Genomic DNA, 57671 nt, shown 5'->3' on the forward strand with positions numbered 1-57671 from the left:
TCGGGTGTGTGTGGTAACCACCAAATCTAAGAGGTCTTCACCTATTTCCCGTGTAACTAACGTGGTGTCTCAGTACAACTAGTCCGTCCCCGCCTACCCGATGTGGCCGTCCTCAAGCAGTTCGGTGACAAGGGCCGCGATGGGCGAACGCTCGGACCGGGTCAGCGTCATGTGGCCGAACAGCGGATGGCCCTTGAGGGTTTCCACCACGGCGGCAATCCCGTCATGGCGGCCTACCCGAAGATTGTCCCGCTGGGCGACGTCGTGGGTCAGAACCACTTTGGAGTTCTGTCCTATGCGTGAGAGCACGGTCAGCAGAACATTCTTTTCCAGCGACTGGGCCTCGTCCACAATCACGAAGGAATCATGCAGGGACCGTCCGCGGATGTGGGTCAGCGGCAGGACTTCCAGCATGCCCCGGTCCAGGATTTCCTCAACCACTTCCCGGGAGACCAGCGCCTCCAGGGTGTCGAAGACGGCCTGGCCCCAGGGCCCCATTTTCTCCGACTCGCTGCCGGGGAGGTATCCCAGTTCCTGGCCCCCAACCGCGTAGAGGGGACGGAACACCACCACTTTGCGGTGCTCCCGCCGCTCCAGCACCGCTTCCAGACCGGCGCACAGGGCAAGAGCCGACTTCCCCGTACCGGCACGTCCGCCCAGGGAGACAATTCCAACCTCCGGGTCCATCAGCAGGTCAATCGCGAGCCTCTGCTCGGCCGACCGCCCGTGCAGTCCGAAAACATCGCGGTCACCCCGGACCAGCCGCACCTGCTTATCGGCCCCCACACGGCCCAGGGCGGAGGACCGTCCCGCCAGCAGCACCAGGCCGGTGTTCACCGGCAGCTCCGCAGCCTCAGGAAGGAAGACCGGTTCATGGTCATACAGGGCATTGACCTCGGCGTCGCTGATTTCCAGTTCCATCAGCCCGGTCCACCCGGTATCGCGGACCAGTTCGTTCCGGTATTCGTCGGCGGTGAGCCCGACGGCCGCCGCTTTCACCCGCAGGGGCAGATCCTTGGACACGACTGTGATCAGGTGTCCCTCATCGGCCAGGCTGCGCGCGACGGCGAGAATCCGGCTGTCGTTGTCCGTCCCCCGGATCCCCATCGGCAGCACGTCCAGGCAGACATGGTTGACTTCCACGCGCAGGGTGCCGCCCGCATCGCCGATCGGCACGGGCCGGTCGAGGCCGCCGTGTTCCACCCGCAGGTCATCCAGGAGCCTCAGTGCGGCCCTGGCAAAGTAACCCAGTTCCGGATCGCTGCGTTTGCTTTCCAGTTCGCTGATAACCACCAGGGGCAGAATGACCTCGTGCTCAGCGAAACGCAGGATTGCCTTCGGATCCGAGAGCAGGACGGAGGTATCAAGCACAAACCCGGTCGGCTGTGCCGTTGGATCGGAGTGTGCGTGCGGAGAAGCATTGGTTACGGCCACTTGGAACTCCAGTCCGGGGCCGGTGACCCCGATTAGCTAGAAGCGTGGTTATCCGCAGGCCGGCACGGGAGGCCGCCTGAGGCCTCCCCGACACAGGAAGTGTGAACATCCGGCCTCCGGTTCCGTCAGCAGGGGGCTGATCGATACGACCAAGCTACGCCAGGCGCGGCTCCGCGGAACACAGTGACACGGCGCAGTTATTGCACTGTTCACTTAGCCGACTCTGCCGCGAAATCTATGAACCGAACCGGCGCTGACGGCTCGCGTAATCACGCAGGGCCCGGAGGAAGTCCACCCGGCGGAAGTCGGGCCACAGAGCTTCGCAGAAGTAGAACTCACTGTAGGCGCTCTGCCACATCAGGAAGCCGGACAGCCGCTGTTCACCGGAGGTCCGGATGACCAGTTCGGGATCCGGCTGGCCCCGGGTGTAAAGGTATTCGGAGATCTGTGCGTCACAGAGGTCTTCGGTGATCTCTTCGATCGGTTTGCCCTGCTTCTGGGCGTCGCGCAGCAGCTCCTTGACGGCGTCGACAATTTCCCGCCGCCCACCGTATCCGATCGCCACATTAACGTGCAGCCCTGCCGCCGAGGCTGTGCTCTCGCCCAGTCTGGCGAGCTGCTCCGAAAGCTCCGGAGGCAGAATCTCCAGGGCTCCCACAGGCTGGACCCGCAGGTCCCCCTTCTCGCCGAGGCGGTCCAGGGTGTTCGCAATGATGCCCAGGAGCGGTTCCAGTTCGTCCGGGTCGCGGTTAAGGTTGTCAGTGGAGAGCATATAGAGCGTCACCACCCGGACACCGAGCTCCTCACACCAGCCCAGGAACTCCAGAATTTTGTCTGCGCCGGCCTGGTGCCCGTCGGCAGTAGGTGCACCGGCAAGCCTCGCCCAGCGGCGGTTCCCGTCAACCATCACCCCGATGTGCCGGGGGATTGCGTCCTTCGCCAGGCTGCGCCGCAGCTTCCGCTCGTAATAGGCGTAGACGACGCCGGGAAACCGCACGGGTGATTCACCTGCCTCTTGTGTGTTGGGGATCCGCCGGAACGCGGAATCTGCTTGTTCAAGGCTACCGTGCGGCGCCGCCCCTGCCGTTCAGGACCGGCGCCAGGCTTCCCTACTGCTTAGTAACCTACCGGGCCGTAAGTTAGGATTGTGGGCATGACTTTCTCCTCGCGGCGCGGGCCGGTCCAGCAGGATCCGGACTCCCGTCCAACCCCGGGACCCCTCGAATCGGCAGTCGAATCGGCGGCAGCCGCACTGGAAATCAAACCGCGTCTGCGCGGCTGGCTCCACGCCGGTGCCGCGCCCTTCGCCTTGGCTGCAGGCATTGTGCTGGTGGTCCTGGCCCCCACAACGGGCACCCGCATTGCCTCCGCAGTTTACGCGCTGACCGGGATTCTGCTGTTCGGTGTCTCGGCCGTCTACCACCGGGGGAACTGGAGCCCGCCCGTGAAGCGGATCCTCAAACGCCTGGACCACACCAACATCATGCTGGTCATTGCCGGCTCCTACACACCCTTGGCCTGGTCTCTGCTGCCCCGGGACACAGCGGTGGTGCTGCTGTGGATTATCTGGTCCGGTGCCGTCGCAGGCGTGGCATTCCGCCTGGTCTGGCTGAATGCTCCCCGCTGGCTGTACACGCCGGTTTATATTGCCTTGGGGCTGGCCGCGGTTTTCTACATTCCGGACTTCTGGTCAGTCAACGCCGCTGTCGCCATCCTGGTGATCACCGGCGGGGCCGCCTACATCGCCGGTGCCATCATCTATGCGCTGAAGCGCCCCAACCCGTCGGTAGCCTGGTTTGGTTTCCACGAGATTTTCCATGCCTTCACGCTGGTGGGCTTTGCCTGCCATTATGCGGCCATTCTCATCGCAGTGCTGTCAGTTCAGAGTTAGCCAGTTCAGGGTTAGCCGGCATGCCCCGCGGTTTGGAGCTGCTCCCGGAGCTCTTCGGCGGTGCTTACGGGGCGGCGGCAGACCATGCCGCGGCACACGTACGCCAGCGCCGGCTGTTCAGTGTCCCGTCCGGCCAGCAGCGGGACCGGGCCGGAGGGCCCGTGGGCGATGACCAGTGACGGCCCGCCCGCATCCCGTCCGGCAGTGAGCAGTCCGGCCACGGCCGCGGGATCGGCACCGGTGACCGCCAGCTCCACCGGCCCGTCCTGAAGCGCCTGCTGCACCGACAGTGCCCAGCCCACTGCCTGCGGAGCGGCCGGCCCGGCACGCCGCACATGTGCGGTCAACGCTTCAGCCAGAGCACGGCGGCGCATTGACCCGCTGTACGCCGAAGACGTCAGCAGCACTCCGGCGAACAGGGCAGCACCACTGGGAACTGCATCGTCCAGCGGATTGGCAGCCGTAACGCCGCCCTGGGCCTGCCGGATCTCGGCTGGCTCAGCCGCGGTATCCGAAAGCGTGCCCCCGGTCAGGAACCGGCTGCAGGCTGCCGCCACCAGAGACTCGGCGCCGTCGTACCAGCGCGGGTCCCCGGTGGCTGCATACAGCGCAAAAAGTCCCTCGGCTGCCCCGGCGTAATCTTCCAGCAGGCCTTCGATCCCCTGCGCTGCGCCGTCGTGGGATACCCGGTACAGGACCGTGCCGTCCCATTGGACCCGCAGCAGGTACTCCGCCGCTGCTTCCGCGGCCTCGAGGATCCATGGTTCCGGACGGCCGGCGTCGGTCAGGGCGGTGGCTGCATCCGCCAAACCGGCAATCGTCAGGCCATTCCAGCCGGCCACCACCTTCTCGTCCCGGTCCGGCTGCGGCCGCTGCTCCCGGACCCGGGCCAGGGCCGTCCTGGCCTCGTCCCACACAGCGGCCTGGTCTGCATCCGGGACAGCTGCCAGGCGGAGGGTGCTGCCGGGCAGCCGGTGGGAGGCGCCGTCGTCGGCATCCGTATCCAGCAGGTCCAGGGCAGGACTGCCGGGCCCGAGGGCGGCTTCAAGTTCGGCACGGGTGAACACGTACGTCGCGCCCTCGACGCGGTGGCCGCTCACCTCGGTGTCAGCGTCCAGCGAGGACGCGAAGGCACCGCCGGGAAGCACCATCCGTTTGGTCAGCCACTGTCCGGTCTCCCGCGTGACCCGCAGGGCGAGGCGGCGGTGGTCCGGATCTGGTTCTGTCCGGGAATAGTGTGCATACAGCCGGAGCAGCTGCGCGTTGTCGTAGAGCATCTTCTCGAAGTGCGGGACCTGCCAGCGGCGGTCCACCGCGTATCGGGCAAACCCGCCTTCGACCTGGTCGTAGAGGCCGCCGAGCGCCATGGCGGTCAGGGTGCGGGCAGCCAGCCTGGCCGCGGCGGGAGCGGTGTCAGCGCTGCTGTGTCCGTGCGCGAGCAGGAAACGCAGAACCGGTGACGGCGGGAATTTCGGGGCTCCCCCGAATCCGCCGAAGTCAGTGTCTTCGTTGTGGGACAGGACGCCGACGGCGGCGCTCAGCGCTTCGGCGGCCCAGCCGCCGCCGGTCTCTGGACCGGCAGCACCGGCGAGGCTTCCCAGCAGCTGCCGGTTGGCGAGCTGGCCGGCAGCCAGATGCGCAGCGATCTGGGCCGCGCTTTCCTCAACGTCCTCCCGCCGGCCGGTCCAGGCCGTGAGCACTGCGTCGAGCACCTGCCGGAAAGAGGGAGTCCCCTGCAGCGGCTGCGGCGGGAAGTAGGTGCCGGCATAGTAGGTGCGTCCGTCCGGAAGCGTGAAGACGCTCATCGGCCATCCGCCCTGCCCGGTGAGCGCCTGGGTGGCTGCCATATACGCCGCGTCGACCTCGGGGCGTTCTTCCCGGTCCACCTTGATGCTGACGAAGTTCTCGTTCAGTATCCGGGCGGTCTCCGGGTCCTCGAAGGACTCGTGGGCCATCACGTGGCACCAGTGGCAGGCGGCGTACCCAATCGAAATAAAAACAGGAACATCCCGGCGGCGGGCTTCAGCGAACGCTTCGTCGCCGAAGGGCCACCAGTCAACCGGGTTGCCGGCATGCTGGCGGAGATAGGCCGACGCTTGGTTCCGCAGCCTCTCCGCCATGCGGTTTACCCGTCCGTTCCCGGACGCTTACCGGCCGTTTCGCCGGCGTCGACAGGCGCCGCCGCGGGCTCTGCTTCATTAGCTGCAACGGCAGGGACGGCGGTAGCACCGTCCGCAGCTGCCAGCTGGGCTTCAGCCGCCTGGGACCGGTAACGGACCCGGCGGATCCGCTTGACCATGTCGCGGATCAGGAACACCACGCACAGGGCAAGGAACAGTGTTGCAAGGAAGCCCAGGAGACCGGGCGTAATGTCCCCCTCTTCCAGACCAGGCTTCAGATCCCCCTCAATCGGGGCGGGATTGACCGTCAGGTACACGCTGTACAGCAGGTTCACGAAGTATCTCTCTCTTGGCAGAAGCCGGCACGCAAAGGCCGTATCTACCCTCTATCGTATGCCAGCGAAGAGGTCGGTTTCAGGTACGGAGGACGGCACACGGGATTCCACCAGTGAATAGTCCTCCCAGGGCCAGACCTCCCGCTGCAGATCGGTGCTCACCGCGAAGAAGAATCCCTCCGGGTCCACCTGGGTGCGGTGTGCTTTCAGGGCTGCGTCCCGCACCGGGAAGAAGTCTCCGCATTCCACCTGGGTGGTGGTGGGGTGAAGGGGCGGCGGCGGCTGGTGTCCTTCCGGCTCTGCTTCCAGCCAGGCTGCGAGGCGTTCCGCGTAGGGAGATTCCAGTCCGGCCTGGATCAGCGCATCATGCAGGGCGCGGAACCGTTCCGGGTTGAAGCCGCGGTCGTAGTAGAGCTTCAGGGGCTCCCACGCGGCTCCGGTACCCGGGTAAGCCAGCGGGTCCCCGGCGGCGCGGAAGGCCTCGACTGCGATCCGGTGGGCCATGATGTGATCGGGGTGCGGATAACCGCCGTTTTCGTCGTAGCTGATGATGACGTGCGGACGGAACTCGCGGACGAGCTTCACCAGCGGCGCCGCAGCGGTCTGCAGCGGACGGAGCGCGAAGCAGCCTGCCGGGAGGTCCGGCAGCGGGTCACCCTCAGGCAGCCCGGAGTCCATAAAACCCAGCCAGCGGTGCTCTATGCCCAGGGCTTCCTTCGACGCCGCCATTTCGCTGCGCCGCAGTCCGGCCAGGTCCCGCTTGGCCGCGGGCTCGTCGTCCACAGCGGGGTTCAGCACGTCACCGCGTTCGCCTCCGGTGCAGGTGGCGACCATAACCTTCACTCCGGACGCGGCGTAGGACGCCATAGTGGCTGCACCCTTGCTGGCCTCGTCATCGGGGTGGGCGTGGACAGCCAGCAGGCGGAGTTCGCCGTCGGGCGCAAAACTCGGTGTGGTGGACAACGTGGTACTCCTGACGGTCGGCGGAAAATGGCCGACGAGAATGTTCGCTAAAATGAAGCGGTGAGCACTGAGGAAGGTACTGCCGGTCTGCCAGTTCCAGAGCGCCCCGCGGACGGATTTTCATCCACCCCAAGGTTAGCCAATCGCTACGGCACCCCCAAGCCCGGTCTGGGCCGGCGGGCCAAGGCCGTTATTGGCACCATTGCCGGGATTGCGGCCGTCGCTGCGGTGGCCTGGATGGCCATTCCCTCTGCGGCTGGGTCGATCACGCCGAAGGACGTGGGCTTCAGCATCACCGATGCCTCCACCGCGGTGGTGGACTTCAACGTGACCAAACCCTCGGATGCCACGGTCGACTGCGCGGTCCAGGTGCTCAATGACAGCTATGCGGTGGTCGGCTGGAAGACCGTCCGGATTGGTCCGGCGGAGAAGGACACCGTCGCCCAGCGCACCAGCCTGCGCACCGACTCGCTCGGTGTCACCGGCGGGGTAAACAGCTGCTGGCTGGTCGAGGATGCACAGCTCTAGCCTCCGGGCACAATTAGCCGGAAAGCGAAACCCGCGGCGATGTCTTGGGTTTGTCCGTCCGGCTGACTAGTATGGAGGCTACGTAACGCCCCGCCCAGGTGACTGCCGGAACACCAGCCAGAGCAACCGGTCACCGTCCGGCGGGGTCTTTGCTTGTCAGGCCATCCCGGCCGCACAGCAATTTCAGCCAAGCCGAATCTGTTTTCCGTGGATTCGGATGTCATATAAGGAGAGACCCGTGTCTACCAACAGCGCATCTGTCGCCTGGCTCACGCAGGAGTCTTACGACCGCCTGAAGGCGGAACTGGACCATCTTTCGGGCCCGGGCCGGACCGAAATCGTTGCACGTATTGAACAGGCACGGTCCGAAGGCGATTTGAAGGAGAACGGTGGCTACCACGCTGCCAAGGAGGAGCAGGGCAAGGCTGAGGCCCGTATCCGCCAGCTGACCCAGCTCCTTCGCGACGCCCAGGTCGGCGAGGCCCCGGCTGACGACGGCGTCGTGGAACCGGGCATGCTGGTGGAAGCCAGGATCGCCGGGGACCTGGAGCGGTTCCTGCTCGGCAGCCGCGAAATCGCCGGGGACAGCGATATTGATGTCTACAGCGAGAAGTCGCCTCTGGGCGCTGCCATCTCCGGCTTGAAGACCGGTGACACCACTGAGTACATCGCGCCTAACGGCAAGAGCATCTCGGTCGAGATCGTCTCGGCGAAGCCTTACGCCGGCTAGTTTCACGCCGCCGTATCCGCAGCGGGTCCGCCTATGGGCGGGCCCGTTTCTGCGTCCGGATGCGTGGCACATCCCCGCGCCTGCGCAGCACCAGAGCCGCCGCCACGCCTCCGGCGGCTCCAAACAGATGCGCCTGCCAGGAAATGCCGGCCGCGGTCGGCAGAATCCCCCAGAGCAGCGACCCGTAAACCAGGAACAGGACTCCCCCGATCAGGATCTGCAGCAGGTCCCGGTTGTAGAAGCCCCGCACCATCAGGTAGGCGAACAGGCCAAAAACGACGCCGGAAATCCCGACGGTCAGTCCGCCGCCCAGCAGCCACACGCCGATCCCGGACGCCAGCCAGCAGATCGCGGCAACGGCGGCGAATCTCTTCACGCCTTCCAGGAGCACCAGGAACGCGAAGGCGAACAGCGGCAGGCTGTTGCTTAGCAGGTGTCCGGTTCCGGCGTGCAGCAGCGGCGCGAAAAGGATGCCGTCCAGTCCCTCAAGCTGCCGGGGAAGGATCCCCAGCAGCGGCAGCAGCGTGGTCTGGAAGGGGATGGTGAGGAAGTACACCACCCAGATCCCCGCCGTCAGGCAGGCGGAAACAAACAGCGCGCTCTTAGCTCGCCGGGCCAGCATCGGCTAGCCGTGCAGGACAACGGGATGGAAGCCTTCGGCCCGCAGGTTCTGCAGCACCTGTTCGCCGTGCTCGTGGCCCTTGGTTTCCATGTTGATGGTGATGGCGACATCTCCCATGCTGATCGATCCTCCAACCCGCGTATGGTCCACGCCGGTGACGTTGGCATCGGATTCGGCGATGATCCGCGAAATCGTGGCCAGCGAACCGGGGCGGTCATCCAGCAGGATCCGGACCACCAGGTACCGTCCGGCAGCCGCAAGGCCGCGCTGGATAACCTTCAGCATAAGCATCGGATCCACGTTTCCGCCCGAGAGGATCACGGCGGTGTTCCCGGGATTGACGATTTTTCCTTCCATGATGGCTGCAACGCCCACGGCGCCGGCCGGCTCCACGACCAGCTTGGCGCGTTCCAGCAGGAAGATCAGGGCGCGTGCCAGCGCGTCTTCGCTGACGGTCACGACGTCGTCCACCAGTTCACGGATGATGGAGAACGGCAGCTGGCCCGGCCGGCCCACGGCAATGCCGTCGGCGATCGTTGAGACCTTGCTTAGCGGCACCAGGGCATCGGCGGCCAGCGACGGCGGGTAGGCTGCGGCATTCTCGGCCTGGACTCCGATGATCCGGACCTCACGGCCCAGTTCCTTTGCCCGTGCCTTAATCGCGACGGCAACGCCGGCCAGCAGCCCCCCTCCGCCAACACCCATCAGGACGGTGTCGAGGGTGGGGATCTGCTCCAGCAGTTCCAGTCCCAGCGTTCCCTGCCCTGCGACGATGTCAACGTTGTCGAACGGATGGACAAACACGGCTCCGGTTTCGTCCGCGTAGCGCTGCGCCTCGGCCAGTGCCTCATCCACGTTGTGGCCGTGAAGCACCACTTCGGCGCCGTGCCCCTGGGTAGCGGCGAGCTTCGGCAGGGCGACGCCGAGCGGCATAAAGATCCGGGCCTTGATCCCCAGCCGGGCGGCGGCCACGGCCACACCCTGGGCGTGGTTGCCTGCGGAGGCCGCGACGACGCCCCTGGCCTTCTGTTCCTCGCTCAGCTTGGCCATGCGTACGTAGGCGCCGCGGACCTTGAAGGAACCGGCGCGCTGCAGGTTTTCACACTTGAGGAAAACGTCGGATCCGGTGATCCGTCCCAGCGCCCGTGACTGTTCAATCGGGGTGTGGGCAATTACCCCGTCCAGCAGCTTGGCTGCCGCCTGGACGTCGTCGAGGGTTACGGGCAGCTGGGGAAAATCGTTCAACGTTGGTTCTCTTCTTCGTTTGCTGTGGTTTGTTCGTCTGTTCCGCTGCCGGCGCGGGCTTCATCCAGGCTGCTGTCTTCGTTTTCTCCGGAGCTCTCCGGCGGCAACGCGCCCGGCGGTCCGAATGTAGCGTCACGGGACAGCAGGGGGTCCTGTTCCCACCGGCGGGCGGCTACGTAGCGGACCATCGAATTGAGGATCGCCAGCAGGGGCACGGAAAAGAGTGCCCCTGCGATCCCGGCGACCAGCGTTCCGCCGGTGACGGCGAGGATTACGGCCAGCGGGTGCAGGGCCACTGCCCGTCCCATGATCAGCGGCTGCAGGATGTGGGATTCGATCTGCTGGACCAGCAGGACGATGCCGAGCATGATCACCGCGTTGACCCATCCGTTCGCGACCAGCGCAAGCAGGATCGCGATCGATCCGGAGACAAAGGCGCCGATGAGCGGGATGAAGGATCCCAGGAACACCAGCACGGACAGCGGCAGTGCCAGCGGCACTCCGATGATCGCTGCGCCGACACCGATTCCGACGGCGTCGATAAACGCCACCAGCAGCTGCACGCGTACGTAGCTGGTCATGGATTCCCAGCCCCGGATCCCGGCTCCATAGGCAGCTGCCTGCGCCCGCCGCGGCATCAAGCCCGCGAGAAAACGCCAGATCCGGCGCCCGTCCAGCAGGAAGAACACCAGGGCAAAGAGGGTCAGCAGGACTCCGGCTGCGAAGTGTCCTGCACTGCTTCCCACGCTCAGCGCTCCGGAGAGGATGCTGGCGGAGTTCTGCTGCAGTGCCGAGGTGGCTTCGCCGAGGAGGCTGTCTATCTGCGTCGAGGTGACCCGCAGCGGTCCGGCCGCCAGCCATTCCTGGACCTGGTCAAAACCGGTGAGCACCTCGTCCCAAAGGTCCCGGAACCCCAGCGCCAGCTGCCTGCCGACCAGTGTGAGGGCAGCGACGATCAGTCCCAGGAAGGAGACGATCGTGACCGCCACGGCCAGCCCTGAGGGCACCTTGTTGCGGCGCAGCCAGGAGCTGATCGGTGAGAGCAGCCCGGCAAGCAGTGCCGCAACCATCAGCGGAATGATGAGCAGGGAGAAGTGGCTGAGGATCCAGAGCAGTCCGCCGCTGACTATCAGTACAACACCGAGCCGCCAGGCCCAGGAGGCACTGACGCGCAGCGCGTACGGAACATCATCTCCGGCACGGCTGGAGCGCACGGCGGCAGCCTGGACGGCCTTCGGCGCGGCTACCCGTCGGGCATGGGGTCTCATGGGGTCATCTTTCCATATTTGGGTGGGCAGTCCCTGACCTTTACGCGTTCAGGACTTCTACAGGCTGGCTCGGATTCCCCACTCGGCGCTGAAGTGTCCTCCCGGTTCCAGCCAGCGCAGCCCATCGCCTGAATTCAGTGCGTTGGCCGGGGCGGTCATGGGTTCCAGTGCCACCGCGCACCTGCGTCCGGGGAACTTATCCGTCACGAAGACGTGCACATAACCGAAGTCGGTGTCCGACCACAGCTGCACCGTGCGTCCGTCCTCGGCGGTGAGCACGTGCCGGTATTTGCCGCCGCGTTCGGTCAGGCCGGTGTAGGCAGCATCCAGTGCGAGCGAGCCGATCTTCCTGGGCTCCCGCAGATCGCGGACCCCGCTCACGGGGACCTGCCCGGTCGGGATCAGCGCCTCGTTGGCTGTGAGGATCTCGGCAGCCTCGACCTGCAGTGCCAGCTCTTCGGTGGGGACCTCCCCCAGCCGCAGGAAGGGGTGTGCGCCGAGCGCAAAGGGCGCCCGGGAGCCGGAAAGGTTGGTCAGCGACTGGCGGACCCGGAGCCCTCCATCCGCGTCAAGACTGTAGCGGACCTCGTGGACCAGGTGGAAGGGATACCCGTGCTGGGGATAAATCGCGGCGGCCAGCCGGACGCTGTCTGCCGTTTGCTCCACGGCTTGGTAGCCGGTGTTGCGCAACAGGCCATGGATCGCATTGCCGTGGGACGGGTCGGTGATATCAAGCTGCTGCGGCTGCCCGTCGAGTTCCCAGCTCCCTCCTGCGACCCGGTTGGGCCAGGGGGCGAGCAGGATGCCGGCCGCATACGGCGGAACGGCGTCGTCAGGGTAGGTTTCCACCAGCTGGGTTCCGCCGACCGTGTAGCTGCGCAGGGCCCCGGCCAGGGCGGCCACAACGACGGCGGCGCTGCCTTGGGTGAGCCGGAACTGTTCGCCGGTGGCAGGCTGGAGCATGTTGTTCACGGTTGTCATGGTTCCAGACTAGTCCCGGTGCGGGGCCGGTGGCCGGTGCGGCTATTCGTCGAAGTGCGTACTGACCCGTTCACTGACTGCAGCCACAACGCCTGCCGCGACACTGCGGATTTTCACGTTCCGGGTGTTGGACACGCTGCGCAGGATCTCCACCGCTGCCTGCTGGCTGCAGCCGTTCTGGCCCATGATGATGCCGACGGCGAGGTCCACCACGGTCCGTGATTCCAGGGCCGCCTGGAGGTTGCGCGCGCGGTGGAGATGCGCATCGATCCGCAGGGCCAGCCGCAGGGTCCGGGAGGCTTCGTCGGCCACCTTTTCGACTCTCCGCAGAACCTGCGGCGCGAAGAGGTGCGGGCGCGGGGAATAGGTGCAGAGGGCACCCCGGGAGTTCCCCTCCAATGCCAGCGGAACGGCAGCCAGGGAACGCAGTCCCTCTGCGGCAGCCGGCCCCGGGAATCCGCGCCAGTGGGTTTCCGACCAGGCATCAGTGATGGCCACGGACTGGTTTTCGGCCAGGGCCGCCAGCCCGGGTCCGCCGCTGCCGAAGGCGGCCGCTGCCATCCGGTGCGAGCGTTCGTCGCTGTCCGCTGCTGCTCTGGCACGGCGGGCCCGTTCGATAACCACCGAACACCCGTGCACTCCGTCTGCTTCCAGGATGCCAGCGGCCAGCTGCGCCAGTCCGGCCAGGAAGGCTTCCAGTTCCTCGGCACCCAGCAGCAGGTCCTGAAAGGCCGCGGCCCGGTCAGTAAGTTCCTCGGTCACTGCTCCCCCTCGGTCAATGGCCCCGATAGTACGGTTGACCGCCGCTGCGCAGAAGCGTAATTCCCGCTTAAAGAACCGCGGGACCGCAGCTTGGCAGCTGCGGTCCCGCGGTTGATGCTGGAGGCTGAACGCTACTCTGCAGTGGCCCGCAGGATGGCGAGGATGCGGATGATCTCCACATAGAGCCAGACCAGGGTCACGGTCAGGCCGAAGGCAGCGGTCCAGGAGTAGCGCTGCGGGGCGCCGGCCTTGACGCCCTGCTCAATGGAGGTGAAGTCCATGATCAGCGAGAAGGCGGCCAGGCCCACGGCGAGCAGGCCGATGATGACGCCCAGCGGGATGCCGGCGATTTCCACACCGCGCACACCCCAGGGGTCATCGACAACACCGAAGATCATCAGGCCCATGTTCATCAGCGAGAACACCAGGTAGCCGATCATGGCGATCATAAAGAAACGCATGGCCTTCGGAGTGGCACGGACCTTGCCGCTCTTGAACAGCACCAGGGTCACGGCAAAGACGGCCAGGGTGCCAAGCACTGCCTGCAGGCCGATTCCCGGGTACATGGCGTCGAGGACCTGGGTCAGCGCGCCCAGGAACATGCCCTCAAGAAGTGCGTAACCAAGAATGAGCGCCGGGACAGGTTCCCGCTTGAACGAGTTGACCAGGCCGAGGGCGAAACCGCCCAATGCACCCACGATCATCAGCAGGCCAGCCGCCCCGGGGAGGACGAACACCGGAATGGCAGCGCCAAGCAGTACGACGGCCAGGCAGCCCAGCGTCTTCATGATGACGTCGTCATATGTCATCCGGCCGGTCTGGGCCGGTCCGGCCGAGGGTGCGGCGTACAGGTCCTGGAGCTGCTGCGGGCTCATGGGGTCCTGCCCTGCAAACGGTCCACTGGCCGGTACTGTGGCTGCTCCGCCACGGGTCTGGGAACGGAAATTCTTTCCGTTGAAAACCGGGTTACCGCCTTGTGCCATGAAAATGTCCTCCATCTTGGGGGCTTGGTTGTAAATGAGCCTACCAACCAGAACGTACGGGGGCACCGGATGATTCCGCAGAGGCAAAAATCAGTTGATAACGGTTTGGCACCATTGGGCCCGCTTCCGGTCTCCGGCTTCCATAATGAAGCACCCCCGGCGGAGTCGTTACAGGATCGCGATAAAAGGTCACCAATCCGGTCACTCCACTGAAACATCCGCCGGGTAGCATGATCCACACTCGTGACATACATCACATTGGTCACATAAATAGTGCGCCGAAAACCGACGCACTAATACCCCCGGCGGAGGTAATGCACTTTGGGACGAATATCGGCACTCGCCCGGTATATGGGGACACTCGCGGCGGTGGTCGGCATCTTTGCCGGTCTCCTGCTCGCTGCCCCGGCCGCGCATGCAACGACAGCTCCACCCGCAGCATCAGAAAGCCCCGCAGCCGTAACGGAAACCGGAGAATCCGAAAGCCCCGGCGGCAGCGTCACGGACGGTGCTGAATTCCAGAACCGCATCAGCGGTGTCCTGCGGAACGCGGGCTCCCCGGTCTCCGGAGTCACGATCAAGGCGAGCGCCAACGGCTATGAAGCCCAGACGCAGACGGCCGAGAACGGCTCCTGGTCCATCGGGGTCCCGGAACAGGGCGCCTACGAGGTGGAACTCGATGAGTCCACGCTCCCCGAGGGGCTTGGCCTGGCGGATGGGCAGGAGAACCCCCGCACGGTGACGTTCGCCGGCACCTCCAACATCACCACCCTCTTCCTCCTGGGCGAAGGCATCGTCCTCCAGGGAGACAGCTTCGGCACCAAGCTCGTTGAGCGTGCCGTGGCCGGACTCAGTTTCGGACTCCTGCTCGCGCTCAGCGCCGTCGGACTCTCCCTGATCTTCGGCACCACCGGGCTCACTAACTTTGCGCATGGAGAAATGGTCACCTTCGGTGCGGTGCTGGCCTTCGCCTTCTCAGCCGCCGGCCTGCCGCTGTGGCTGGCCCTCATACTCGCCGTTGCCGGCGGTGCCGGCCTGGGCTACGTCCAGGACGCCGGGTTGTGGAAACCGCTGCGGATGCGCGGCACCGGCCTGGTCCCGATGATGATCGTCAGCATCGGGCTCGCACTGGCCCTGCGCTACACGATCCTCTTCTTCTTCGGCGGGGCAACCCAGCAGCTGCCCGACTCGCAGAGTCCCATGCTGGAACTGGGCCCGGTTTCAATCTCCCGCAACAACCTGGTGTCACTGTGCGTGTCCCTGGCCGTCATCCTTGTGGTCGCAGCCCTGCTGCTGCGGACTCGGATCGGCAAGGCTACCCGGGCAGTGGCTGACAACCCGCCGCTGGCAGCTGCCTCCGGCATCGACGTCGACCGGGTCATCCGGATCGTCTGGATGGCCGGCGGAGCACTGGCTGCGCTGGGCGGAATTCTCTGGGCGTACTACCGTCCCGGGGTTTCCTTCAACATGGGGCAGCAGATCCTCCTGCTGATCTTTGCCTCTGTCACCCTCGGGGGCCTCGGCACGGTCTTCGGCGCGCTGATCGGTTCCATCATTGTGGGACTTTTCGTGGAGATCTCCACGCTCTGGCTCGAGGCGGACCTGAAGTATGTCGGTGCGCTGCTCATCATGATTCTCGTCCTCCTGGTCCGGCCGCAGGGCATCCTCGGCCGCCGAGAGCGCATAGGTTAGGGGCTTCGACATGGACTTCGGAAACATACTGCTGGGCGCAGTCAACGAATTCTTCACGCCCACCACGGCGGCCTACGCATTGGCCGCACTGGGTCTCGCCGTGCACTTCGGCTACACCGGGCTGCTGAACTTTGGCCAGGCCGGCTTTATGGCGATTGGCGCCTACGGCTTCGCCATCCCCACGCTGAGCTTTAACGCTCCGCTGCCGGTGGCCCTGCTGATCGCCATGCTGGCGTCCGTGGCGTTCGCCGTCATCCTGGGCCTGCCTACCCTGCGGCTGCGGGCGGACTATCTGGCGATCGTGACGATCGCCGCTGCGGAGATCGTCCGCTACATCGTGACCACCAACGGGCTGACAGAAGTCACCGGATCGGCCAACGGCCTGGCGTCCTTCGAAGGCGGTTTCTATGCGCTGAACCCGTTCCCCCCGGGCGTCTACGCGCTGGGGCCGTTCAGCCTCAACGAACGCGACCTCTGGATCCGGGTGGTGGCCTGGGGTGTCGTCGCCCTGGCCTGCCTGGTGGTCTGGCTCCTGGTGCGCAGCCCCTGGGGCCGAGTGGTCAAGGGCATCCGTGAAGACGAGAATGCTGTCCGTTCGCTGGGCAAAAACGTTTACGCGTACAAGATGCAGGCGCTGATCATCGGCGGCCTGCTCGGCTCGCTGGCGGGCATCATCTTCACGCTCCCCCGCGGCGCTGTCCAGCCTGCAAATTACGGCACAGAGCTGACGTTCTTCCTCTATACGGCCCTGCTGCTGGGCGGGATGTCCACGGTGCTCGGGCCGGTGATCGGCGCCATGATTTTCTGGGCCGTGCTCTCCCTCACCCAGGGGCTGCTGTATGGCGCCATCGAGTCCGGGTTCATCACTTTCCTGACCACTACCCAGGCCGGCCAGCTGCGCTACATCCTTGTAGGTGTGGCGCTGATGCTGCTGATGATCTTCCGGCCGCAGGGCGTGCTGGGCAATAAGAAGGAGCTGTCATTCGCATGAGCCATGAAGCACAAAGCCCCAGGCCAAAACGCCGCTCCGGCGCCCACGCCGCTGCACCCGCTGTGGACGACGTGCAGCCGGCGGCTGAGACCAGTCCGGAGGAAAGCTGGGCCGGTAATCAGTACATGGTCGATGACCGTCCCATCTCCACCGATGCCGCGGTGCCCGGCTGCCGCAAGCGCGACCCGATCCTGGTCGCCTCCAACGTGACCCGGACCTACGGCGGTATTCACGCCGTCAACGTTGAGCATGTGGAGATTCCCCGCCACAAGATCACCGCACTGATCGGCCCCAACGGTGCCGGCAAAACCACCCTCTTCAACCTCCTGACCGGGTTCGACACCCCGCAGTCCGGAGAGTGGAAGTTCGAGGACCGGGACCTTGCCGGAGTGTCTGCCTACAAGGTGGCCCGCCTGGGCATGGTGCGCACCTTCCAGCTGACCAAGGTGATGGGAAAGCTGACCGTTCTGGAGAACATGCGGCTCGGCGCCAACAAGCAGCCGGGAGAGGCACTGCGGCGGGCCCTGTTCCGACCGTTGTGGAGGGGCCGGGAAGACGAAATCACCGAACAGGCAGACCGTCTGCTGGCCAAGTTCAAACTGGACACCAAGCGCACGGAGTACGCGGCGTCGCTGTCCGGGGGTCAGCGCAAGCTGCTGGAGATGGCACGCGCGCTGATGGTCAATCCCAAGCTGGTGATGCTCGATGAGCCGATGGCCGGAGTGAATCCCGCCCTGACCCAGTCACTGCTCGATCACATCAAGAACCTGAAAGCCGAAGGCATGACGGTCCTGTTTGTGGAGCACGACATGCATATGGTCCGCCACATCGCCGACTGGGTGATCGTGATGGCCGAAGGCAAGGTCGTCGCAGAAGGCCCGCCCGGTGACGTTATGAAGGACCAAGCGGTCATCGACGCCTACCTGGGTGCCCACCACGACGTCGACCTGGGTGATTCCGAAGGCTTCGAGAAGCTCGAGGCCGTCCTTGAGAAGGACCCCGGGTCGGATATCCAGCCCGAAGATGACCTGTCCAGTCCCACAATCCACGAACGTAAGGACCTGGCATGAGCGCAGAGAACTTCGAGGGCGATTCTGTCGTCAAGGTTACTGATCTGGTGGCCGGATACATTCCGGGTGTCAACATTCTGAACGGCTGCTCGATCGAAGCCCGCAGGGGCGAACTGATCGGCATCATCGGGCCCAACGGTGCCGGGAAGTCCACCCTGCTGAAGGCGATGTTTGGGCTGGTCAAAGTGCATTCGGGCACGGTCATGGTCCGCGGCCAGGACCTGACCGGTTTGAAAGCCAACAAGCTCGTTACCCGGGGCGTGGGATTTGTTCCGCAGAACAACAACGTTTTCGCCTCGCTGACCATCGAAGAGAACCTGCAGATGGGCCTCTATCAGCAGCCGAAGAACTTCCGGGAACGCTTCGAGTTCGTCGCGGACCTGTTCCCGGAGCTGAAGAAGCGCCGGAGCCAGCGGGCAGGGTCGCTCTCCGGCGGTGAGCGGCAGATGGTGGCGATGGGACGGGCGCTAATGATGGAACCGGCGGTGCTCCTCCTCGATGAGCCCTCTGCCGGCCTGTCCCCGGTGAAGCAGGATGAGACGTTTCTGCGCGTCCACGAAATCAACCGGGCCGGTGTGTCAGTGATCATGGTGGAGCAGAACGCACGCCGCTGCCTGCAGATCTGTGACCGAGCCTATGTCCTGGACCAGGGCAAGGATGCCTACACCGGCACCGGCCGGGAACTGATGAAGGATCCCAAGGTCATTCAGCTCTATCTGGGCACCCTGGCCGACACCGCCTGATCCCCGCCGGGGCCGGGCCGGGCCGGACCGGGCCGGTGCCGGGCCGCGGGGAGGCGCCGGGGCTTGCCCGGTCTTGCCGTTCGACTCCGGGCAACCGGGCTCCGGCGCCTGCCCAGGAGGCTGGTCTGAAGGCTGCCGATCCGGGGTCGGGCGTGGTTTCTCCGTTCTGGGAAAGCCCGCTGGAAGGATCCCGTTTCCCTCCCTTCTGGGGCAAAGCCGCCGGTTTGGGTCTCATTACCCTCCGTTCTGGGATAACCCTGCCAGTTTGGGACTTTCCTGCCGTGGCGCCGCGGCAGGAAAGTCCCAAACCGGCAGGAAATTCCCAAAGTGGAGGGATTCTGCACCGGCACCGCCGCAGCGCCTTCCTCCGACCGAAGGGAACCTTGGCTCTAGGAACACCAGTAGGGTCTGCTTCACCATTTGTAGTGCAGGGCTCAGCGAGTTGCAGGGCAGGGCTCAGCGGGCGGCACACCCGAAGGAGGAATAGGCATGCGCACCTCAACAGCCCGGATCTGGCAGGTCGTCCACTCGGAACGAAGACGGCTCGCCGCGGATCTCAGCAGCCTGCCCGCTGACCAGTGGCGTGTGCCCTCGCTGTGCCCCGGCTGGGATGTCCATGATGTACTGGCTCATTTGCTGGACACGGCGATGACCAGCCGGCTCTCCTTTGCCCGGGGACTGCTGGCGGCGCGTCTGGACTTCGACCGCGCAAACGAGAACGGAATCGCCAAACACAAGCACCAGGATCCGCAGCACACGCTCGAGGCGTTCAAAGCTGCCGCAGACCTTACCCGGACACCGCCGGCCAGCCCGGCGACCCGTCTGGTGGAAGCCATCGTGCACGGCGAGGACATCCGCCAGCCCCTGGGCATCACCGGCACCTACCCGGAACCAGCGGTTGCGCAGGCTCTGGCCTACCAACTGCGTACTCCGGGCTCCTTTGGCGGCGGGCGCGAGCGGGCTGCAGGCCTGCAGCTTCTCGACCGGAGCACCGGGAGGTCCTGGGGCCAGGGCGAGGTAGTCGAAGCCGAGGCCATCAATTTGCTGCTCGCAGTTTCCGGCCGCCCGGTAGCCCGGGAAAGATTCACGGGAAGCGGAGCCTCGCACCTGGCCAGTAGTCCAGCAACACCGGTGGCACGCGATGCAGCTAAGACCCGCCAACGCTCTACCAACAAGAAGGGGACCAGCCGGCCGGAGTAGGTGCCCGACGGTTGCGTACGCGTCATTCGAGGGTCTGGCGGCAGAGTGACCCGAGACTAAGGGCCCAACGGACGCATACACATACACACAAGGAAGGGTTCCCGCCGCGGCGGGAACCCTTCCTTTCTGAGGGTGCAGTTCTTGGCGTAGTGAATTTCCGGTTCGGTTAGGGGTTCGCGCTTACAGCTTGCCCACTTCGGAGCGGCTCGGCACCGGCTTGTTGTCGGCGTCGAACTGGTAGATCCCGATGAACGCCTCCGTCGGATCGCCATTCTCGTCGAAGCTCACAGGACCGGAGTAGCCGTCGTAGTCGATGTCTCCCCCGCCGCGCAGGATCGTGACGCAGCTGGCGTAGTCGAAGCACTTCTCGCCCTCCTGCGAAACTCCCTGAAGCTCTGCGGCCATCGCCTTGCCGTCCGTGCTGCCCGCAGCTTCAGCAGCCAGTGCCAGCAGGGTCACGGCGTCGTAGCTTTCACCGGCGTAGGCCCAGTCCTTCAGTGCCGGGTCAACTTCCAGCAGGGCGTTCTTGAAGTTCTCCGAGGCGAACGGCCCCGGAATGGTGCCCTGGGCACCTTCGAGCGTGCCGGCTTCGAGGTCCTCGCTGTAGTCGGAGGTGTTGCCGTCCACGAAGAAGATCTGCGACGGGTCCACTCCCTTGCCGGTGAGCAGCGGTGCGATGCTCTTGGCCTGGTCGAAGCTGATGACCACAATCGCGTCCGGGTTGGCACCGGTCACGGCGTCAACCTGGCTGCTGAACTGGGAATCGCCTTCGTTGAACATCGCTTCGGAGACCACCTGGCCGCCGGCGGACTCAACGGAACTCTTGATGTTGGACTGCAGGCCGGTTCCGTAGGCGTCATTGAGGACGATCATGCCGACGGTCTGGGCGCCGCACTCCATGATGTAGTTGCCCAGGGTGCGGCCCTGGAGAACGTCGGAGGGGGCGGTGCGCCAGTACAGGCCGTTGTCGTCCCAGTCGGTGAAGTCAGGCGAGGTGTTGGCCGGAGAGAACTGAATGACGCCGGCACCGGTGATCTGGTTGATAACCGTCTTGGAGACGCCCGAGGAAGCGGCACCAATAACGGCGCTGACGTCCTGGCCCAGCAGGTCGGTCACGGACTGGGTGGCGATGTCGGTGGTGGTGTCGCCGGAGTCCCGATGCACTACTTCAACGGGCTGGCCCAGCACACCGCCGGAGGCGTTGATTTCCTGAACGGCCAGGTCGACGCCGGCGATTTCCGGCGGGCCCAGGAACGCGAGGGCGCCGGTGGTCGGCAGCAGGGTACCGAGTTTCAGCGGAGCGTCGGTGGTGCCGGTGGAGGCCGGAACGGCTGCGGGGTCGCCCTTTGCTCCGGGGTCCTCGCCTGTGCCGCCCTGGCTGGGCGGACAGCTCAGTACAGAGCTGGCAGCCGATGACGAAGATTCTTCAGATGGTGAGGACTCCGTTCCGGAGTCGCCGCCGCTGGCACAAGCCGATGCGAACAGGGCAATACCCATGCCCAGTGCTGCTATCTTTGCGGCGCGGCCATACCCGTCCCCCAGGCCAAGCGGCCCGGTATTGCGAAGTGCAGTCATGTACTTTTCTCCCCGATCGAAAGGCGGGTGCCTTTGATGCTGTCACCAGGTGTTCCTGGTGGAAGAAAAGCTAGTTGAATAATGTGACGAAGATAAGGGGTTCCGGTTACAGCCTTGTAACACTAATTACCCCTGTGCTGCGAATGTTACAACGTGCGTAACTATGTGCTTCCCGAGGGGTCACTATGTGCTCCGGCGCCGTCACCCACGTGTCTGGTGGCTCAGCACGACGCAGGGCATTCACCGGGGCGGGCATGCCACCGTTGCCCGGTACCCCAGGTCGGACTCGAACCGACAACACACCGATTTTAAGTCGGTTGCCTCTGCCATTGGGCTACTGGGGCCTGCCCGCGGAACCCGGTGAAGAACACCGGACGCCCAGGGGCAAAGACAAGCCTACTTGAGCGGAAGGTACCCGGGGAAACGGCTTAACCGCCAACGGCGGCCGCCGGAGGAGTACCCCGTTGGCCGCCGTCGGATGGCAGGAACGCTGTGCGCTAAGGCTGCAGACTTTACTTGCTGGCAGGCTTCTTGGCAGGGGTGGCTGCCTCGACGAACGCCTTGCGCGGGTTCTTCAGGTGCAGCAGCTGGGTGAAGTCGCGGCCGAACCAGAAGTTCGCTGCCCAGCCGGAGACAACCCGGAACTTACGCTCGAACATCGGCATGGCCATGCCGTGGTAACCACGGTGGGCCAGCCAGGCCGGGAGGCCCTTCATGCCGAAGCCCATGATGTTGGCGACACCCTTGTACTGGCCCATGCCAGCGACCGCACCGAGGTTCTTGTGGCGGTATTCCTTCACAGCACCCTGGCCGAAGCGGGCTGCCAGCAGGTTCTTCGACAGGCGCTTGGCCTGGCGGACGGCGTGCTGGGCGTTCGGGACGCAGAATCCGCCCACACCGCCGCCGGTCAGGTCCGGAACAGCAGAGACGTCACCGGCTGCCCAAGCGCCTTCGAGGGGCCCGTCGTCGCCGGTGATCCGCAGTTCGGCGTTGGCGCGGACGCGGCCGCGGTCGTCGATCGGGAAATCGGTTGCGCGGACCATCGGGTTGGCCTGCACGCCGGCGGTCCAGATCAGGGTGTCGGCTTCGAATTCGCCGGCCGGGGACTTGTCCGCCATGTTGATCAGCTTCAGCAGGCCGCCTTCGGCGCTGGCCAGGGAAGTGTTCAGCAGCACCTCGATGCCGCGCTCACGCATGGACGAGACAACCCACTCTGCCTGGTCGGGCTTGACCTCGGGCATCACGCGGCCCATGGCTTCGATCAGCACAAAGCGGAGGTCTTCACGCTTGAGCCGGTTGTTTTCACGCACGGCGGCGCGTGCCATGTCTTCGATCTCGGTGATGGTTTCGATGCCGGCGAATCCGCCGCCCACGACGACGAACGTCAGGGCACGCGCGCGGGCAGCCTGATCGGTCATCAGGGATGCGGTCTCGATGCGCTCGAGCACCTTGTTACGCATCTCAACGGCTTCTTCGATGGTCTTCATACCGATGCCGGCTTCGGCAAGGCCCGGGATCGGGAAGGTACGCGTGACGGAACCGGCGGAGAGAACCACATCGCGGTAGCTGAGCTCGAACGGCTCGCTGCCGTCTGCCGGTTCCACGGTGGCGGTGTGCGCCGCGTGGTTGATGGCGGTTACCTTGCCGGCGATCAGCTCGGAGTCCTTCAGGTGCATCCGGTGCGATACGACGGCGTTACGGGCATCGATGGTGCCGGCTGCGACTTCCGGAAGGAAGGGCTGGTAGGTCATGTACGGCAGCGGATCCACTACCGTAACGATTCCACCATTGGCCTTGACCTTCTTCTGGAGGTTCTTGGCTACGTACAAACCGACGTAGCCACCGCCTACCACCAGGACGCGTGGACGATCAGAAAATTGTGTGTGCGTTGCCATGGCACATATCCTACCCGACTTGTGAAAGTCTTCACGAAGTCTCCCAAACTCTGTTTCAGCAGGGTCACGCGGGTCTGCTACACCAGCTCCGCAGGTGCTTTTTCCCGTTCCCCGCCTTCGGGAGGACCCTCGGTCCCAGGCTCAGGAACCGCACGCCCGGATCGCCGGACCCGCAGGACGGCGATGGTTCCTGCCGTTCCCACCAGGAGGATCAGACCGCCAAAGCCAAGCACCAGAGCCGCCGGGACGGGGTCCTCTTCCAGATAGGGCTCCGCGGCTACGGGCACCTGGGGTTCGGGAATGTCCGGCACGGCCGGACCGGCCGGAGGTTCGCTTTCCGGGGCAGCCGGGGCTTCACCGCGCCGGTGGATGCGGATCCATTCTTCGATGGTCCCCAGCGGATTTGCGGCAACGGCCGGAACATTGGCGTTGACCGCAGCATTGGCGTCAACGATTCCGTAGCCGTAAAGCGTGTCGCGTCCCGGTGCTCCACCGTCTTTGGCCGTGGTGATGATGCGGTTAATCACCTGCGCGGCGCTGAGCTCAGGGTGGGCGGAACGGATCAGGGCTGCCACACCGGAGACCAGCGGCGCGGCCGCTGATGTCCCGGACCATTCGGCATAGCGGGCGGGACCGTTGGGCAGACCGCCCACCAGGTTCTCCGCCGGAGCCGCAACGCCGATGCTGATCCCCTCGGAGGAGGAATCCCAGCTGGCCTTGCCCTGGCGGTCCAGACCGGCAACCGTCAGGACCCCGGGAATGGTGGCCGGGGCGCCGACCTGGATCATCCCCACTCCGCGGTTGCCTGCGGCAGCCACAATCACGACGTCGTTCTGCTCGGCGTAAAGGAACGCATCATCCCAGCTCTCGGGCCAGGCAGTGGAGGAGGAGCCCAGGGACATGTTGATGACTTTGGCACCGCTGTCCACTGCCCAGCGCACGGCGTTGGGCAGCTGGTCATCGATGGGCACTCCGCCGGGATTGGAACCGCCGATCCATGCAGAGACCGAGAGCAGCTCTGCCTTCGGAGCGACTCCGATGATGCCGTCCGGGCCGTTTCCGGGACCGTCGTACTTCTCTTTGTCCTTGTCGCCGCTGTCCTTCGCGTCGGCTGAGTCGCCGGAATCGGCTGAGTCCTCTGAGTCGCCGGATCCGCTGTCCGTGTGCCCGCGCCCTGCCAGCAGGGTGGCGACCAGCGTCCCGTGCTCGGGATTGACCCCCAGGCCCCGGGCGCCGCGCGGATCGCCGGCCCCGGAGACATCGGTTCCGCCGCTCACGGCGCCGGCGAGGTCAGGGTGGCTGGGGTCGATGCCGGTGTCGATCACCGCCACCTTCACACCCTCGCCCTGAGTCTTCTTCCAGGCTTCGGTGATGCCGTAGTCGGTCAGCCAGTATTCCTTGTCCCGCCACTCATCGGCGTGCGCAGGACTGGGTGCGGCAAGCTGGAACAGCAGCACGGCCGTCAGCGAGAGGGCACCTGCCGCCGTCGCACGCTTCACCGCGGCGCCCTTTCGGCGCCGGTCCGCGCGGACGTTCACCGGACCGCGCTCAGGGCGATGCCGTCGAGGATGTCGTGCTCCGAGGTGATGGCGGAGTCGATCCGGCCATCCGTCAGTTCTGCCATGCGGTCCACGATGGTCTGCCAGATCAGGGCACCGGCGCCAATGACGTCCACGCGTCCGGGATGCATGTACGGCAGGTCAGCGCGTTCGCTGCGGGTCATGCGGAGCAGGGATCGGGTGGCATCGTCAATCGCGGCGACGCTCAGCTCGGTGCCGTGGATGGCTTCCGGGGAGTATTCCCGCAGCTTCAGCGCGTGCGCGGTCACCGTGGTGATGGTCCCGGCAACGCCTACCAGGCGGTCCGCCGCAGCAAGCGGCACCGTTTCCAGGACCTGCGCGATCATGTCCAGGATGTCTCCGCGGGCTACTGCGGTTTCTGCCTCGGTGGGCGGATCCGTTTTCAGGTGCCGCTCGGTGAACCGCACACAGCCCATGTCGGTGCTCCGGGACGCCAGCACGCCCTCGGAGGTGCCGAGCACGAATTCCGTGGACCCGCCGCCGAGGTCGACGACGAGCGTGCGGGTGCCGTCGCTGCTGCCCAGCACGCTGGTGGCGCCCGCGAAGGAGAGCCCGGCTTCTTCGTCGCCGGAGATGATTTCGGGGAGAACGCCCAGCCGCTGCCGGATACCGGCCGTGAACTCTTCGCTGTTCTCCGCGTCCCGCGTGGCTGAGGTGGCAACGAACCGGACCTTCTCGGCTCCGTGTTCACGGATCAGCGCGGCGTATTCGTCCGCGGCGGCGAACGTCCGCTCCAGCGCGGCAGGTGACAGGCGCCCGGTGGCGTCAACGCCCTCCCCCAGCCGGACCACGCGCATCAGGCGCACGACGTCGGTCAGTTCGGTGACGCCGCCGCGCGTCCGGGCGTCCGCGATCAGGAGGCGGATGGAGTTGGTGCCGCAGTCAATGGCTGCCACGCGGGTCGGTGAATCTTCCATACCTGGTACCTGTCCCCCTTGTTCAGCCTCCAGCGCAGCCCGGCGGGCTGCCCGTTTCCGGTCCAGTTCCTGCGCCGACAGGCCCTGCGTCTTGGTGTGGCGGCTCAGATCCCGTGCCGGTGCCGGCCCGTCCGTCGACCATGCGCCCTCACAATAACAGCGCTCACGGGTCCACCATTCGGCGATTCCGTCGAGGGCTTCGTCCCCCAGCGGGTTCACGCCGGGACCGGCTGCCAGGGAATGCCCCACCAGAACGTGGAGGCATTTGACGCGGGTGGGCATACCGCCCGCGGAGACACCCGCGATTTCCGGAACCGGGCCGGTGCCGGTGCGTTCGCCGATTTCATCCCGCACCTGCAGGTATGCCTCATGTGCCTGCTGATAGCGGCGGGCAAGTTCCGGATCCTGTTCCAGCCGCGCCGTCATTTCGGCCATAACGCCGGCTGCTTCGAGGCGGGAGACGGCGGAGGTGATGACCGGATGGGTCAGGTAGTAGGTGGTGGGGAACGGGATTCCATTGCCCAGCCGGGGCGCGGTAGTGGCAACCAGGGGGTTGCCGCAGACGCAGCGGGCGCCGATTTCGACGACGTCGCGGACCGGCCGTCCGAGCTGCCGGCTCAGGGTCTCCAGGTCTTCCTGGGTCGGTGTGAGCTGATCCTGGATCATGCCGGAGGTCCTTCCTGGGGGTCCGCAGCGGACCCGAAGTGATGATGTTTCAATAGTCCAGCGTACTGTGCCGCCGGCAGCGCAGGCGCGCATTCCCGTTCAGACCGGACCGGCGGCAGGCTGCTCAGTGTCAGGGAGTGGTGTCAGGGAGCGGTGGCGGAACGGAGAACTGAATCCCAGAGGGCATCCACCCATTCCAGGTCCTGCGGAGCTTCGGCGGCTGCCTGCTCCTCAACCTCCTCGACCCCGTCTTCCCCCTTGACCAGGTACCGGGTTTCGCCGGGCATCACCAGGAAAATGCGTTCCCGGGCCTGCGCCTTGATGTACGCCGGGTCTTCCCAACGGTTGAGGGTTTCCTGCAGTTCCTCGCCGGCCTGTTCCGCGTGCACAATTTCCGCCTGCAGGGCCGCGATTTCGGACCGCTGCTGCAGGTAGGTCCGGACTGAGGGTGCCAGCAGGACGGTGATCACGAACATCACGATGCCGAGGGCAAGCAGTCTGCCGGAAAAGGACTTGGCCGGGACGGGTTTCAGCGCGGCTTCGGTTTTGCTCCCCGCGGCGGGACCGCCGGTACCGGGATCGGCGCTCACATCGCGGCGGATCTCCCCCGCCAGTTCCTGGCGGGCCGCAGCCCGGGCCGCGGATGCGTTCCCGGCTTTAGCCGGCTTTGACAGCTTAGGCTGCCGGGGCTTCGCGGAGCTGCCCTCCGCCGGAGCGGGCTCCCTGCTGTTCTCCACACCATGGGTCTTTGGCGCGGTGCGGCGCGGTGCTCCCGCAGGGAGTCCGTCCGCCGCCGGCTTCGGCACCTTGGGTCGTCGGGTGGACATGCTGCTCCTCGTCTGACTGACTCTCGGTTTCTTTCGACGGCGCCGATTCCCTGTGGAAATGCCGCCGGTGGGCACCCCCTATTCGAGGGTACCCACCGGAGGGTGCTGAACTACGCCGTGAAACGCGGGAAGGCGCTGCGGCCTGCGTAGCGTGCGGCGTCGTCGAGCTCTTCTTCGATGCGCAGCAGCTGGTTGTACTTGGCCACGCGCTCTGAGCGGGCCGGAGCACCGGTCTTGATCTGGCCTGCGTTGGTGGCAACGCAGATGTCAGCGATCGTGGTGTCCTCGGTTTCGCCGGAGCGGTGCGAGGTGATCGTGGTGAACCCGGCGCGCTGGGCCATCGTGATCGCGTCCAGGGTCTCCGAGAGGGTGCCGATCTGGTTCACCTTCACCAGCAGCGAGTTGGCGGCGTTTTCCTTGATGCCGGTCTCGAGGCGGGCCGGGTTGGTGACGAAGAGGTCGTCGCCCACCAGCTGCACCTTGTCGCCCAGGCTCGCGGTGAGGGCCTTCCAGCCTTCCCAGTCGTTCTCATCCAGCGGATCCTCAATGGAGACCAGCGGGTAGTCGCGGACCAGTTCCTCGTAGTACGCGGACATTTCCGCGGCCGTGCGGTTCTCGCCTTCGAAGACGTAGGCGCCGTCCTTGAAGAACTCGGAGGAAGCGACGTCGAGTGCCAGGGCAATGTCGGTGCCCGGGGTGTAGCCGGCGCGTGTGATGGCTTCCAGGATCAGGTCCAGGGCTGCACGGTTGGAGGGCAGGTTCGGGGCAAAGCCGCCTTCATCGCCCAGGCCGGTGGAGAGGCCCTTTTCCTTCAGCACGGACTTGAGGTTGTGGTAAACCTCCACGCCCCAGCGCAGGCCCTCCGAGTAGGTTTCGGCGCCCAGCGGAACGATCATGAATTCCTGGATGTCGACGTCGGAGTCGGCGTGGGAGCCGCCGTTGAGGATGTTCATCAGCGGCACAGGCAGGATGTGGGCGTTCGGGCCGCCCAGGTAGCGGTACAGCGGCAGCGCTGCGGACTCGGCGGCGGCACGGGCCACGGCCAGGGAAACACCCAGGATGGCGTTGGCGCCCAGGCCGGACTTGTTCTCGGTGCCGTCCAGGTCAATCATGGCCTGGTCGATGGCGCGCTGGTCAGCGGCGTCGAAGCCCAGCAGGGCGGGCTGGATCTGGTCGATGACGGCTTCAACGGCCTGGAGCACGCCCTTGCCCTGGTAGCGGTCCTTTTCGCCGTCGCGGCGTTCGTTCGCTTCGAAGGCACCGGTGGAGGCACCGGAGGGAACTGCGGCACGGCCGAAGGTGTCGTCGTCGAGCAGGACCTCAACCTCGACGGTCGGGTTGCCCCGCGAGTCAAGGATTTCACGGGCGTGGATGGCATCAATGATGGCCATGGGATTGCTCCTGTTCGTTGGAACTTGGGATGGAAAATGCAGCCAGGCCTGAATCGGAGCCACGCTGCCTGCTCCAAGCCTAGTGGAATCCTGTCCGGTAGTAAGGACCGGGTGCGTCAATCGGTCATGGGAGGCGAGCCGGCCGTAAATCGGCGGACGGCCGCCCGCAGGGCAGCTTCCGGATCGATCCCGCGTTCGGTGGCCTGCCTTACCGTCTCAAACAGCAGGTCTCCGAGTTCCTTCTCACCGTCCCAGACCGGCACGGCAGCGCTGGAGGAAGCCCCGGTTCCCGTCTGCGCGGCAGGGACCGCGACGCCGGCGCGCCGGGCCCGGTGCTGGGTTTTTGCCGCGAGCGCCAGGGCCGGCAGTGAGGCGGGAATGCCGTCGAAGGGACTGCCGCGGCGGGGTTTTTCGATTTTCTTGGCGGCGTCCCAGGCCCGCTCGATCTCGGCGGGATCCCCGGTGGTGGACTCCGCCAGCGTTCCGTCCGGATGGAAAACATGCGGATTCCGGCGGATCATTTTCCCGGTCAGCCCCTCCACCACGTCCAGGATGGAAAAGTTGCCTGCTTCCTCCTGCAGCCTGGCGTGCAGCAGGACCTGGAACAGCACGTCTCCCAGTTCCCCGCTGAGCTCAGCTGCATCTTCGGCACCGGTGTGCCCGGCTTCGACCGCCTCGATAACCTCGTAGGATTCCTCGAGCAGATACTCCAGCAGGGACTCATGGGTCAGCGCTGCTGTCCACGCGCAGCGCTCCCGCAGCAGCGCGATCACCTGGGCCAGGCGGGTAAAGGCCTGGCCCAGGTCACCGCTTCCCGGCTCCGGACTAGCCACGGACGCGGTTGAAGCCTTCGGTGATGTACTCGGCCAGGACTGCCCGCTCTTCGAGCGGAAGGAAGGCAGCGTTGGCCGCGTTCATGGTCAGCTCCAGGACGTCGTCCAGATCGTAGTCGAAGGTCTGCACCAGCAGCTCGAACTCGTCGGTGAGGCTGACGCCGCTCATCAGCCGGTTGTCAGTGTTCACGGTGACCAGGAAACCGGTCTGGTACAGCAGGTCGAACGGGTGGGATTCCAGGTCCGGTCCGAAGGACTCCACGGCTCCGGTCTGCAGGTTGGAGGAAGGGCACAGCTCCAGCGGAATGCCGCGGTCCCGTACCCACGCGGCGACTTCACCCAGGGTGACCATGCCGACGGCGGTGTCTTCCTCCGCGCCCGGGGCGTCCTCGTCCTCAAAATCCACTTCGATGTCCTCGGCGATGCGTACGCCATGGCCCAGGCGCAGGGCACGGCCGTGAACCAGTGCGTCCACAATGCTCTCGACCCCGGCGGCCTCGCCGGCGTGGACCGTGACCGGGAACATCTGCTCGGCTAGGTAGGTGAAGGCGTCCGTGAAACGTGAGGGTGGGAAGCCGTCTTCAGCGCCGGCAATGTCAAAGCCCACTGCTCCCCGGTCCCGGTGACGCACGGCCAGTTCAGCGATTTCCAGGCCGCGGTCGCCGTGGCGCATGGCGGTGATCAGCTGCCCGACCTGGATCAGCTGGCCGTTTTCGGCTGCGCCCGCAACGCCGGCTTCCAGCCCTGCCTGCACCGCTTCGACGGCTTCGTCCAGGCTCAGGCCGGCGCGCAGGTGCTGCTCCGGCGCCCAGCGGATCTCGGCATAGACCACGCCGTCTTCCACCAGGTCCTCGACGAATTCGCGGGCAACGCGGGTCAGTCCCTCGCTGGTCTGCATCACGGCGATGGTGTGGTCGAAGGTCTCCAGGTAACGGACCAGGGAACCGGAGTTTGCCGATTCGCGGAACCACTCCCCCAGCGCCACCGGATCCGTGGAGGGCAGGGTGTGCCCGGCGGCTGCGGCGAGTTCCACGATCGTGGCCGGGCGCAGCCCGCCGTCGAGGTGGTCGTGGAGGGAGACCTTGGGCAGGACGCGGATGTCGAAGCGGGAAAGGGCAGCGGGTTGCGTTATTGGCTCAGTCACACGCCAACTCTACGTGAGCCGCATTACGTATGCGGGAAGAGGGCTAAGCGTTGCGTTTGACTTCGTGCTCTGCCGGATCGGGGGTACGCATGGGAGTCGGCCCGCGCAGTTTGTTGATGATCCGGTCGATGATCAGGCCGAGCACCAGCGCCACCGCGACGGCGACGACGACGGCGAGCAGGTGGTGTTCCTGGAACCACGCCCCCGCAAGAGCTCCGATAGCCACCGAATAGAGTGCCCAGAGCACCGCGGAAAGGCCGGTGAGCGCAACGAACATCCGCCGTGGATACCGTGTCGCTCCGGCGGTCAGGTTCACAACAACCCGCCCAACCGGAATGAAACGGGCGATCAGGATCAGCGACACCGCCCGTTTGTCGAGTTCCTTGCGTGCCCAGACGAAGCCCCGCTGCATCCGGGGCCCGCGCATCCAGCCGAACCTGTCGGTCCGAAGCTTCCGCCCCAGCGCGTACGCAATGTTGTCACCGATAAACGCACCGGCAGCCGCGGCCAGGAGAATGAGCCAGGCGTTGGGGCCGGACGCCGTAAAGATGAGCGCCGCGAGGCCTACCACCAGTGATTCGCTGGGGATCGGCGGGAAGAACCCGTCCAGCAGGCAGCAGGCGAAGAGGACCAGGTACACCCATGGAGCCCCGGAATAGGTCAGGACGAAGCTGTTGATGTTGTCCATTACGGCGTTAAGAACGTCCAATGGGCGGCACTCCTCGGGTCGGTATCTGTAGCTACAACGATGCCACCTCTCAAAGAGTGCCCGGTATCGGGTATACCCCCGGAACCACCCTGAGTTTTTTAGACCCCGGCCCGGGTTTGCCCGCGGCGGAGCGGAAGCACTGACCTGGCATCTGTGCTTCCGCTCCTTCTCCGGGTGTCAGCTGATGCGGTCGATGATCAGCGGAGCGGCAGCGGCGGGCGCAGGCGATACCGTGACGGCCCCGGCCAGGGCCTCCCTGGCCCGCTCAAACTTCTCCGGGGTATCGGTCAGCAGTGTCATCAACGGTGTGCCGGCCTTGACGGTGTCCCCGGGTTTGGCGTGAAGCCGGACTCCGGCTCCGGCCTGCACGGCGTCTTCCTTCCGGGCCCGTCCGGCGCCCAGACGCCAGGCGGCAACACCCACGGCGAGGGCGTCGAGTCCGGCAAGCACGCCGTCTGCCGGCGCCAGGATGGTTTCCGATTCCCTGGCTGCGGGCAGCTGCGCGTCAGGGTCCCCGCCCTGAGCGAGAATCATCCGGCGCCAGACGTCCATGGCCCGGCCGTCTTTCAGAGCGGCCTCCGGATCTGCATCCGGGCGGCCGGCGGCGGTGAGCATTTCCCGGGCCAGGGCCACCGTCAGCTCGACGACGTCCGCCGGTCCGCCGCCGGCCAGGACCTCCACGGATTCCTCGACCTCGATGGCATTGCCGGCCGTCAGGCCCAGCGGGGTGGCCATATTGGTGAGCAAGGCCACAGTGTTCACGCCGGCATCTTTACCGAGTGTGACCATCGTGCGGGCCAGTTCCCGGGCGTCGTCCTCGTTCTTCATAAACGCACCGGATCCCACCTTCACGTCCAGGACCAGCGAACCGGTCCCTTCCGCGATCTTCTTGCTCATGATGGAGGAGGCAATGAGCGGAATCGCCTCGACCGTTCCCGTGACGTCACGAAGGGCGTAGAGCTTCTTATCAGCGGGCGCCAGGCCCGCGCCGGCCGCACAGATGACCGCTCCGACGTCGGCCAGCTGGGCCATCATTTCGGCGTTACTCAGGTCCGCCCGCCAGCCGGGAATGGCTTCGAGCTTGTCCAGGGTGCCGCCGGTGTGGCCAAGTCCGCGGCCGGAGAGCTGTGGAACGGCGACCCCGAAAACGGCAACCAGCGGTGCCAGCGGGAGCGTGATCTTATCCCCCACCCCGCCGGTGGAGTGCTTGTCCGCTGTCGGTTTGCCCAGGGCGGAGAAGTCCATCCGTTCCCCGGAGGCGATCATGGCGGCTGTCCACCGGGAGATCTCCTCCCGGTCCATGCCGTTGAGCAGGATCGCCATGTTCAGCGCCGCCATCTGCTCGTCGGCGATGGCACCGCGGGTGTACGCGTCGATGGTCCAGTCGATCTGCTCAGGTGTGAGCGTGCCGCGGTCCCGCTTGGTGCGGATGATGTCAACGGTGTCGAACTTTTCGGAGCTCATGGGTTTCGCTGCCCTTCCAGGTGCTGGGGGCCAAAGGCGTCCGGCAGCACTTCGTCCATGGTTTTGATTCCGCTGACAGTCAGCAGCCGCATCCCCGGTGCCCGGAATTCATAGAGCAGCTGGCGGCAGCGTCCGCACGGCATCAGGATCCGGCCTTCGCCGTCGACGCAGGTGAAGGCCACCAGCCGCCCGCCGCCGGTCATCCGCAGCTGGCTGATCATGGAGCACTCAGCGCACAGGGTCAGGCCGTAGGAGGCGTTTTCGATGTTGCAGCCGGAGACGATCCGACCGTCATCGGTCAGCGCCGCGGCGCCCACCGGATACCGCGAGTACGGTACGTACGCGAGGGCCATGGCGGCCCGGGCGGCGTCCTGCAGGGCGTCCCAGTCGATCTCCGGAGGCGCACTGCCGGTGGTGTCTGCTGCTGTGTTTGGGGTGTTCTCTTGCATCGGTTCTGCACCTAACCCTTGATATATGGGATGCCGCTGGCTGCCGGGGCCCGGGATTTACCAACCACGCCGGCGACGGCGAAGATGGTCACCACATAGGGCAGCATGGCCAGGAACTGGTTGGGGACGGGAGTGCCGAGCAGGCTCAGCACCGACTGCAGATTCGACGCGAAGCCGAAGAGCAGGGCGGCGAAGAGCGCGCCGATCGGGTTCCAGCGGCCCAGGATAAGGGCTGCGAGGGCAATGTACCCCTGCCCGGAGGTCATGTCCCGGTTGAAGGAGGACACCGAGACCAGGGTAAAGAACGCTCCGCCTACGCCGGCCACGGCGCCGGCCAGCAGCACGTTGTAGAACCGGGTGCGGTTGACGTTCACGCCCAGGGTGTCCGCGGCTTTCGGATGCTCGCCGACGGCCCGGGTGCGCAGGCCCCACTTGGTGTGGAAGAGCCCGAAGTAGATGGCCGCAACGGCCACGTACATCAGGTACCCAATGATGGACTGATCGAAGAGGATCGGACCGATGATCGGGATGTCTTCCAGCAACGGGATCGGGATCTTGTCCAGCCGCGGCGGAGAGTTCCACGTCTCCGGATCTGCGCTGAGCACGGTGGAGAAGAGGAACCCCGTCAGCCCGGAGACCAGCACGTTCAGGACCACGCCGACGATCACCTGGTTCACGATGTACTTGATGCTGAACACCGCCAGGACCAGGGAGACCAGCACGCCGGCTACAGCCGCGGCGAAAAGGCCCACGAAGGCATTGCCGGACAGCGAGCCCGCAACGGCGGCTGCGAAGGCCCCGAAGAGCAGCTGGCCCTCGATGGCGATGTTCACAACACCGGAGCGCTCACAGAGCACGCCGGAGAGGGAGCCGAAAATCAGCGGGAAGGCCAGGGTGAAGGATCCTGCGAGCAGGCCGTAAAGGGCCACGCTGGGGCTGCGGGCGCTGCCCACTGACCAGGTGAGGAACGCGGCAATGAAAAACACGGCGAACACGGCGATCAGCCAGCCCGGCACGTGCTGGTACCGGCTGACCAGGACGGCGGCGTAGGCGGCCGAGGCGAGCAGGACCACTGCGGACACCCAGCCGACCACAGCTGCGGAGACAACGATGTTCGGCAACTGGATAACGGCGTCGTCCTCGGTGAGCCGGAACGTCACCTCACTGTCGGGAGCACCGAGCCCGAAGATGAAGAAGGCCAGAATGGCCAGGCACCCCAGAAGGATGGGAGTCTTCCAGCTGCGGATGGCCTGGACGGCAGCGGGCCCGGAGGAGGCGAGGGTGGTTGCGGTGCTCATGCTGCTCCTCCGGCTGAGGCGTTTGTGGTGGTGCGCTGACCCGAGGTCTTGAAGGCACCCGGCGGTGGAATCCGAAAGATGGACCGGACCAGCGGAGGCGCGGCGATGAACAGCACAATCAGCGACTGCACCACCAGGACAATATCGATGCTGGTTCCGGTGCTGGTCTGCATGGTGACTCCTCCGGCGCGGAAAGCTCCGAAAAGCAGGCCGGCGGCAAAGGTCCCCCACGGTGAGGAGCGCCCGAGCAGGGCCACGGTAATGGCATCGAAGCCGAAGCTGGCCGCCACCCCGGACGTGAGTACCTTCTCCGTGCCGGAGACCTGCGCGACGCCGGCCAGGCCGGCAAGGGCTCCGGCGATCAGCATCACGATGACATAGCCCTTGGTGGTGCTGATTCCCGCGTTCCGGGCGGCAGCCGGGTTGGCGCCCACTGCGCGCAGTTCGAAGCCGACGGTGGACCGGTTAAGCAGCCACCAGATGAACACCGTCGCGGCGATTGCCATGATGAATCCCCAGTGCAGGCGGAAGCCGTCACCGAGCAGCGGCGGGAACATCGCAGTGCTGTCGAGCTGGGGGCTGATGGGGTTGGTGGAGCCGGGCCGCTGGAATCCCGGAGTGGTGAGCAGGAAGAGCACCAGCTGGATAGCAATGTAGTTCAGCATGATGGTCACAATGACCTCGTGTGCCCCGGTCCGGGCCTTCAGGACGCCGGCGATTCCGCCCCAGAGGGCGCCGCCGACGGCTCCGGCGATCACCACAACCAGCAGGTGCAGCCCAACCGGCAGGTGCCAGCTGAACCCGACCCAGGCGGCCAGGGTGGCTCCGATGATGATCTGGCCCTGGGCACCGATGTTGAACATCCCGGCCCGGAAGGCCAGTGCGACGCCCAGCCCGGCACAGATCAGCGGGGTCGCGACTGTCAGGGTCTGGGTCAGCGGGTAGATCATCCGGGAAAAGGTGTCGGCTTCGAAGTTGAAGACCGCCCCCTGGAACAGGGCCACATAGGCTCCCGAAGCTGCTGACCAGGCGGCTCCCAGCAGGTCCGCCGGGCGGGCGAAGAAGTAGCCCGCGGCGTTGGCGACAGCTTCGTCGGTGACGGCAATGAGCAGGCCGCCGAGAACCAGCGCCATCAGGACTGCCAGCACGGAGACCAGGGCGTTGCCGGTAACGATCCGGTGCAGGAGCGATCCGCCGCCGTCCTCCGGGCGGAGCTCGGAGCCGGAGACCGGCACGGCGGGCGGCGGAAGGGCCCCGCCTGCGGTTTCGGCAGCGGTCAGCAGCCGGGTGTCTTCAGCGGCTGCCGTCTGCTTATTTTGGATGTCGCCGCTCCGGACATCCTCGCTCCGGGCGTCTTCGTTCCGGGCATTGTCCGGATTCGGGCCTTTTTCCTCCGGGCTCACTGGGCCCCTCCCTCGGTATCACGCTCGTGCGAAAGTGCTTCATCGGCGCTCATCCCGGCCATCATCAGGCCAAGGACGTCGCGCGGGGTGTTGCCGGGGACAATGCCCATGAGCCGGCCGCTGTACAGGACGGCGATCCGGTCAGCCAGCTCCAGGACCTCGTCCAGTTCGGTGGAGACGATCATGACCGGCGTGCCGCCGTCGCGCTCCGCAACAATCCGCTTGTGCAGGAACTCAATGGAGCCGACGTCGACGCCGCGGGTGGGCTGGGATGCGATGAACAGCGACAGTGGCCGCGAAAGTTCGCGTGCCATCACGACTTTCTGCTGGTTGCCGCCCGAGAGTGTTCCCGCAGCCGACTCCGCCGACTGCGTGCGGATGTCGAACTCCTCGATTTTCTCGGCGGCATTGGCGGCAACTACCGCGGGGCGCATGGACAGCCCGCGTGCGAACGGTGCCTTCTTATAGCGGTTCAGGATAAGGTTTTCCGCCACCGAGAAGGGCCCAACCAATCCGTCGACGCTGCGGTCTTCGGGCACGAAGCCAACACCGGCGTCGATAATCTGGTCCGCGCGGCGTCCCACAAGTTCCTTGCCGTCGAGCTGGATGGAGCCGGTGACGTGGTCCTGCAGGCCCATCACGGCTTCGGTGAGTTCGGTCTGCCCGTTGCCCTGGACACCGGCGACGGCGAGGATCTCCCCCTTGGCGATCTCGAAGCTCACCCGGTCCACCACCGCCTGTCCGGAGTCGTTGAGCACCACGAGGTCGCGGACAGCGAAGGTGGCTGCGCCCGGTTGGGCCGGCGCCTTCTCCAGGGTCAGGCTGACGGACCGGCCCACCATCATGGCGGCCAGCTCGGAGGTGCTGGCGCTGGGGGGCGCGTCGCCGACGACCTTGCCGCGGCGGATCACAGTGATCACGTCCGAGACGGCCTTCACTTCGCGCAGCTTGTGGGAAATGAAGACCACGGACTTACCGTCCCCGGTCAGCTGCCGCATGATGGCCAGCAGTTCATCCGTTTCCCGGGGGGTGAGGACGGCGGTGGGCTCATCCAGGATCAGGACCTCGGCGTCCCGGATCAGGGCCTTGATGATTTCCACCCGCTGCTGGACGCCCACCGGCAGCTCTTCCACGACTGCGTCGGGGTCGACGTCGAACCCGTACTGGTCGGAGATCTGCCGGATCCGGGCCTTAGTGGTGTCCAGGTTCAGGGTGCCGCCAAATTTGGTGGTCTCGTGGCCCAGGGCCACATTCTCGGCAACGGTGAACACCGGTACCAGCATGAAGTGCTGGTGGACCATGCCGATTCCCGCGGCCATGGCGTCACCTGGACCGGAGAAGACCACCGGCTTGTCATTGACCAGGATTTCGCCCTCGGTGGGTTCATAGAGGCCGTACAGCACGTTCATCAGCGTCGACTTGCCCGCGCCGTTTTCCCCGAGCAGGCTGTGCACCTGCCCCGGTTCGATCACCAGGTCAATGTGGTCGTTGGCCACCAGTGTGCCGAAGCGCTTGGTGATGCCCTTGAGTTCGAGTTTCACAACCCCAGCCAATCTGTTTGAGTCTGAGCATTTGGGTCTCCTGGGAGGAACACTACCGGGACCGGAAAAACCGCCGCCCGCCCCCGCTGCGGTGCAGCCGGGGCGGACGGCGGTTCAGTTCAGCGTGTGCCCGGATTATTTCGGGCTGGCGGCGGATTCCACGGTGATTTCACCGGAGATGATCTTGGCCTTGATTTCGTCCACTGCGGTCTTCACATCCGCCGGGACAGCGCTTTCCTGGTCGTGGAACGGAGCCAGTGCGACACCGCCGTTCTCCAGGGTTCCGATGTACGGGGTGGCGTCAAAGTTGCCATCAACGTCGGAGGAGATGACGGTTTCCACGGCGTCGCCCATGAGCTTCATGACGGAGGTCAGGATGAACTCCTTGCCCGTGGTGGTGGTTTCGAAGCCGTCGGAGTCGACCCAGACCACCTTGTTGCTGCCGCCGTTCGCGTTGGCTTCCACCACGGCGTCCAGGGTTCCGGTTCCCACCGGTCCGGCCACGGGCATGATGATGTCCGCACCCTCATTGAGGAAGTTCTGCGTGGTGGTCTTGCCGGCACCGGTGTCGGTGAAGTTGCCGATGAAGGAGCCGGTCTGGTCTGCCTTGTTCCAGCCGAGAAGCTCAACGTTGGCGTTGTTCTGCTCGTTGTAGTACTCGACGCCGTCCGCGAAGCCGTCCATAAAGATGGTGACGGTCGGGAGGTTGATACCGCCGTAGGTGGCTACCTTGCCGGTTTCGGATGTTCCTGCGGCGACGTAGCCGGCCAGGAACGCTGCCTGCGCGGTGTCGTAGATGATCGGTTTGACGTTATCGAGTTCAATGGCGTTGTCATCGACGATCGCGAAGTTGCTCTCCGGGTTGGCGGCAGCCACTTCGGCCGTGGCGTCCGAGAGGAGGAAGCCAACCGTGACGGTGATGTCACAGCCGTTCTGGACGACCATGGAGTCCAGGTTCGGAAGGAAGTCGGTCTCCGACTGGGACTCGGCGGTCTTGATCTCAATGCCAAGGTCCTTCTCCGCGGCCTGCAGGCCTTCGAAGCTCGACTGGTTGAATGAACGGTCATCGAATCCGCCGGAGTCCGAGACCATGCAGGCGAGGAAGTCGCTGCTGGCGCTGCTGCCACTGCTGCTGGCGTTGTCCGAAGATGCGGCGTCTTCCTCGGGAGCGGCGCCACAGCCGGCCAGCAGAAGCGCCGAAGCACCCAGCATGGCGGCGGACATACCGGCATTGCGCTTGATGCTGCGCTGGAAATTCTTCAATGTTCCTCCAGAAAAGAAATGGGGTCCACCCGTGGAGTCTGCAGCGAAGCCGTTCGGTGGAAAGGCCCCTCGCGCAGGCGCGTGGCGCGCGCTCCTTACCTCAGCGGAGCGCAGCAGACCTAACCATAGTGCTACGTGGGATAAATCACCTATCATTCGGACGCGCTGGAGAACATCGTTCGAATGTTGTTATCAAGCCGGGTTCCCCGGCCGACTGGACGGCTAGTGGCGCAGACCCCGCGCCGCCCGGACCGCAGCCGCGGCCATCACCGAAACACCGCAGCTGATGGCCAGTTCATCGGGGTTGTAGTCCCCCCGGTGCAGGTCATAGGTTTCGCCGCCGGGCGTGCGGGTGCCAAGCCGCATCATGGCGCCGGGAACGGCCTGGGTCATCCAGGCGAAGTCCTCCCCGCCCATGGACTGCGGAGTGAGGACAACGGAGTCTTCACCAAGTTCCGCCCGCGCCGAAGCCTCGATCAGCCCGGTCTCGGTCTCGGAGTTGATCACCGGCGGAACCCCGCGGGTGTGCTCGAGCGTAACCTCCACGCCGTAAGGGGCTGCGACCTCCCGGACGACTTCGTCGAGGAGCTTCCCGGCCGCGTACCAGGCTTCGGCGTCGAGACAGCGCATGGTGCCGGCCATAAAGCCGTGCCCCGGGATGGCGTTGGGCGCGGATCCGGCGTGGATCTGTCCCCAGACCACGGAAACGCCGCTGCGCACGTCGATGCGCCGGGAGAGCACCGCGGGAACGCTGACGGCGATCTGCCCGAGGGCGAAGACCAGGTCCTCGGTGAGGTGCGGGCGGGACGTGTGGCCACCCCGGCCGGAGAGTTCGATCCGGATCGTGTCCGACGCCGAGGTGATGGCGCCGATGCGGGTGCCCACCTGTCCGACGTCGACACGCGGGTCGCAGTGCAGTGCCAGGATCCGGGGCACACCTTCGAGGATGCCCTGTTCAATGACGGAGAGCGCGCCCCCGGGCATCACTTCTTCGGCTGGCTGGAAGATGACGCGGATCCGGCCGCCAAGACTGCCCTCGGCCTCCAGCCGCGCAAGCACCTTCGCCGCACCCAGCATCACTGTGGTGTGGATGTCGTGCCCGCAGGCGTGGGTGATGCCGGTGTTGACGGACGCGTACGGCAGTCCGGTCTCCTCGAGCACGGGGAGGGCATCAATGTCCGCCCGCAGGCCGAGCTGGATCGGACCGTCGCCGATGTCGACGTAGGCGCCGGTTCCGGAAAGCCGCTTCGGCTGCAGCCCTGCGGCTTCCAGGGCTTCGATAATCCGGTCGGTGGTGCGGAACTCCTTGTGCGAGAGTTCCGGATGGGAGTGGAGGTCCCTCCGGAAATCAATCAATTCACCCAGAAGCGGAGCAACACTGCCCCTGATTGACGGTACGGGCGAATTGCTCAGCGAGGTTGTCTGCACATGTTCAAGGTTAGCCAACCTCCGCTGGCTTGCGGGAACCGGAGGGCTTTAAGACTTCATGAACGCAGATAACTCTGGTAATGCAGCCGGTTCGGCGGCTTACAGAACGTCCGTATCGCCGCTGGCCTTGAGGTGCTCCACAGCCTTCTTCACTGCCTGCGCATGGTCCTTGGTGGTCACCAGCAGTGCATCGGGCGTGTCGACAATAACAACGTCCTCAATACCAATAAGGGCGATCACACGTTTGGTATCGGAGACAACAATGCCGGACGCATCCTCGGAGTAGACACGGGCACCCTCCCCCATCACGGTCAGGTCCGAGTTCTGTTCGGCCGGATTCAGGCGGCCGATGGCGGCGAAGTCGCCGACGTCGTCCCAGCTGAAGATCCCGGGAATCATCGCCACGTCGCCAGCGGCGGCAGCCGGTTCGGCCACCGCGTAGTCAATGGCGGTCTTGGGCAGTGTGGGCCAGACCCGGAGAACAACTTCACGGCGGCTCGGTGTATCCCAGGCCTCCGCAATCTCCATGATCCCGGCATGAAGTTCGGGCTCGTTGGCCTGCAGGTGCTTAAGCATCAGGGCAACCGGCGCAACGAACATACCGGCGTTCCAGCTGTAGTTGCCGCTGCGCAGGTAGGTGCGGGCCGTGTCCTCGGAGGGCTTCTCAACGAACTCGACGACGGCGTGGGCGCTGGGTGCGCCGGCAATGTCCAGCGCTTCGCCCGCACGAATGTAGCCAAAGCCGGTGGACGGATGAGTCGGGTGGATGCCGATGGTCACGATGTAGCCCTGGACGGCGGTGTGGATAGCTTCCCGGACGGTCTCCTGGAACACCTCCACCGGGGTGATGACCTGGTCCGCGGCGAAGGAGCCCATGATGATGGATGGATCGCGCTGGTAAAGGATGGCTGCGGCAAGGCCGATGGCAGCCGCAGAATCCTTGGGTTCACTCTCGAGCACCAGGTTTTCCGGCTGGATTTCCGGCAGCTGGGCCAGTACGGCCGCCCGGTGGAGCTGGCCCGTGACAACCATCACACGATCTTCACTGAGGTCGCTCAGCCGGTCGTAGGTGGCGCGGATCAGCGTGGACCCTGATCCGGTCAGGTCATGCAGGAACTTCGGGGCGGCTGCCCGGGACAGCGGCCAGAGCCGGGTTCCGACGCCGCCGGCCGGAATAACTCCGTAGAAACGTTTGAAGACGCCGGGGTCCGGAGCAGCTCCCGGGTTCACATTTTTCATTTCAGTACTCATCAGTGCCAAGGTTAGCTGAACGTCCCCCTCTGCCCGCTTAAGCCGCACCTGCGGCTTTAATCGGGCGTTTTGACCCGGGCACCGGTCAGTGTAAGCCAGGTCACACAATAGGGGAACCTAAATTGATCCCGGCCTAACCGGGACCTAGATTATGCTTGAGCCTATAAGTGCTCTCGCACCGGCGTCATCACTGCGTGGAAGACGCGCTAGCGCCGCTGCGTTGCAGGGAGGAAAATTCAGTGTCGAAGTTACCAGCAGGCACGCTCTACCGCGGCCGCGAAGGCCAGTGGTCCTGGGTTGCCCATCGGATTACTGGCGTGGTGATCTTCTTCTTCCTTTTGGTCCATGTCTTGGATACCTCGTTGGTGCGTGTTTCGCCCGAGGCCTACAACGTGGTCATCGGAGCGTACAAGAACCCCATTATGGGTCTCGGTGAGCTTGGCCTGGTCGCCGCCATCGTGTTCCACGCCTTCAATGGCATCCGGGTCGTTCTTATCGACTTCTGGAAGAAGGGCCCCAAGTACCAGCGGCAGATGCTGTGGGGCGTGGTCGGCCTGTGGGCTGTCACCATTATCGGCTTCTCCATTCGCCACATTCCCATCATTTTCGGGGGTCACTAAACCATGAGCACAAATATCGAAGCCCCCCGGTCCGGACGCATTTCACCCAGGTACACCCGCAGCAAGTCGGGGAAGGGCAATTTCGAAATGTTCGCATGGCTGTTCATGCGCATTTCCGGTGTTCTCCTCGTCGTCCTGATCTTCACGCACCTGATCATGAACCTGGTCCTCGGGGACGGCATCAAGGCCATCGACTTCGGCTTCGTCGCCGGCAAGTGGGCCTCTCCCCTGTGGCAGGTCTGGGATCTGGTGATGCTCTGGCTCGCCATGCTGCACGGCACCAACGGCGTCCGCACGATCATCAATGACTACGCGGAGAAGAACTCCACCCGCATGTGGCTCAAGACGGTCCTGTACGCCGCCACGGTTGTCATCATCGTCCTCGGCACCCTCGTGATCTTCACGTTCGATCCGTGCCCCGCCAACGCCACACTGGACCAGCTGCCGTCCTTCTGCCCGGCCCCGTAGGCCCGGAGCGGCACCGCAGCACTCCTCCTGAGTAAGACCTGATTAAGGTTTAGTTTCAACAGAAAGAGCATCTGGTATGCAGGTCCATAAGTACGACGTCGTCATTGTCGGCGCCGGCGGCGCTGGTATGCGTGCCGCCATCGAATCCGGGCAGCGCGCACGGACGGCGGTACTGACCAAGCTGTACCCGACGCGCTCCCACACGGGCGCGGCACAGGGCGGCATGTGCGCAGCACTGGCCAACGTAGAGGAAGACAACTGGGAGTGGCACACCTTTGACACGGTCAAGGGCGGCGACTACCTGGTTGACCAGGACGCAGCCGAGGTCATGGCCAAGGAAGCCATTGACGCGGTGCTGGACCTGGAAAAGATGGGCCTGCCGTTCAACCGCACGCCCGAAGGCCGCATTGACCAGCGCCGTTTCGGCGGTCACACCCGTGACCATGGCAAGGCCCCGGTCCGCCGTGCCTGCTACGCAGCCGACCGTACCGGACACATGATTCTGCAGACGCTGTACCAAAACTGCGTCAAGCACAACGTCGAGTTCTACAACGAGTACTACGTCCTGGATCTCCTGACTGTCACCGACAGCTTCGGGCAGAAGCGCGTGGCCGGCGTCGTGTCCTACGACCTCGCCACCGGCGAACTGCACGTCTTCCAGGCCAAGTCCGTGGTCTTTGCCTCCGGCGGTGCCGGCAAGGTCTTCAAGACGACGTCCAACGCCCACACCCTCACCGGTGACGGCATGGGCATCGCCTTCCGCAAGGGCATCCCGCTGGAGGACATGGAGTTCATCCAGTTCCACCCGACCGGCCTGGCCGGTCTGGGCATCCTGCTCTCCGAGGCTGCCCGCGGCGAAGGCGCCATCCTGCGCAACTCCGAAGGTGAGCGCTTTATGGAGCGCTACGCACCGACCATCAAGGACCTGGCGCCGCGTGACATCGTGGCCCGCTCGATGGCCAACGAGGTCCGTGAAGGCCGCGGCTGCGGCCCGAACAAGGATTATGTCCTCCTGGACCTGACCCACCTGGAACCGGCGCACATCGATGCCAAGCTTCCGGACATCACGGAGTTCGCCCGCACCTACCTGGGTGTGGAACCGTACACCGAGCCGGTTCCCGTCTTCCCGACCGCGCACTACGTCATGGGCGGCATCCCGACCAACATCAAGGCCGAGGTCCTCCAGGACAACGACACCGTGATCCCGGGCCTCTACGCTGCCGGCGAGGTCGCCTGCGTATCCGTCCACGGCTCCAACCGCCTGGGCACCAACTCGCTGCTGGATATCAACGTCTTCGGCAAGCGTGCCGGCATCTACGCGGCTGAATACGCGCTGCAGGCTGATTTCGTCGACCTGCCGGAGAACCCGGAAGCTGACACCATCGCCCTGCTGGACGTGGTGCGCAATTCCGAGGGAACCGAGCGTGTCTCCGAGATCCGCCGCGACCTTCAGAACACCATGGACGCCAACATGCAGGTGTTCCGTACCGCGGAGACCATCAACCAGGTGCTTTCCGACATCGCGGACCTCGAAGAGCGTTACAAGAAGATCAATGTCCAGGACAAGGGCAAGCGCTTCAACCTTGACCTGCTCGAGGCCGTGGAGCTGGGCTTCCTGCTGGAGCTGGCCAAGGTCATGACGGTTGCGGCACTGCACCGCGAAGAATCGCGCGGCGGTCACTTCCGTGAGGACTTCCCGGAGCGCAATGACGAGAAGTTCATGCTGCACTCCATGGCCTACAAGGTCGATGAAGCGGACAACGCCGAGCACACCGCCGGCATCCGGCTCGATACCAAGCCGGTTATTTTCACGCGCTACGAGCCGATGGTGAGGAAGTACTAATGTCAACGGAAATTGCCGAGCCGGCCTCGAAGGTCGATCTGGCCGAGTCCAGCGCCAACGAAATCCCCTCCTTCGACATCACGCTGAAGGTGCGCCGCTACAACCCCGAGGTCTCCGATGAGGCGCACTGGGATGAGTGGGTCCTCACCATGTACGGCACCGACCGTGTGCTCGACGCGCTGCACAAGGTCAAGTGGGAGCACGACGGCTCCGTCTCCTTCCGCCGCTCCTGCGCCCACGGCGTCTGCGGGTCCGATGCCATGCGCATCAACGGCCGCAACCGCCTGGCCTGCAAGACGCTGCTCAAGGACCTGGACACGTCCAAGCCCATCCTGGTGGAACCGATCAAGGGCCTCCCCGTGGAGAAGGACCTGATCGTGGACATGGAACCGTTCTTCCAGTCCTACCGCGAGATCATGCCCTTCCTGGTGTCCAAGGGCCACGAGCCGACGAAGGAGCGCCTGCAGTCCGCTGAAGACCGTGAGCGCTTCGATGACACCACCAAGTGCATCCTGTGCGCTGCGTGCACGTCCTCCTGCCCGGTGTTCTGGACTGACGGCCAGTACTTCGGCCCGGCCGCCATTGTGAACGCCCACCGCTTCATCTTCGACTCGCGCGACGATGCCGGAGACATGCGTCTGGAGATCCTGAACGACAAGGAAGGTGTGTGGCGCTGCCGCACCACCTTCAACTGCTCGGAAGCATGCCCGCGCGGCATCCAGGTGACAAAGGCGATTTCAGAGGTCAAGCAGGCGATTCTGAACCGCTCCATCTAAGCGGCACAGCGAAAGCCAGCAGCAGTAACCTAAGGCAGCGGCCCCGGTATTCTTCCGGGGCCGCTGTCTTTTTGCTTTTCCGCTGTCTTTACTTTTCCGCTGTCCAGCCGCTCTCCGCCGGGTGCTTTCCGCCCCCGGCGACCGCTTTCTGCACCCCTGAGCCGAACGGCTAGGGTTGATGTATGCCCGCGTTCGAATCCGTCTCTTTTCCCGGTGCCAACGGCACCACATTGGCCGGCACTCTGGATATCCCGAACGGCGATGCGCTCGGATGGGCCGTGTTCTGCCACGGGTTCGCCCTGGGGAAAAACAGTGCGGCTGCTTCCCGTATCTCCAAAAGGCTGTCGGAGTTGGGCATCGGCGTCCTGCGTTATGACGCCGCGGGGCTCGGCCGCTCAACCGGCACCTGGGAAGACGGATCCTTCAGCACCAAGGTCGCGGACCTTCTCAACGCAGTTGACTACCTGAGGTCGCGGGACCGCTCCCCCACCCTCCTGCTGGGCCATTCCCTTGGCGGGGCAGCTGCCCTCGCCGCCGCCGCCCGGATTCCGGAGCTCGCTGCCGTGGTGAGCATAGCCGCCCCCTTCCGCCCTTCCCACGTAGCGCATCTGTTCGAGGACGAGTTGGATACCATCGCGGAACAGGGGCAGGCCGACGTTGTACTGGGCGGCCGGACGCTGCGGATCCGGCAGGAACTCGTCGCCGACCTGTACCGGCACGACCTCAGCGGCGGCATCGCCGGGCTGCAGGTTCCGCTGCTGGTGATGCACTCCCCCGATGACCTGACGGTCGGGATTGAGAACGCCACCGAAATTTTCCAGGCAGCCCCGCATCCGCGCAGCTTCGTCGCGCTCGACGGCGCCGATCACCTGCTGACGGACCGGAACCAGACGGACAGGGCGGCCGCCATCATTGCGGCCTGGGCCGGCTCCTATCTGTGCCCGCCGGAGGAATCCCGCAGCGCCGGTTGTCCGCCAGATCCCGGCAGCTGACGGGACCACGGCGGTCCGGCCCACGCGTGATTACGAAGGCATCTGCCCCGTCGCCGGCGCCTGTTCGGGCGTGGCCGCGCGGGTCCGCACTTCGGCGGAGACAACGACTGCAGCCAGTCCGGGGGCGCTGACGGTGATCTCGACGGGCCCGGGAGCGTCAGGGCGGATGATCGCCAGCACGCGTCCGTCGTACGTACCGTGCGTGTCCTGGTCGAACCGCTCGGTGGTGGCGGGCCGCCCGCTGCCGAACGCCGCCAGCGAGCCTGCACCGGAGACCCCTACGGTGACGGGCCGGTCTGCATCGTTCACCAAGTTGCCGTCGCGATCCCGCAGCTCGATCTCGGCGAAGATGAGCGCTCCGTCGCGCAGCTCGAGCACCGGCTTGTCCAGCCGGACGTCGAGCACGATGTCTTCGGAAGCTGTGCGTAACGCTGTGCGGCCCACCTCCGCTCCTGCCACGAAGGCGACCGCGGTCAGTTCCCCCTGCTCGTACGGAAGCTCAAAATCCGCTGCAAACGCACGATGGCTGCCAACCGGGTTGCGCGCCACGGTACGACCATTCAGCTGCAGTTCGATCTCGTCGGCGTCGCTGTAGACCTCCAGGATCATCGGGGAGCCCTGGGCGACGTTCCAGCTCCAACTGGAGACGGCGTCGGTCCAGCTCCATGGGCCGAGGGTGAAGCTGCGCCCGTGATTGCGGGGGCGGCGGACAGCAATGTAGGGGGTGGTCCGCAGACCAAACACCGTCTCGCGGTAGAAGGACATTGGTCGGCGGGAACCGGTCATGTCGAGGTCGGCCGACCACGAGGTGAGCCACGGGTACTCGCCGTCGAATGCCTGCGATTCGTCCTCGTACCGGACTCGGCCAACGCCTACCTCCCCGAGGTAGTCCCAGCCGGACCAGGTGAAGTCCCCGATCACATGTGCATTGCCGGTCACGAGCTTCCAGTTCGCGTCGATACGGGATGGAAACGTCTCGCTGCCGACGACGATGCGGTTTGGGTGTTCACGCGCTTCCAACTCGTACCGGACATCGCCGTAGTTCATGCCCACGACGTCCAGGAGCGCGAAGGACTCGGCGGTGGCATCGGTCACCAGCGGCGAGACCATGACCTGGTCCATGAAGTCGTCGGTGTCGCCCATCAGGGCGTTGACCCCGCCGTCGGCAGCGTCCTCCTCGACCTGGGCGGTCCCCTGCATCATCAGCGCCATCTCGCTGAGGACCGCAACGAACCCGTTGATCCCGTTGGTGACGAAGCGTGTGTCATCCAGCTCCCGGATCTTTTCCGCTAGCCTGCGGCCCCACTGGCTGCCGATCGGGTTCCCGGTCTCCGGAATCTCGTTGCCGATCGAGTACAGGATCACGCTGGGGTGGTTGAAGTCGCCGGCAACCATCGCCTCGACGTCGCGCTCCCACCACTCCGGGAAGGCCAGGGCGTAGTCGAAGGGCGACTTGGCTTCGGTCCACATGTCGAACGTCTCGTCCATAACCAGCATGCCCAGCCTGTCGCATGCGTCGAGCATGGCAGCGCTCATCGGATTGTGGCTGCTGCGGACTGCGTTGAACCCGGCCGCCTTGAGCAGGCGGATACGACGTTCCTCGGCATCCGCGAAAGTCGCGGCTCCCAGTATGCCGTTGTCGTGGTGGATGCAGGCGCCGCGGAGTTTCACGGTCTCGCCGTTGATGCGCAGTCCGTTGTCCGGATCCAGCTGCAGGGTCCGGATCCCAAAATGTGTGACCCGGATTTCGGGCTCTCCGCCGAGCCCGTCGAGTCGGGTGCGGGCGGAGTAGAGTGCGGGGTTGTCCACACTCCACCGCTGCGGGTTCGGAACGTACATTCTCTGCCGGAGGATACCGTCGGACTGCGGCAGAACTGTGATCGGGCTGGTCTCGGATGCCACCACGCGGCTCTCCGGGTCGAGGATCTCCGTCGTCACGGTTGCCGTGCGGGTAGTGAGTCCTGAGTTTCGAATCGTGGCGGCCAGGGAGATGACTGCTCGGTCAAAGTCCACGTCGGGGGTCGTGATCCGGATGCCGCCCTGCTCAAGGATGTGCATTCGATCGCTGACCCAGAGGTGCACCTCGCGGTAGATTCCGGCACCGCTGTACCAGCGGGAGTCCTGGTGGGCTCTCGCATCCACACGGATGGTGTTCTCGGCGCCGTACGTCAGATGACTGTCGAGAGACACCACAAACGCTGCGTACCCATTGGGGCGCTGGGCGGCAAAGGCGCCGTTGACGTAGACCATGGCGTCCCGGTAGACGCCTTCAAACTCCAGGGCCACGTGCTTGCCTGCCCACTCCTCAGGCACGTCGAGAACGGTGCGGTACTCGAAGGCGCCGTCAGGAAAGTACGCTCCGGCAGCGCCGCTTGGCGCGTCGGCCCGACGCTCCAGCCCAATGATCGCGTCATGGGGCAGACGGATGGAGTGCCCGGAGTCTGCCTGGCCCTGCACATCCGCAAAAATGCTCGTCTTGCGGCGATAGGACCAGCCCGTATTAAAAGGTGTGCGCGTCATGGGTGTCTTTCGGAAGGAAGGCGGGAGGGACAGGGGGGATTGCGGCGAAGGCTGCCTTCTGATGTCAGAAGTGGGTTCCGCCGTCGATGCGGATCTCTGTTCCGGTGATGAACCTGCCGTCGTCGCTGGCAAGCATGGCTACGACTCCGGCGACGGTCTCAGGCCCGGCAAATCCCGCTCCGAGCGCCGGGATGAGCTTGCCCATCAGGTCGAAATCCGCGTCCGCTGGCAGCCCCGGGCCCTGACTCTGTTTACTTTGCCCCGATCCATCCGTCATTCCGGAAGAGATGGAGCCGGGCTGGACGGCAGTAAAACGGATGCCATCCTTGGCGTACTCGGAGGCCAGCGCGTGCGTCATTGCTTGAATGCCTCCCTTGCTTGCTGCGTAGGCAGCCATATAAGGGTGCGCGAAGGCGGCTGAAGTGGAGGAAAAGTTCACTACCGCGGGCGCGTTTCCGGCCCGGAGGTGGGGAATGGATTCCCTGATCACCAGGAACGTTCCGACCAGGTTGACCCGGAGCACCGCCTCGAACTGATCGAGTGAGGTCTGCTCGGTGTGCGAAGCCCGCAGGATGCCTGCTGCGTTGACCAGGATGTCTAATCCGCCCAACGCAGCTACGGCCTGGGCGAGGCCTTGCCTTACCGATTCCTCGTCAGCAACGTCTATTCTGAGGGTTATCAGCTGCCCGGCCCGGGGTCCGGCCGCTGATTTGGTGTCTTCCAAGCCTGCTTCCGACACATCTGCGGCAACGACGTGTCCCCCTTCGGAAAGCAGACGCAGCACAGTGGCCTGTCCTATGCCGGATCCTCCGCCTGTTACGAGTATCCGACGTCCTTCAAAACGAAGCATATTTCTCCCTGTGTTGAGGCCAAACTGGGCCTGGTATTTGCGGACTCTGAAGCCGTTTAGTCCGCGAGGATTTGTCCTGTCTGGATGGTCTTTTCGGCACGCAGGTCGTTGCTGGCGAACCCGATCATGATGGTCACGTCGCCGGCTTCGAGCATCCGCTGGTGCTCGGAGATGCTGTAGGCAAGCCGGGTGAGGGGGACGGTGAATTTGATGGTCCGTTGTTCCCCGGGACCCAAGCAGACCCGCTGGAATTCAATGAGTTGCCGTACCGGGCGGACGATCAGCGCGGCTTCATCGCGTGCGTAGACTTGCAGGACCGTGTCGCCTTCGATGTCGCCCGTGTTCTGGACCGTGGCCTGGACCGTGATTTCTTCCTTTGTGGCACTCACATCTTCAAGTACTGCCTCGAACGTGGTGTAGCTCAGTCCATGGCCAAACGCGAACAGGGGTGAGTTCTCAACCAGGTCCGTATAGCCGTGACGGACCCCCGTGGGATGATCGTAGCCACTGCCGTACCGGTGACCGTGGAAAAGCGGTAGCTGGCCCAGCTCGCGGGGGAAGGTGGACGGCAACTTGCCACTGGGGTTGGTTTTTCCGAATACGACGTCGGCTATGGCCGGCCCGGCGTGTTCGCCGAGCAGCGGCGCAATGATGGTTGCACCCGAGGCCTCAACCACGGGTTCGATGAGCAGCGGCCGACCGGTGATGATCACGGTGACAACTTTCTTGCCCACCTTCGACAAGGCAAGGATGAGTTCTTCCTGGTTTCCCGGAAGGGACACGCGGGCACTGGTGCGGCCTTCGCCGGCCGTATGATTTCCGACCCATCCGGTGCGTTCACCGACGACTGCAATGACTGTGTCCACACCTTCCAGGCGGGCGGCAAGCTCATCTTCGTTGATCGGACTGGCGTCCTGCTCCACGCTGCCAATGGGATGGTAGTCCGTGTCCGGTGCTGCCTGGCGTATCGCTTCGATAATTGTCACGGCATCGGGGTGGATTCCGCGTGCCTGCGCTTCGAACGCAGTCTCGATCCCAGGTAACCGGGTTTGGAAGAGGTCGGTAAAGATGGCCTTCTCGGGATCGATTCCAGGGACTTTACCGGCCATGATCTCCATAACGCCGAGAGGCTGCTCTGCGTTGGCGACAGCGGTGTAGGCGCCAAAATTGATTCGGATCTCATTCGCGAGTTCACCAACGACAGCGGTCCGCCCGGAGGGCTTGAGCGGCAGAATTCCGTCGTTAGCCAGCAGGACGATGCCCTTATCTGCGATCCTGCGTCCCAGAGCAGCGGCCTGCTCCGGCCGCAGGTCCCTCGCTGGCCGGAGCTGGGGCCTTGGTGCGATGTCCGGTATCAAACCAAGCCGGGCCTTCATCGCCAGGACACGTTCGACGGCGGTGTCCAGGACCTGTTCAGGGAGGCGGCCGCTGGTGACTTCTTCCTGCAGGGATCCAAAGGTTTCGTTCCCCGGGAGTTCGACGTCCACACCTGCCGTAAGCGCTTGCTTGGCTGCTTGGCCGGGTGTTGTGGCTGTCTTATACGTCTTGAACAGCATGGCGATGGCGTCATAGTCGCTGACAACCAAACCTTCGAAGCCCAATGTGCCGCGCAGGAACTCGGTGAACAGCCACCGGTCTGCGGCTGAGGGGACACCGTCGATTTCGTTGTACGAGTTCATCACCAGGGACAGATTGGCCTCGCGGATGGCTCGGCGGAAGGGTTCTGCGTAGACGTCGGTGATGGCGCGCCTGCCCAGAGACGATGCTGCCTGGTTCAGGCCGCCTTCGGAGGCACCATAGCCGAGGAAGTGTTTAGCTGCCGCCAGCACGCCGGAATCGTTCTCTTCACCGTGCAGGCCTCGAACGTAGGCTGTGCCGATCCGTGCGATGAGCTCCGGGTCCTCTCCGTAGGTTTCGTGGACGCGCCCCCACCGGGGGTCCCGTGCGACGTCGAGGACCGGTGCGAATGCGAGGTGGACACCGGCGGCGCGCATTTGATCTCCCACGGTGGCACCGACTCCCTGAATGAGGTCAGGGTCCCACGTCGCTGCCTGTGCCCAGGCGGTGGGGAACTGGAATCCCTGTGCATGAAGGAACCCGTTGATGCCCTCTCCGTGGATCAGGGCCCCTATTCCGAAGGGACTTGCCGCTCGGGCGTATTCCTGCAGCTGCGCAAGATCCCGCCGGAAGCCGTCGAAGTCAGGGTTGAGTAACCAGGTGAGGGACACATGGCCCACTCCGTGCGGTCGGAGCTGTTCAACTTTGGACAGCTTAAAACCGTCCATTGTCCTTGACGCGTCATTTCCTGGGTCGTGGTCCATGAGGTCAAAAATCGAAAGCCCGTGCAGCTGCGCTATTTTCTGGTTCAGGTCCAGACGCCGAACGAGGGAGGAAATGTCAGTCATGGGTGCCCCTAAATCACTTGATAATCCCGCAGCTGCTGTCCCGTGAGGGAATTAGACGGCGTGAGCCGGCGGCGTTGGTTGGTGTGGTGAGGATCGCTTGGGGAGCGGTTCCCGGAATGATCTAACGGAACACTAGCACGCGCAAGTTGTCGAATGGACAAACGATCTTTGAAGCAATCACCTCATCCTTAACCAGCGGCTAGGGGGACCTGCAGGGATGAAGAGAACCGAAGAGTCCGGATGGTCAGGTTGATTCTCGCCGGATCAGATCGGCGACCAGGGGAGGGTCTTCGGCAGCTCCACCCCTGCCATCGGCCGCATTCAGTGCCGTCATCGCAATTTGGCGCCCCAGGCCTTCGATGTCCAGGCGGATACTGGAGAGGCTGGGGACAAAGAGTTCAGCCAGCGGCGTGTCGTCATGACCAATGACGGCCAGTTGCCCGGGCACGGAAATGCCCTCACGCAGCGCAGCACCGGCGATCGCTGCAGCAATTTCGTCATTGTAGGCAACCACTCCCGTGATGCCATCCCTGGACCACTCCAGCACGGCGGACCGGGACGATGCGTCATGGACATTGATGCGGCGGTCATCCATGCCTGTCAGACCCATCCTGGCTGCTGTGTCGCGGGCGACGGCGAGCCGCGCGTCGATAATCCTCGCAAGCCTGGAATCATCCGGTGCCGCGAAGGCGATCCTGCTGTGCCCCAGACCGGCAAGATGGCTGACCTGGAGTTCAGGGCCGGCAACGACACTCGGGCCCTTCTGCCACTCCGCGGGCTCTGTCTGCGGGTCCGGGACAATAGTGGTTATGCCGCTCGCGCGCATGGACGCCAAGTCTTTTTCCGAAAATGGAAGCATGCCTATCACCACATCCGGATCCAGGGCTTCCCACAGCGGCCGCGTCACACCGGTTTCGTGAAGGGTATAAGTGACAAGGGAATACCCGGCCTCCTCCAGCACCCTGGAAGCCTCCGCAATATGCCGGCCAAGGCTGTGCTCAACAGGCCAATCCGGCAACACCAGCAGGACGATCCTGCTGCTTCCCCGGGCGAGGGCCTGGGCGGCGGTGTGCGGCCGGTAACCTAACCGCGCCGCTTCGGCAATGACCCGCTTCCGCGTTGCCTCCGAAATGGTCTGGCCCCGGGTGTTGTTGAGCACGAACCCCACGGTTGCCCTGGAGATGCCTAATGATCTCGCCACATCCGCAGCAGTGACCCGCCGGTTCTTCGCTTCCCCAGTCATCCCAGAATCCTACCTTGCGCGTGCTAGCAAGTTCAGATAACATCGGCGAACTAGCACGCGCTAGCGAGCCACGTCACTTCTTCTCACACCGACAACGGAGTCACCATTGATGAATTCTTCAACGGGCAAACCTGCGCGTTCTGACGCTCCCCTGCCCCAGCCCCTGCCCCAGGTCGACGTCATCCCGGAAGTTCTTGACCCGGCGTCCACAGCCAGCACTCCGGCGCTGGCCCCGGTCGGCAAGCGGTACATCTGGCTCATGGTCCTGGCCCAATTCGGGGTCTTCGTCGCTTTCATCACCCCGCTGGCTATCTCCCTGGCAATACGCCTGAACGAGCTGGCTCCGGGGCGCGAGGAATACCTCGGGTACATCACCGGGGCGGGAGCATTCGCCGTCATGCTTACTTCCCCTTTCCTGGGTGTCGCCAGCGATCGGACCCGCACCCGTCTGGGCCGCCGCCGTCCCTTTATGATCGGCGGCATGATCCTGGGCATCGTCTCATTGGTCGTGATGGCAACCGCCCCCAGCGTCCTCGTCTTGGGAACAGGCTGGGTCCTCGCCCAGCTGGGCTGGGGTACGGTCCTGAGCAACCTGCTGATTTCCACTGCTGACAGGCTTCCCGAAAGCCAGCGCGGCAAGGTCGCCGGACTTACCGGGTTCGCGACCCAGGTGGCGCCGGTCGTCGGTGTGGTGCTGGCCGGCAGCTTCGCGTCCAACAACCTGCTGCTCTTCCTCGTTCCCGGAGCCGTGGGCGTCCTCCTGACCAGCCTGTTCGTCCTCCTGGTTCATGAAAAGGACAGCCGCGGCAACACGTTTGACGAAAAGCTGAATCTGGGCAGGCTGCTGCGGAAGTACCTCTACAACCCCAAGCAGCACCCGGATTTCTCCTGGAACTGGCTTGGCCGTTTCTTCTTCTACTTCGGTCTCACCCTTAACACCACCTTCACGGCATTCTTTTTCGCCTCCCGTCTTGGCGTCAGCGTCACCGAGGTTGCCGGAATTCTCGCCATCCTTTCCATGGCGGGCATCCTGGCCACGACGGCAGGCGCCATCGGCGGCGGCTTCCTCTCCGACAAGCTGCGGCGGCGGCGCGCCTTTGTTTGCGCCTCGGGTCTCATCTTCGGCGCGGGTGCCATCATCATGGCCCTTTCCAGCGACATGCCCATGCTCGTGGCCGGCTCGCTGCTGGGATCTCTGGGCATCGGAATGTTCTCAGCAGTGGACCAGGCACTGCTCCTGGATGTCCTTCCCGAACGGGAGACAGACGCCGGACGCTTTATGGGCATCATCAGCTTCGCCACCTCAATCCCCCAGTCAATCGCCCCGCTCATTGCACCCATCTTCCTCGCTGTCGGTGTGACCGCAGGCGGCGAGAAGAACTATCTTCTGCTGTATGTGATCGCAGCCGCCTGCACCGTGCTCGGTGGTCTGGTGGTACTCCGCATCCGTTCAGTCCGCTAGTACCCCCTGCCCCCAACGCTTAAGGAGCCAACACATGACCCGCCACTGGACCGGCCAGTTCATCACGCCCACCACCTCACACGGCAACGAAGGTGACCCAGCCGTGTACCTGCGCCGCGAGTTCGAGGTAACCGAACCTCCCGTGCGCGCCACCCTGCACATCACCGGGCTGGGGCTTGTGGAACCCCACCTGAACGGTGGCGTGGTGGGCGATGAAGTCCTTGCTCCAGGCTGGACCTCATACCGGCACCGGCTGGCCGTCAGCACCCACGACGTCACCGGCAAAATCGTGGCGGGGGCAAACGCCGTCGGCGCCGTCGTGGGACAGGGCTGGGCGATGGGCAGGTTGGGGTGGGAGAACAAGCGGCACCATTACACCGACCGTCCCGCCCTGTACCTGGAGCTGGTCCTTGACTACGCAGACCGGACAGAAACGCTGACCAGCGACGGGTCCTTCCGGGCGGGCACCGGCGGGGTCCGCGCCAACAGCATCTACGATGGGGAAGAATTCGATGCACGCCTCGAACCCGATGGCTGGGACCGCCCGGGGTTTGATGACTCAGCCTGGGAAGCCGTGCAGTCATTCGACTGGCCCCTTGGTACCTTGTTCGAAGCCACGGCGGATCCCATCCGCCGTATTGAGGAACTTGCCCCGGTAAAGATCCTTACCACCCCTAGCGGCAAGACCGTGGTGGACTTCGGACAGAACATCTCCGGTTGGGTGCGCTTCACTGTGCAGGGCGAAACCGGAGCAACCATCACCCTCCGGCACGCCGAAGTGATGACGGAAGGGGAAATCGACGTCGAAACCCTGCGCACCGCTGCGGCCACCGACCGCTATACGCTCCGCGGCGGAACAGTCGAAACCTGGGAACCCCGCTTCACCTTCCACGGTTTCCGGTACGTAGAAGTCGACGGATGGCCGGGAACCGCTAAGCCGGACTCATTCCGCGCCGTGGTGGTGCACTCCGACATGCGCCGTACGGGATGGCTGGAAACCTCGAACCCCCTGCTCAACCAGCTGCACGCCAACGCGGTCTGGTCCATGCGGGACAACTTCGTTGGAGTGCCAACCGATTGTCCGCAGCGCGACGAAAGACTCGGTTGGACCGGGGACCTCAATGCCTTCGCCCCCAGCGCTGCGTTCCTCTATGACGTACGCAGCGTGCTGGGCTCCTGGCTGGAGGACCTCGCTGCAGAACAGGCTGCCAAGGGGTTCGTACCCTGGGTTGTCCCCGACGTACTGTCCACTCCGTCCTCCCCAACCGCATTGTGGAGCGACGTTGCCGTCAGCCTGCCCTGGACCTTGTACCGTGAATACGGTGATGAGGCCATCCTCGCAGAGGCCTACGACTCCATGGCCGCCTTCATCCGCCAGGTTGCCGGTTTGCTTGATGAGAACGGTCTCTGGAGCAGCGGTTTCCAATACGGGGACTGGCTGGACCCGGATGCCCCCATGAACAACCCAGCCGGCGGCAAAACCGACAGGCACCTTGTCGCGTCGGCCTACCTGTGCCGTACCACCCGTGAGATGGCGGACACCGCGGCCATCCTGGGCCGGAGCACGGACGCTGAGGAGTTTACGGCCCTGGCCCACCGGGTCCGCACCGCTTTCCTCAACGAGTACATCACGAAAAACGGACGCCTTGTCGACCAGACCGCCACCGCATACGCCCTTGCGATCACGTTCGGCATCCTCGATGCCGAACAGCAAAAGCTCGCAGGACAAGTCCTCGCGTCCGCCGTAGCCAAATCCGGGTACCGCATCTCGACCGGCTTTGCCGGCACACCTCTGGTCACGGATGCCCTGTCCCTGACCGGCCACCTCGATGAGGCCTACCTGCTGCTGCTTGAGACAGGCTGCCCCTCCTTTCTCTACCCTGTGACGATGGGAGCGACGACAATCTGGGAACGCTGGGACTCCATCCGGCCCGACGGAACCATCAACCCTTCAGGGATGACTTCCCTAAACCATTACGCCCTCGGGGCCGTGGTGGACTGGATGCACCGGACCATAGGCGGGCTAACCGCCATCGAACCCGGATACCTTCACATGCGGATCGCACCTAAGCCCGGGGGCGGACTAACCCACGCGAACCTCCGCCACGACACCGGCCACGGGGAAGTACGAATTTCCTGGTCCCTCACGGACCGCACCGTGTCCCTGGAAGCCACCATCCCAGCGGGCACCACCGCGGAAGTGGAGCTGCCGCTGCACCCCGACTCCGCTGTCATCCACGTCAGCGCAGGCACCCACCATTGGTCCTACGACCTGAAAGCGGAGGCAGCCGCTGACACTGTCTTCACCTTAGACTCAACCCTGGGGCAGATCGCCGGCAACGCACGTGCCTGGCGGGCCTTTACGGATGCCTTCTCAAGCCATTTCCCCGGAGTTCCCCTGGACGGGGACGGTCCCGAGGCAGCGGTCATGTCCGTGCGGACCATGCTGGACTACGTTCCCGGCGCCTCCGCCGAACTCATAGACGATCTCACTTCAGCCCTCACCTCAGCTTCCCAAGGAGCCCCCGCATGACATCCGTCGACATTTCCGCCCTGACGCTTGAACAGAAGGCTTCACTGCTATCCGGACAGGACTTTTGGTCCACCAAAAACATCGACGACGCCGGTATTCCCTCGATTGTCCTCGCCGACGGACCCCATGGAATCCGGCGGCAGGACAGCGACGCAGACCACCTGGGTATCCACGACAGCCTGCCCTCCACCTGCTTCCCTCCTGCCGTGGCGGTGGGTTCGAGCTGGGACCCCGCCGTGGCCGCGAAGGTGGGTGCCGCCGTCGGCCGTGAAGCGCTGGCCTTGGGGGTATCGGTTGTTCTGGGGCCAGGTGTGAACATCAAACGGTCTCCCCTGTGCGGGCGGAACTTCGAGTACTATTCCGAGGACCCCCTGCTGTCCGGCGTCTTGGGGGCCGCCCACGTCACTGGTCTGCAGGAGACCGGTCCGGGCGCCTCGGTCAAGCATTTCGCAGCCAATAACCAGGAAACCGAACGGATGCGCATCAGCGCAGACGTGGATGAGCGGACGCTTCGGGAAATCTATTTCCCCGCCTTCGAGCGAGTCGTGACCGAAGCGCGCCCGGCCACGGTCATGTGTTCCTACAACAAGGTCAATGGAGTCTACGCATCCCACAACAAGTGGCTGCTGACCGATGTATTGCGCGGGGACTGGGCCTTCGAAGGTGCCGTGGTCTCGGACTGGGGCGCGGTCAGTGACCGGGTGGCGGGTGTCGAAGCCGGGATGGACCTTGAGATGCCCGGCAGCGGCGGGGCCACCGATCAGCAG

The 57671-nt window shown here is 64.8% G+C and carries 48 protein-coding genes and 1 tRNA gene (1 of these 49 running past the window's edge); 16 read left to right on the top strand and 33 right to left on the bottom strand.

Annotated features, from left to right (window positions below):
- Positions 1-93: 93 nt before the first annotated feature.
- Positions 94-1434 carry a PhoH family protein gene (locus H9639_RS15335; protein ID WP_318242122.1) on the bottom strand — a complete coding sequence of 447 codons (1341 nt, stop codon included), beginning with the start codon at positions 1432-1434 and terminating at the stop codon, positions 94-96.
- A gap of 235 nt (positions 1435-1669) precedes the next feature.
- Positions 1670-2431 (bottom strand): isoprenyl transferase, encoded by a 762-nt coding sequence (locus tag H9639_RS15340; protein ID WP_191808957.1) that lies wholly within the window; start codon positions 2429-2431, stop codon positions 1670-1672.
- A 156-nt stretch (positions 2432-2587) separates the two neighbouring features.
- On the opposite strand from H9639_RS15340, the gene trhA reads away from it, so the two are divergent.
- Entirely contained in the window at positions 2588-3325 is a 738-nt protein-coding gene (gene trhA, locus H9639_RS15345; RefSeq protein WP_191808958.1) for a PAQR family membrane homeostasis protein TrhA, read from the top strand.
- Positions 3326-3336: 11 nt separating this feature from the next.
- Here trhA and H9639_RS15350 read toward each other — a convergent pair whose 3' ends face one another.
- The 3 genes from H9639_RS15350 to mca are packed head-to-tail and all read right to left on the bottom strand — an operon-like array spanning position 3337 to position 6743.
- The gene (locus H9639_RS15350; RefSeq protein ID WP_191808959.1) at positions 3337-5445 is read right to left on the bottom strand and encodes a thioredoxin domain-containing protein; all 2109 of its coding nucleotides are present in this window, start codon (positions 5443-5445) and stop codon (positions 3337-3339) included.
- 5 nt (positions 5446-5450) lie between these two features.
- On the bottom strand, positions 5451-5780 hold the full coding sequence (locus H9639_RS15355) for a hypothetical protein (protein ID WP_191808960.1): 330 nt from the start codon (positions 5778-5780) through the stop codon (positions 5451-5453).
- 51 nt (positions 5781-5831) lie between these two features.
- The gene (gene mca, locus H9639_RS15360; protein WP_191808961.1) at positions 5832-6743 is read right to left on the bottom strand and encodes a mycothiol conjugate amidase Mca; all 912 of its coding nucleotides are present in this window, start codon (positions 6741-6743) and stop codon (positions 5832-5834) included.
- A 60-nt stretch (positions 6744-6803) separates the two neighbouring features.
- Here mca and H9639_RS15365 point away from each other — a divergent pair, with 60 nt between their 5' ends.
- Both H9639_RS15365 and greA read left to right on the top strand, forming a co-directional pair.
- Positions 6804-7271: a DUF4307 domain-containing protein gene (locus H9639_RS15365; RefSeq protein WP_318242123.1), complete on the top strand. Its 468-nt coding sequence runs from the start codon at positions 6804-6806 to the stop codon at positions 7269-7271.
- Between the two features lie 217 nt (positions 7272-7488).
- Complete coding sequence (greA, locus tag H9639_RS15370; protein ID WP_191808962.1) at positions 7489-8001, top strand: transcription elongation factor GreA; 513 nt, start codon at positions 7489-7491, stop codon at positions 7999-8001.
- 31 nt (positions 8002-8032) lie between these two features.
- Here greA and H9639_RS15375 read toward each other — a convergent pair whose 3' ends face one another.
- From H9639_RS15375 to H9639_RS15400, 6 genes are all read right to left on the bottom strand, one after another.
- The gene (locus H9639_RS15375; protein WP_191808963.1) at positions 8033-8623 is read right to left on the bottom strand and encodes a rhomboid family intramembrane serine protease; all 591 of its coding nucleotides are present in this window, start codon (positions 8621-8623) and stop codon (positions 8033-8035) included.
- 3 nt (positions 8624-8626) lie between these two features.
- Positions 8627-9868 carry a threonine ammonia-lyase gene (gene ilvA / locus H9639_RS15380; protein ID WP_191808964.1) on the bottom strand — a complete coding sequence of 414 codons (1242 nt, stop codon included), beginning with the start codon at positions 9866-9868 and terminating at the stop codon, positions 8627-8629.
- The gene (locus H9639_RS15385; protein WP_191808965.1) at positions 9865-11136 is read right to left on the bottom strand and encodes an AI-2E family transporter; all 1272 of its coding nucleotides are present in this window, start codon (positions 11134-11136) and stop codon (positions 9865-9867) included. Before H9639_RS15385 ends, ilvA begins: the two co-directional genes overlap by 4 nt.
- 57 nt (positions 11137-11193) lie before the next feature.
- The gene (locus tag H9639_RS15390) at positions 11194-12117 is read right to left on the bottom strand and encodes an aldose 1-epimerase family protein (protein ID WP_191808966.1); all 924 of its coding nucleotides are present in this window, start codon (positions 12115-12117) and stop codon (positions 11194-11196) included.
- Between the two features lie 42 nt (positions 12118-12159).
- Positions 12160-12879 carry a GAF and ANTAR domain-containing protein gene (locus H9639_RS15395; RefSeq protein ID WP_191808967.1) on the bottom strand — a complete coding sequence of 240 codons (720 nt, stop codon included), beginning with the start codon at positions 12877-12879 and terminating at the stop codon, positions 12160-12162.
- 131 nt (positions 12880-13010) lie between these two features.
- Positions 13011-13862 carry a Bax inhibitor-1/YccA family protein gene (locus tag H9639_RS15400; protein WP_191808968.1) on the bottom strand — a complete coding sequence of 284 codons (852 nt, stop codon included), beginning with the start codon at positions 13860-13862 and terminating at the stop codon, positions 13011-13013.
- A 351-nt stretch (positions 13863-14213) separates the two neighbouring features.
- Here H9639_RS15400 and H9639_RS15405 point away from each other — a divergent pair, with 351 nt between their 5' ends.
- The 5 genes from H9639_RS15405 to H9639_RS15425 all read left to right on the top strand — a co-directional run bounded on the left by H9639_RS15405 (position 14214) and on the right by H9639_RS15425 (position 19558).
- On the top strand, positions 14214-15554 hold the full coding sequence (locus tag H9639_RS15405) for a branched-chain amino acid ABC transporter permease (RefSeq protein WP_191809120.1): 1341 nt from the start codon (positions 14214-14216) through the stop codon (positions 15552-15554).
- Positions 15555-15564: 10 nt separating this feature from the next.
- Entirely contained in the window at positions 15565-16545 is a 981-nt protein-coding gene (locus tag H9639_RS15410; protein WP_191808969.1) for a branched-chain amino acid ABC transporter permease, read from the top strand.
- 125 nt (positions 16546-16670) lie between these two features.
- Positions 16671-17615: an ABC transporter ATP-binding protein gene (locus H9639_RS15415; protein ID WP_191809121.1), complete on the top strand. Its 945-nt coding sequence runs from the start codon at positions 16671-16673 to the stop codon at positions 17613-17615.
- Positions 17612-18358, top strand: coding sequence for an ABC transporter ATP-binding protein (locus H9639_RS15420; protein ID WP_191808970.1), 747 nt, complete (start codon positions 17612-17614; stop codon positions 18356-18358). The genes H9639_RS15415 and H9639_RS15420 overlap by 4 nt, the downstream gene beginning before the upstream one ends.
- A 489-nt stretch (positions 18359-18847) precedes the next feature.
- Positions 18848-19558 carry a maleylpyruvate isomerase family mycothiol-dependent enzyme gene (locus H9639_RS15425; protein WP_191808971.1) on the top strand — a complete coding sequence of 237 codons (711 nt, stop codon included), beginning with the start codon at positions 18848-18850 and terminating at the stop codon, positions 19556-19558.
- Positions 19559-19738: 180 nt separating this feature from the next.
- Here the strand turns inward: H9639_RS15425 and H9639_RS15430 are convergent, their stop codons facing one another.
- The 18 genes from H9639_RS15430 to H9639_RS15515 form a co-directional block, all read right to left on the bottom strand.
- Positions 19739-21133, bottom strand: coding sequence for an ABC transporter substrate-binding protein (locus H9639_RS15430; protein ID WP_191808972.1), 1395 nt, complete (start codon positions 21131-21133; stop codon positions 19739-19741).
- Positions 21134-21404: 271 nt separating this feature from the next.
- Positions 21405-21477 (bottom strand) — tRNA-Leu (locus tag H9639_RS15435).
- 168 nt (positions 21478-21645) lie between these two features.
- Positions 21646-23028: an NAD(P)/FAD-dependent oxidoreductase gene (locus tag H9639_RS15440; RefSeq protein WP_191808973.1), complete on the bottom strand. Its 1383-nt coding sequence runs from the start codon at positions 23026-23028 to the stop codon at positions 21646-21648.
- Positions 23029-23105: 77 nt separating this feature from the next.
- Entirely contained in the window at positions 23106-24527 is a 1422-nt protein-coding gene (locus H9639_RS15445) for a S8 family serine peptidase (RefSeq protein ID WP_191808974.1), read from the bottom strand.
- Positions 24528-24562: 35 nt separating this feature from the next.
- On the bottom strand, positions 24563-26191 hold the full coding sequence (locus tag H9639_RS17230) for a DUF501 domain-containing protein (RefSeq protein ID WP_191808975.1): 1629 nt from the start codon (positions 26189-26191) through the stop codon (positions 24563-24565).
- A 143-nt stretch (positions 26192-26334) separates the two neighbouring features.
- Positions 26335-27018, bottom strand: coding sequence for an FtsB family cell division protein (locus tag H9639_RS16965; protein WP_225219688.1), 684 nt, complete (start codon positions 27016-27018; stop codon positions 26335-26337).
- Positions 27019-27128: 110 nt separating this feature from the next.
- Positions 27129-28409 carry a phosphopyruvate hydratase gene (gene eno, locus H9639_RS15460; protein ID WP_191808976.1) on the bottom strand — a complete coding sequence of 427 codons (1281 nt, stop codon included), beginning with the start codon at positions 28407-28409 and terminating at the stop codon, positions 27129-27131.
- Between the two features lie 116 nt (positions 28410-28525).
- Complete coding sequence (locus H9639_RS15465; protein ID WP_318242124.1) at positions 28526-29242, bottom strand: MazG nucleotide pyrophosphohydrolase domain-containing protein; 717 nt, start codon at positions 29240-29242, stop codon at positions 28526-28528.
- Positions 29235-30386, bottom strand: coding sequence for an adenosine deaminase (locus tag H9639_RS15470; protein WP_191808977.1), 1152 nt, complete (start codon positions 30384-30386; stop codon positions 29235-29237). Before H9639_RS15470 ends, H9639_RS15465 begins: the two co-directional genes overlap by 8 nt.
- Before the next feature lie 43 nt (positions 30387-30429).
- Positions 30430-31074: a DedA family protein gene (locus H9639_RS15475; RefSeq protein ID WP_191809124.1), complete on the bottom strand. Its 645-nt coding sequence runs from the start codon at positions 31072-31074 to the stop codon at positions 30430-30432.
- 198 nt (positions 31075-31272) lie between these two features.
- On the bottom strand, positions 31273-32559 hold the full coding sequence (locus H9639_RS15480) for a thymidine phosphorylase (protein WP_191808978.1): 1287 nt from the start codon (positions 32557-32559) through the stop codon (positions 31273-31275).
- A complete protein-coding gene (locus tag H9639_RS15485) occupies positions 32556-33008 on the bottom strand; it encodes a cytidine deaminase (RefSeq protein WP_191808979.1) in 453 nt (150 codons plus the stop codon). Before H9639_RS15485 ends, H9639_RS15480 begins: the two co-directional genes overlap by 4 nt.
- Positions 33009-33019: 11 nt before the next feature.
- Positions 33020-34306: an ABC transporter permease gene (locus tag H9639_RS15490; protein WP_191808980.1), complete on the bottom strand. Its 1287-nt coding sequence runs from the start codon at positions 34304-34306 to the stop codon at positions 33020-33022.
- The gene (locus H9639_RS15495; protein ID WP_404799771.1) at positions 34303-35589 is read right to left on the bottom strand and encodes an ABC transporter permease; all 1287 of its coding nucleotides are present in this window, start codon (positions 35587-35589) and stop codon (positions 34303-34305) included. The genes H9639_RS15490 and H9639_RS15495 overlap by 4 nt, the downstream gene beginning before the upstream one ends.
- A 116-nt stretch (positions 35590-35705) precedes the next feature.
- Positions 35706-37250 carry an ABC transporter ATP-binding protein gene (locus H9639_RS15500; protein ID WP_191808981.1) on the bottom strand — a complete coding sequence of 515 codons (1545 nt, stop codon included), beginning with the start codon at positions 37248-37250 and terminating at the stop codon, positions 35706-35708.
- 135 nt (positions 37251-37385) lie between these two features.
- A complete protein-coding gene (locus tag H9639_RS15505; protein WP_404799768.1) occupies positions 37386-38513 on the bottom strand; it encodes a BMP family lipoprotein in 1128 nt (375 codons plus the stop codon).
- A 222-nt stretch (positions 38514-38735) separates the two neighbouring features.
- Positions 38736-39941 (bottom strand): amidohydrolase, encoded by a 1206-nt coding sequence (locus tag H9639_RS15510; RefSeq protein WP_191808982.1) that lies wholly within the window; start codon positions 39939-39941, stop codon positions 38736-38738.
- Between the two features lie 99 nt (positions 39942-40040).
- Positions 40041-41192 carry a mannose-1-phosphate guanylyltransferase gene (locus tag H9639_RS15515; protein WP_191808983.1) on the bottom strand — a complete coding sequence of 384 codons (1152 nt, stop codon included), beginning with the start codon at positions 41190-41192 and terminating at the stop codon, positions 40041-40043.
- Positions 41193-41431: 239 nt separating this feature from the next.
- On the opposite strand from H9639_RS15515, the gene sdhC reads away from it, so the two are divergent.
- The 5 genes from sdhC (at position 41432) to H9639_RS15540 (ending at position 45891) form a co-directional block, all read left to right on the top strand.
- Positions 41432-41812: a succinate dehydrogenase, cytochrome b556 subunit gene (sdhC, locus tag H9639_RS15520; RefSeq protein ID WP_191808984.1), complete on the top strand. Its 381-nt coding sequence runs from the start codon at positions 41432-41434 to the stop codon at positions 41810-41812.
- 3 nt (positions 41813-41815) lie between these two features.
- Complete coding sequence (locus H9639_RS15525) at positions 41816-42280, top strand: succinate dehydrogenase hydrophobic membrane anchor subunit (RefSeq protein WP_191808985.1); 465 nt, start codon at positions 41816-41818, stop codon at positions 42278-42280.
- Positions 42281-42356: 76 nt separating this feature from the next.
- Entirely contained in the window at positions 42357-44123 is a 1767-nt protein-coding gene (gene sdhA / locus H9639_RS15530) for a succinate dehydrogenase flavoprotein subunit (protein WP_191808986.1), read from the top strand.
- Positions 44123-44899 (top strand): succinate dehydrogenase iron-sulfur subunit, encoded by a 777-nt coding sequence (locus H9639_RS15535; RefSeq protein WP_191746111.1) that lies wholly within the window; start codon positions 44123-44125, stop codon positions 44897-44899. The genes sdhA and H9639_RS15535 overlap by 1 nt, the downstream gene beginning before the upstream one ends.
- Before the next feature lie 182 nt (positions 44900-45081).
- A complete protein-coding gene (locus tag H9639_RS15540; protein ID WP_191808987.1) occupies positions 45082-45891 on the top strand; it encodes an alpha/beta hydrolase in 810 nt (269 codons plus the stop codon).
- Between the two features lie 30 nt (positions 45892-45921).
- Here H9639_RS15540 and H9639_RS15545 read toward each other — a convergent pair whose 3' ends face one another.
- From H9639_RS15545 to H9639_RS15560, 4 genes are all read right to left on the bottom strand, one after another.
- Positions 45922-48411, bottom strand: a complete 2490-nt coding sequence (locus H9639_RS15545) for a glycoside hydrolase family 2 TIM barrel-domain containing protein (RefSeq protein WP_191808988.1) — start codon at positions 48409-48411, stop codon at positions 45922-45924.
- Positions 48412-48475: 64 nt separating this feature from the next.
- On the bottom strand, positions 48476-49261 hold the full coding sequence (locus H9639_RS15550; RefSeq protein ID WP_191808989.1) for an SDR family NAD(P)-dependent oxidoreductase: 786 nt from the start codon (positions 49259-49261) through the stop codon (positions 48476-48478).
- A 56-nt stretch (positions 49262-49317) separates the two neighbouring features.
- On the bottom strand, positions 49318-51666 hold the full coding sequence (locus tag H9639_RS15555; RefSeq protein ID WP_191808990.1) for a glycoside hydrolase family 3 N-terminal domain-containing protein: 2349 nt from the start codon (positions 51664-51666) through the stop codon (positions 49318-49320).
- 244 nt (positions 51667-51910) lie between these two features.
- Positions 51911-52909: a LacI family DNA-binding transcriptional regulator gene (locus tag H9639_RS15560; RefSeq protein ID WP_191808991.1), complete on the bottom strand. Its 999-nt coding sequence runs from the start codon at positions 52907-52909 to the stop codon at positions 51911-51913.
- 109 nt (positions 52910-53018) lie between these two features.
- Between H9639_RS15560 and H9639_RS15565 the strand changes: the two genes are divergently transcribed.
- The 3 genes in view from H9639_RS15565 to H9639_RS15575 are tightly spaced (at most 34 nt apart) and all read left to right on the top strand, a layout consistent with a single transcriptional unit that may run on beyond the window.
- Positions 53019-54371: an MFS transporter gene (locus tag H9639_RS15565; protein WP_191808992.1), complete on the top strand. Its 1353-nt coding sequence runs from the start codon at positions 53019-53021 to the stop codon at positions 54369-54371.
- A 34-nt stretch (positions 54372-54405) separates the two neighbouring features.
- Positions 54406-56904, top strand: coding sequence for an alpha-L-rhamnosidase (locus H9639_RS15570; protein WP_191808993.1), 2499 nt, complete (start codon positions 54406-54408; stop codon positions 56902-56904).
- On the top strand, positions 56901-57671 hold the beginning of the coding sequence (locus H9639_RS15575; RefSeq protein WP_191808994.1) for a beta-glucosidase family protein. It continues 1467 nt past the right edge of the window; only the first 771 of its 2238 coding nucleotides appear in the window; the start codon lies at positions 56901-56903; its stop codon lies off the right edge, out of view. The genes H9639_RS15570 and H9639_RS15575 overlap by 4 nt, the downstream gene beginning before the upstream one ends.

It is taken from the genome of Arthrobacter gallicola (assembly GCF_014836775.1).
In the GTDB taxonomy this organism is placed as follows: Bacteria; Actinomycetota; Actinomycetes; order Actinomycetales; family Micrococcaceae; genus Arthrobacter_B; species Arthrobacter_B gallicola.

Excerpts from the sequence above, each read along its gene's own strand:
- H9639_RS15425 (WP_191808971.1), top strand. The coding sequence starts at position 18,848 with ATGCGCACCTCAACAGCCCGGATCTGGCAGGTCGTCCACTCGGAACGA.
- H9639_RS15375 (WP_191808963.1), bottom strand. The coding sequence starts at position 8,623 with ATGCTGGCCCGGCGAGCTAAGAGCGCGCTGTTTGTTTCCGCCTGCCTG.
- H9639_RS15525 (WP_191808985.1), top strand. The coding sequence starts at position 41,816 with ATGAGCACAAATATCGAAGCCCCCCGGTCCGGACGCATTTCACCCAGG.
- H9639_RS15350 (WP_191808959.1), bottom strand. The coding sequence starts at position 5,445 with ATGGCGGAGAGGCTGCGGAACCAAGCGTCGGCCTATCTCCGCCAGCAT.
- H9639_RS15390 (WP_191808966.1), bottom strand. The coding sequence starts at position 12,117 with ATGACAACCGTGAACAACATGCTCCAGCCTGCCACCGGCGAACAGTTC.
- H9639_RS15430 (WP_191808972.1), bottom strand. The coding sequence starts at position 21,133 with ATGACTGCACTTCGCAATACCGGGCCGCTTGGCCTGGGGGACGGGTAT.
- H9639_RS16965 (WP_225219688.1), bottom strand. The coding sequence starts at position 27,018 with ATGTCCACCCGACGACCCAAGGTGCCGAAGCCGGCGGCGGACGGACTC.
- H9639_RS15405 (WP_191809120.1), top strand. The coding sequence starts at position 14,214 with ATGGGGACACTCGCGGCGGTGGTCGGCATCTTTGCCGGTCTCCTGCTC.
- trhA (WP_191808958.1), top strand. The coding sequence starts at position 2,588 with ATGACTTTCTCCTCGCGGCGCGGGCCGGTCCAGCAGGATCCGGACTCC.
- H9639_RS15415 (WP_191809121.1), top strand. The coding sequence starts at position 16,671 with ATGGTCGATGACCGTCCCATCTCCACCGATGCCGCGGTGCCCGGCTGC.
- H9639_RS15385 (WP_191808965.1), bottom strand. The coding sequence starts at position 11,136 with ATGAGACCCCATGCCCGACGGGTAGCCGCGCCGAAGGCCGTCCAGGCT.
- H9639_RS15440 (WP_191808973.1), bottom strand. The coding sequence starts at position 23,028 with ATGGCAACGCACACACAATTTTCTGATCGTCCACGCGTCCTGGTGGTA.
- H9639_RS15480 (WP_191808978.1), bottom strand. The coding sequence starts at position 32,559 with ATGAGCTCCGAAAAGTTCGACACCGTTGACATCATCCGCACCAAGCGG.
- H9639_RS17230 (WP_191808975.1), bottom strand. The coding sequence starts at position 26,191 with ATGATCCAGGATCAGCTCACACCGACCCAGGAAGACCTGGAGACCCTG.
- H9639_RS15570 (WP_191808993.1), top strand. The coding sequence starts at position 54,406 with ATGACCCGCCACTGGACCGGCCAGTTCATCACGCCCACCACCTCACAC.
- H9639_RS15485 (WP_191808979.1), bottom strand. The coding sequence starts at position 33,008 with ATGCAAGAGAACACCCCAAACACAGCAGCAGACACCACCGGCAGTGCG.
- H9639_RS15540 (WP_191808987.1), top strand. The coding sequence starts at position 45,082 with ATGCCCGCGTTCGAATCCGTCTCTTTTCCCGGTGCCAACGGCACCACA.
- H9639_RS15560 (WP_191808991.1), bottom strand. The coding sequence starts at position 52,909 with ATGACTGGGGAAGCGAAGAACCGGCGGGTCACTGCTGCGGATGTGGCG.
- H9639_RS15490 (WP_191808980.1), bottom strand. The coding sequence starts at position 34,306 with ATGAGCACCGCAACCACCCTCGCCTCCTCCGGGCCCGCTGCCGTCCAG.
- H9639_RS15550 (WP_191808989.1), bottom strand. The coding sequence starts at position 49,261 with ATGCTTCGTTTTGAAGGACGTCGGATACTCGTAACAGGCGGAGGATCC.
- eno (WP_191808976.1), bottom strand. The coding sequence starts at position 28,409 with ATGGCCATCATTGATGCCATCCACGCCCGTGAAATCCTTGACTCGCGG.
- H9639_RS15535 (WP_191746111.1), top strand. The coding sequence starts at position 44,123 with ATGTCAACGGAAATTGCCGAGCCGGCCTCGAAGGTCGATCTGGCCGAG.
- H9639_RS15555 (WP_191808990.1), bottom strand. The coding sequence starts at position 51,666 with ATGACTGACATTTCCTCCCTCGTTCGGCGTCTGGACCTGAACCAGAAA.
- sdhA (WP_191808986.1), top strand. The coding sequence starts at position 42,357 with ATGCAGGTCCATAAGTACGACGTCGTCATTGTCGGCGCCGGCGGCGCT.
- H9639_RS15420 (WP_191808970.1), top strand. The coding sequence starts at position 17,612 with ATGAGCGCAGAGAACTTCGAGGGCGATTCTGTCGTCAAGGTTACTGAT.
- H9639_RS15515 (WP_191808983.1), bottom strand. The coding sequence starts at position 41,192 with ATGAGTACTGAAATGAAAAATGTGAACCCGGGAGCTGCTCCGGACCCC.
- H9639_RS15410 (WP_191808969.1), top strand. The coding sequence starts at position 15,565 with ATGGACTTCGGAAACATACTGCTGGGCGCAGTCAACGAATTCTTCACG.
- H9639_RS15545 (WP_191808988.1), bottom strand. The coding sequence starts at position 48,411 with ATGACGCGCACACCTTTTAATACGGGCTGGTCCTATCGCCGCAAGACG.
- greA (WP_191808962.1), top strand. The coding sequence starts at position 7,489 with ATGTCATATAAGGAGAGACCCGTGTCTACCAACAGCGCATCTGTCGCC.
- H9639_RS15565 (WP_191808992.1), top strand. The coding sequence starts at position 53,019 with ATGAATTCTTCAACGGGCAAACCTGCGCGTTCTGACGCTCCCCTGCCC.
- H9639_RS15475 (WP_191809124.1), bottom strand. The coding sequence starts at position 31,074 with ATGGACAACATCAACAGCTTCGTCCTGACCTATTCCGGGGCTCCATGG.
- H9639_RS15400 (WP_191808968.1), bottom strand. The coding sequence starts at position 13,862 with ATGGCACAAGGCGGTAACCCGGTTTTCAACGGAAAGAATTTCCGTTCC.